The sequence below is a fragment of the Thermus brockianus genome, assembly GCF_021462505.1.
GTDB classification, from domain to species: Bacteria; Deinococcota; Deinococci; order Deinococcales; family Thermaceae; genus Thermus; species Thermus hydrothermalis.
This window is the reverse complement of record NZ_JAKEDV010000004.1, coordinates 1-51,445: the sequence shown is the minus strand read 5'-3', so window position 1 is coordinate 51,445 and position 51,445 is coordinate 1. Positions and strand designations below refer to the sequence as shown.

The window sequence follows — 51,445 nt, the reverse complement described above, 5'->3', positions numbered from 1 at the left end:
GTGCACGTCCTCCCCCAGGAGGAACGTCTGGCCTTCCGTGGGGAAGGCCAGGCCCGTCACCAGGCGGATCAAGGTGGTCTTGCCCGAGCCGTTGGGGCCCGCCAGGGCGTAGACCTCCCCCGGGGCCACCTTCAGGCTCACCCCTTGCAGCACGGGTTTGCGGCCGTAGCGCTTGCCCACGCCCTCTAGCCTCAGGGCTTCCATGGGTGCTATACTACCCAAGCCCCCGGTCCAGCGCGGCGGACCGGGCGTGAACCGGGTCAGGTCCGGAAGGAAGCAGCCCTAAGCGCCACGGTCCGGGTGCCGCTGGGTAGCCGGGGGCAATTTATCCACAGGGTTATCCACAGGGCTTCTGCGCCCTTGGCCAGAGGTTTTCGCGAAAAAGCGCCCTCCAGAAGGGCGCTTTCCCTTACACCCCGGGTTTTGGGGCCAACCGGGCGATGCCCTTTTCCACAAGGCGGCGCACCTCCTCTGGGGTGAAGCCCGCCTCCAGGAGGACGGCCTCCGTGTGCTCCCCAAGAAGGGGCGGGGGCGAAGGGGGGCTTGCGGGGGTGCGGGAGAGGAAGCGCAAGGGGTTGGCCAGGGTGGGGAGGGCTCCCAAAAGGGGGTGTTCCAGGGTCCAGACCGCTCCCCGCGCCTCCGCCTGGGGGTCCTGGAAGGCCTCCGAAAGGTCGTTCACCGGGGCGGCGGGGACGCCCGCTTCCTGGAGGCGCTTAAGCCAGTGGGCCCTGGGCTTGGTCTTGAGGACCTGGGTGATGGCCTCCACCACCTCTTCCCGGTGCGTTACCCGCTCGGGGTTGGTGGGGAAGCGCTCCTGGAGCTCGGGAAGCCCCAGGACCTGGCAGAGCCTCCCAAACTGCTCGTCGTTTCCCACGGCCAAGACGAGCCAACCGTCCTCCGCGGGGAAGGCCCCGTAGGGGACGATCTGGGCGTGGGCGTTGCCGAGCCTTTTGGGGGGTTTTCCCGTGAGGAGGTAGCTTTGGCCCAGGTTGGCCAGGGCGAAGAGCCCCACGTCAAAGAGGGAGAGGTCTATGTGCTGGCCCAGGCCGCTCCGTTCCCTTTCCCATAGGGCGGCGAGCACCGCTATGGCCCCCATCATTCCCGTCATCACGTCAATCCAGGCCACCCCCACCTTCATGGGGGGGCCTTGGGGCTCCCCGGTCACGGACATGATGCCGGTGTAGCCCTGGAGGGCGGCGTCGTAACCGGGTTCCTTGGCCCGGGGGCCGGTTTGACCGAAGCCGGTGAGGGAGAGGTAGACGAGGCGGGGGTTTAGGGCGCTTAGGCGGGCGTAATCCAGGCCGTAGCGAGCGAGGTCCCCCGTCTTGAAGTTTTCCACCAGCACGTCGGCTTCCCTGGCCAGGCGCCGCACCGCTTCCTGGCCTTCCGGGTGCTTGAGGTCCAGGGCCACGCTCCTTTTGCCCCGGTTCACCGAGAGGAAGTAGGCGCTTTCCCCCTGGCGGAAGGGAGGGCCCCAGCCTCGGGTTTCATCCCCCCAGGGGGGTTCCACCTTGATGACCTCCGCCCCCAGGTCCGCCAGGATCATGGTGCAAAGGGGCCCCGCAAGCACGCGGGAAAGGTCCAGGACCTTGATGCCGGAAAGGGGTCCCATGGGGGCATCCTAACCCTTTATAGTGGGGGCGTGGGCCGCTTCCTCAAGCACCTTTTCGTCTTCGCCGTCCTCCTTTTCATCGCTCTTCCTTTCCTCTGGATGGCTTACGCCGCCTTCATGCCCAAGGAGGCGGTGTACTCGGGAGAGCTTTTCTCCCGGATTGGTTTCAGCCTGGAAAACGTTGGGGGGCTTGCCAGGGAGGGCTTTTGGAACCGGCTTTTCTTTTCCTTGGGCCTTTCCTCGGGCGTGGTGGCCCTGCAGCTCTTTACCGCCCTTCTGGCCGCTTACGCCCTGAGGGCGGGGCTTGGGCTTCTGCCCTTTTACCTCTTCCTCATGGCGGTGCCGGCGGAGCTCCTTTTGGTGCCGCTTTACGGCATTCTAAAGGGGTTTGGCCTTCTGGACACCTTCTGGGCCCTGGTCTTGCCCTTCGCCGCTAGCCCTTTCGTCATCTACCTGGTCTACCAGGCCATGCGGGGGGTGCCGGAGGAGCTTCTGGAGGCGGCCAGGCTGGACGGGGCGGGGCACAGGGTGCTCCTTTTCCGCATCCTTTTCCCCTTGGTCCGGCCCACCTTGGTGGCGGCGGGGGTGCTCTCCTTCGCCGCCCACTGGAACCTGGTGCTCTACCCCAGGGTGGTGGTTTCGGACCCGAGGTTTTGGACGCTCCAGACCTGGCTTACCGACCTCCAGCGCAAGTACCCCACGGACTGGGGCCTGCTCTCGGCGGCGGCCCTTTTTAGCGTCTTGCCCATCGCCCTTCTGTACCTTCTCTTTGAACGGCGGGTGGTGGCCACCTTTGAGGAGGGGCTCAAGGGCTAGCGCCTATTGCCCTTTTCCGGAAAACCGCTCCCGAAGGGCCCTGAGCCGCTCCCGTACCCGTTCTTCCCAGCCTTCCCCCGTGGCCTCAAAGAGGCGGAGGCCCTCGAGGGCCTCCGGCAGGTAGCGCTGGGCGAAGCTTCCCTCCTTGTCCTCGTGGTAGTAGGCGTAGCCCCGGCCGTGGCCCTGGGTTCGGGCCAGGGCGGTGGGGGCGTTGCGCAGGTTTAGGGGCACGGGGGCCTCGGGATGGGCCTGGGCCGCCTCCTCTGCCCTTTGCCAGGCGGTGTAGAGGCTATTGGACTTGGGGGCCAGGGCCAGGTAGACCGTGGCCTCCACCAAGGCGAGCTCCCCTTCCGGGCTCCCCAAGGCCTCGTAGGCCTCCAGGGCCGCCACCGCCAGGCGGAGGGCGAGGGGGTCCGCCAGGCCCACGTCCTCCGCTGCCACCCGGATGAGGCGGCGGGCCACGTACCGGGGGTCGGCCCCGCCCTTGAGAAGCCTTGCCAGGTAGTAGAGGGCGGCGTCCACGTGGCAACCCCTAAGGCTCTTGTGCAGGGCGGAGATGAGGTCGTAAAACCGGTCCCCTTTGCGGTCCATGGCGAAGCGCTCCGCTCCCAGGGCTTCCCGCACGCTTTCCTGGCTCACCTCGCCGAAGGCGGCGGCGAGCTCTAGGGTGTTCAGGGCGAAACGGGCGTCCCCCCCTGCCGCCTGGGCGAGGAGCCTTAGGGCCTCTTCCTCGTAAGGGATGCCGGGGAGGCCCCGGGGGTCCTCGAGGGCCCGCTTTAGGAGGACGAGGAGGTCTTCTTCGGAGAGGGGGCGCACGGGAAGGAGGCGGAGGCGGGAGCGCAGGGCGGGGGTAAGGAGGAAGGCGGGGTTTTCCGCCGTGGCCCCGATGAGGGTGAGGAGGCCGGACTCCAGGTGGGGGAGGAGGGCGTCCTGCTGGGCCTTGTTGAAGCGGTGGATTTCGTCTAGGAAGAGCACGAGCCCCCCAGCCTCCCGCGCCTTTTCCAGGGCCTGCCGCACCTCCTTAAGCCCTGCCTCCACGGCGGAGAGCCAGAGGAAAGGCTTGCCCACACCCTCTGCCAAGAGGCGGGCCAGGGTGGTCTTGCCCGTGCCTGGGGGGCCGAAGAGGACCATGGAGCTCAGGTGCTTGGCCTCCAGCATCCGCCTAAGGAGGCCCCTTTCCCCCGTGAGGTGGGGCTGGCCCAGGATCTCGTCCAAGTTTCTCGGCCGCAAGCGCTCCGCCAAGGGTTCCACCCTCTCATGCTAAGGCGGGCGTAAGGGGGAGCGTGGTAGCCTTGGAGGGAGCATGCGCTGGCTCTTTTTGCTCCCTTGGCTTCTCTTCCTCCTGGGCCTTTTGCCCCTGGCGCAGGGGGAAGCCTTAGGCCAGGTGGAAAGGGGGCTTGCCCTTTTCGTGGTGGGCCTCCTCCTGGCAGCGGCAGCGAGCCTTTACTCCCGCTTCCCTGTGGGCTTTCGGGTGCAGTTCGCCCTGGTGCTGGGGCTTGGCCTTTTGGCCTCGGCCTTCGCCTTGGAGAGCGCCTGGGCCTTCACCGGGCGGGAGGGCTTCCTTTACACCGCCCTGGCCGGGTCTTTGGGGGTGGCCGCTTTGGGGGCGGCCTTCTTTCTAGGAACGGGGCGGGAGGCTCCCCTTCTTCCCGCCTTGGAAGGGGTGGGGACGCGGGAGGACCTTTTGCGCCTGGCCGGGGCCCTGGAGGGGCTAGCCCTAAGGCGGGAGCTGGTCTTGGTCTACTTTTCCGCCCCCTTGCCCCCGGAGCGCCTGGTAAGGGAGCTTCGCCGGGGGGACCTCGCCTTCCGTCTGGAAGGGGGGTATCTCCTGGTCCTCCAGGGAAGCCGCCCGGAGGACGCCGCCGGACTTCTAAAGCGCCTTAAGGAGCGCTTTCCCTTGGCCGCCTACGCCGTGGAGCGCTGGCGGGGAGGGAGCTTGGAGCGGGTTTTGGCCCGCCTCGAGGCGGAAAGCCTCCTGCAAACCTAGCGGTGTAGCCCTCTCCCGCTTACACCGCCTTCGGGTGTACGGGTTTTGCCTTTAGCGCAAGTCCTCTGGCCTGGCGGCGGGCTACCCTTGAGGCTAAGGAGGTAAGCCATGGAGCAGGCCAAGGAGATTAGCCAAGCGTGGCAGGAGGCGTTGGAAACCTACGGGGAGCGGGACGAGGAGTAAGCTCGGGGGGCTAAGGCCCCCCTTTTCACTTCCCCACCAGGCGCTTGCGCTTGGCGGGGTCTAAAACTTGTTTCCGCAGGCGGAGGCTTTTGGGCGTGACCTCCAGGAGCTCGTCCTCGGCCAAGAACTCCAGGGCCTCCTCCAAAGAGAGCTTCCTGGGCGGGATGAGGCGGATGTTCTCGTCGGACCCGGCCGCCCGGATGTTGGTGAGCTTCTTGGCGGTGGTGACGTTCACCGCGAGGTCGTTCTCCCGCACGTGCTCCCCCACGATCATGCCCACGTAGACCTCGGTGCCGGGCTCAATGAAAAACCGCACCCTTTCCTGCAGGCGGTGGAGGCTATACAGGGTGGCCACCCCGGCCTCCATGGCCACGGCGCTCCCCGTGGTGCGGGTGGGGATGGGGCCGGCTTCGGGCCCGTAGCCGTGGAAGGTGTGGCTCAGGACCCCTTCCCCCCCGGTGAGGGAAAGGAACAGGCTACGGAAGCCAAAGAGGGCCCGGGCGGGGAGGAGGAACTCCGCCCGCACCCTTTCTCCCCCCTCCATGTGCACCATCTCCGCCCGCCTGGTCCCCAGGGCCTCCATGACCGCTCCGAAGCGCTCCTTGGGGGCTTCCACCACCAGAAGCTCGTAGGGCTCGAGGCCGTCCTTGAGGAGGACCCGGGGCTGGCCCACGCTGAACTCGTAGCCTTCCCGGCGCATGGTTTCCAAGAGGATAGCCAGGTGGAGTTCCCCCCGGCCCCGTAGCTCAAACACCTCGGGGGCCACCTCCAAGACCTGCAGGGCCACGTTGGTGCGGAGCTCCCGCTCCAGGCGCTCCTTGAGCTTCTGCCCCGTGACGTACTTCCCCTCCCTTCCGGCGAAGGGGGAGGTGTTGGCGGTGAGGGTGAGGGCCACGGTGGGCTCGTCCACCGCCAAGCGGGGTAGGGGCTCGGGGGCCTCGAGGCTCGCCAGGGTGTCCCCGATCTCCGCCCCTTCCACCCCCGCCAGGGCCACGATGTCCCCGGGAAGGCTTTCCTCCACCTCCACCCGCTCCAGGCCCTGGTGGGTGTAGACCGCCGCCACCTTGGCCAGGACCTGGCCCCCTTCCTTCAGGATGGCCACCGTTTCCCCCTGGCGCACCCGGCCCCGGGCCACCTTGCCCACCGCCACCCGGCCCAGGTAAGGCGAGTGGTCCAGGTTGGCCACCAGGAGCTGGAAAGGGCCTTCCGTCCAGCGGGGCGGGGGGACGTGGTCCAAGATGGTCTGGAAAAGCTCCGCCAGGTCCTCCCGGGGCTCTTCCCGCCAGGCCCTTCCCTCGCGGCCGATGGCGTAGAGGTAGGGGAAGTCCAGTTGTTCCTCGGAGGCGCCCAGCTCCACCATGAGGTCAAAGGTGAGGTTCAAGACCTCGTCGGGGCGGGCCTCCTTCTTGTCCACCTTGTTGAGGACCACGATGGGCTTGAGGCCGGCCTCGAGGGCCTTCCTCAGGACGAAGCGCGTCTGGGGCATGGGGCCCTCGGCGGCGTCCACCAAGAGGAGTACCCCGTCCACCAGGGAAAGGGCCCGCTCCACCTCCCCGCCGAAGTCCGCATGCCCCGGGGTGTCCACGATGTTCACCTTCACCCCGCCCCAGGCCACGGCGGTGTTCTTGGCCAGGATGGTGATCCCCCGCTCCCTTTCCAGGTCAAAGGAGTCCAGGATCCTTTCCCCCTCCTCCTTCTTCAGGGCCTTGGCTTGGCGGAGCATGGCGTCCACCAAGGTGGTTTTGCCGTGGTCCACGTGGGCAATGATGGCAATGTTTCTAATCTCCATGGGCGCACCCAATCCCCCCACTCTACCACGGGAAGGCGCTTAGGATAAGGGCATGGTGGTGGCCACCTTCTCCCTGGTGGCCCGGGACCCGGAAACCGGGGACCTGGGCGTGGCCGTGGCCAGCAAGTTCCTGGCGGTGGGGGCCGTGGTGCCCTTCGCCAGGGCCCAGGTGGGGGCCATCGCCACCCAGTCCTACGCCAACCCCCGCTTCGGGCCCCAGGGCCTGGCCCTCTTGGCGGAGGGGGCGGGCCCGGAAGGGGTCTTGGAGGCCTTCCGCCGCACCGACCCCGACCTGGAAAGGCGGCAGTTCGGCCTGGTGAGCGCCAGGGGGGAGGCCTTAAGCTTCACCGGGGCCCTTTGCCACCCCTGGGCCGGGGGGGTGGTGGGGGAGGGCTTCGCCGCCCAGGGCAACCTCTTGGCGGGCCCCGAGGTGGTGGAGGCCATGGCGGAAACCTTCGCGCGGGAAAAGGCCCTTCCTTTCCCCGAAAGGCTCTTGCGGGCCCTAAAGGCGGGGGAGGCGGCCGGGGGGGATAGGCGGGGCCGGCAGTCCGCCGCCCTTCTGGTGGTGGGGGAGGGGAAGGGGTACGGAGGGCTTTGGGACCGCTACATAGACCTGCGGGTGGACGACCACCCCGAGCCCCTGGCGGAGCTTTCCCGCCTCCTTTCCCTCCACCGCTTGTTCTTTGAAAGGCCCAAGGCCAAGCGCCCCCTGAGGCCGGAGGAGGTGCGCTGGCTCCAAAGAGTGCTTCGGGGGCTTGGCCTTTACGCCGGGGAGGTTCACGGGGTCTTTGACCGGGCGACGGAGGAGGCCTTTTTGGCCCTCATCGGCATGGAGAACCTGGAGGAGCGCTACCAAGGGGGTCCCGAGGTGGACGAGGCCACCTTGGACCACCTCAAGGGGAGGTACGGGTGGAGCTAGGCGCCGGGGGTGTGGTCTTCAACGCTAAGCGGGAGGTGCTTCTCCTAAGGGACCGCATGGGCTTTTGGGTCTTCCCCAAGGGGCACATAGAGGAAGGAGAGAGCCTGGAAGGCGCTGCGGTGCGGGAAGTCCTGGAGGAAACCGGGGTCCAGGCGGTGGTCCTAGGCCCCCTCTACCCCACCCGTTACGTGAACGCCAAGGGGGTGGAACGGGAGGTGCACTGGTTCCTCATGCGGGGGGAGGGGGAGCCCCGGTTGGAAAGGGGCATGAGCGGGGTGGGTTGGTTCGCCCCCGAGGAGGCCCGGGCCCTCCTCTCCTTCCCCGAGGACCTGGGCCTTTTGGAGGTGGCCCTTGAGCGTTTACCGCTTTGAGGACAAGCTCCCCAAGGTCCACCCCACGGCTTTCCTGGCCCCCGGGGCCTATGTGGTGGGGGCGGTGGAGGTGGGGGAGGGGGCTTCCCTTTGGTTTGGCGCCGTGGCCCGGGGGGATTTGGAAAGGGTGGTGGTGGGTCCGGGGACCAACGTGCAGGACGGGGCCATCCTCCACGCCGACCCCGGCTTTCCCTGCCTTCTTGGGCCTTCCGTCACCGTGGGCCACCGGGCGGTGGTCCACGGGGCGGTGGTGGAGGAGGGGGCCTTGATCGGGATGGGGGCCATCGTCCTGAATGGGGCGAGGATTGGGAAAAACGCCGTGGTGGGCGCAGGGGCGGTGGTGCCGGCGGGGATGGAGGTGCCCGAGGGGATGCTGGCCCTGGGCGTCCCGGCCCGGGTGGTGCGCCCTGTGGACCCCCCCGGCAACGCTCCCCGGTACCAGGCCCTGGCCGAGCGCTACCGGAAGGGGCTTTTCCCCGTGGAGCCCCCCAGGCGCTACCGCCTCACCCTAAGGGGCCAGGACGCCCTCAACCCCTTTAGCGAGCTCCACCTGCGGCTTAAGCGGCAGAAGCGGGAAGCCTTGGAGGCTCTGCGCCAGGTGGCGCAGGGGTTTCCCCTAGCCCCGGAGGTGGCCTTGCCCCTCGTGGAGGAGGGCCTTATTGCGCCCGAGTGAGCCCGGGGCCACAAAAGGCGGGGGAAAAGGGGGGCACCATGGAGCGCAAGATGGTGGAGATTGAAGAAACCGGGCTTTCCTTTGAAACCGAACTAGACCTAGAGCGCCTCAAAGGCTTGGCGGCGGACTGGCTCCAGGCCATCGGCGAAGACCCCAACCGGGAAGGGCTTTTGAAGACCCCGGAGCGGGTGGCCAAGGCCTGGGCCTTCCTCACCCGGGGCTACCGCCAGGACCTAAAGGAGGTGGTCAACGGGGCCGTCTTTCAGGCGGAGGGAAGCGAGATGGTGGTGGTGAAGGGGATAGAGTTCTACTCCCTCTGCGAGCACCACCTCCTTCCCTTCTTCGGCCAGGTGCACATCGGCTACATCCCCAACGGCAAGATCCTGGGCCTTTCCAAGTTCGCCCGCATCGTGGACCTCTTCGCCCGCCGCCTCCAGGTGCAGGAGCGCCTGGCGGTCCAGATCGCCGAGGCCATCCAGGAGGTCCTCGAGCCCCAGGGGGTAGGGGTGGTGGTGGAGGGGGTCCACCTCTGCATGATGATGCGGGGGGTGGAGAAACAGCACTCCCGCACCGTCACGAGCGCCATGCTCGGCGTCTTTCGGGAAAGCCAGAAGACGCGGGAGGAGTTTTTGAGCCATCTGCGCTAGGGGTCTAGCGTCGCCAGAACTGGCCTAGGAGGTGGAGGAGGAGGGTGAGGAGAAGGGAAAGCAGGAGGGCCGAGGTGATGGGGATGTATACCCTTAGGCCCTCCCGCTCTATGCGGATATCCCCCGGCAGGTGGCCGAACCAGGCGAAGAGCTTGGGAAAGTAGAGGAGAAGAAGCCCTAAGAGGAGGAGGAAGAGCCCCAGGTAAACGAGCGCCTTACCCAGTTCCATCCCGCACCTCCAGGTAAGCGGTGAGGGCGGCCCCGAGGAGGCCGGCCTCACCCCCGAGCTTGGCCTTGCGCAAGGGGGGCACCTCCCAGCCCGCCAGGTAGTGGCGGTAGGCGGATTCCAGGGCCTCCCAGTAGCCTTCCGGAGCGTTCAGGGCAAGCCCTCCGCCCACCACCACCGCACCCGGGTCAAAGGCCTTGACCAGGCTGGCCAGGCCCAGGCCCACGTAACGGGCCGCCTGGAGGAGGATGCGCCGCGCTTTGGGGTCGCCTTCTTGGAAGAGGGCGAAGAGCTCCTGGTTGCTGAGGGGGCGGTGGTAGGCGTAGCCGGCTTCCCGCTCCAGGGCCCGCCCGGCGGCCAGGGCCTCCAGGCACCCTTCTAGCCCGCAGCCGCACACCGGCCCCCCCGGGAGCAGGGTGATGTGGCCGAGCTCCCCCCCTTGGCCCCTTTCCCCCCTTAGGACCTTTCCCCCGAGGACCACCCCGCCCCCGATGCCGGTGGAGACCGTGAGGTAGAGGGAGCTCCTTTCCCCCTTGGCCGCCCCCAGGTGGTGCTCGGCGAGGGCGGCGGCGTTGGCGTCGTTTTCCAGGTGGACGGGCTTGCCCGTGGCCTCTTTTAGGAGGTCGCGGATGGGGAAGTCCACGAGGCCGGGGATGTTGGGGGTAAAGCGGATCACCCCCTTGCGGAAGTCCAGAGGCCCCGGGGTGCCGAGGCCAATGGCCACCCCTTCCGCTCCCGCCTCCACTTCCGCTTGCCTGGCCGCCTCCGCCAGGGCCCGCACCACCGCCATCCCCCCTTCCTTGGGGGTGGGGAGGATGACCTTGGATAGGAGCTTTTCCCCGTCAAACACCCCGGCGGCGATCTTGGTGCCGCCCAGGTCCAGGCCCACCACCCTCATGGCGCCTCCTCCGCCAGGATGGCCTCGGCCTCGCCCAAAAGGGCCTCGGGCACCCAGAGGGCCACGTCCCCCATGTAGGTGCCCAAGGCGGCCTCGGGGAGGCCGGAGAAGGGGGTTTCCAGGAGGACGGGGATGCCCCGGGCCTCGAGGCGGGCCTTTAGCCCTTCCGCCACCGGGCGGGGGGCGGAAAGGAGCTTGGCGTAAGGGGTTCCGGCTACCGTGCGGCGTTCCATAGGGTCTCCACTAGGCGGGCGTAGGTCTGGCCGGCGGCCTCCACTTGGGAAAGGAGGATGTGCTCCTTGGGGGTGTGGGCCAGGCTGGGGTCCCCCGGGCCCAGGCCCAGGACCGGGGCCCTGGCGCCCAGGTAAGGGGCGTCGGTGGTGAAGGGCCAGAGGCCCGCCCGTTCCTGGCCCAGGGCCCTTAGGGCGGCCTGGAGGAGGGGGTGGTCCTCCGGCAGGCGGTAGGGGGGCCAGAGGGCGGGGATGGCCATCCGCACCTCCCCCGAGGCCCGCTCCTCCTCGGGGATGTAAAGGGAAGCGCTTCCCAAGGTCTTCAGGCGTTCCAAAAGCCCCTCTAGGTCCGCCTCGGGCTCGTAGCGCACGTCCAGGTAAAGCCGCACCACCCCGGGGGTCTGGTTGGTGGCCCCGGGGTAGGTGTCCACCCGGGTGGGGGTGAGCTTGAGGCTTTGGGGCAAGGGGAGCTCCTTGAGGGCGAGGAGGTACTCCCCAAGGTCGTAAAGGGGGTTTTCCCCGGAGGCCAGGGCGGCGTGGGCCTCCTCCCCCTCAAAATCCGCCCAGACCTCGGCCCGGCCCCGGTGCCCCCGCATGAGCCTCCCCCCGGAGGGCTCCCCCAGGATGAAGGCCAAGGGGCTAAGCCGCTGGGCGGCGTAGCGGCTTCCTAAGCCGCCCACCTCCTCCTGCACCACGGCGAGAAAGCGCACCCGCCCCTTCAAGGGCCCTTGGGAAAGGGCCTCCAAGGCCAGGAGCATGGCTACCAGGGCGCCTTTCATGTCCACGGCCCCCCGCCCGTAGAGCCTTTCCCCCACCACCGCCCCCTGGGGGTAGGGCCAGTGGGCCGGGTCGCCCACGGGCACCACGTCCATGTGCCCGGTGAGGACCACCTCGGGCCCCTCCTCCCCCAAAAGGGCCTCCACGTTCCCCGCCTCGTCCAGGGTGGCGGGAAGGCCTAGGGCCTTCAGGGCTTCCAGGAGAAGCCCCGCCACCTCCTCCTCCTTCCCTGGGAGGCTTTCCGCCTGGACGAGGCGGGAGAGGAGCTTCACCCAGTCCACGCCCCTATCCTACACCCCGGGAAAGCCCCGCCTGGTAAAGGGCGATGGCCAGGGCCACGGAGGCGTTTAAGGACTCCGCCTCGGGCCGGATGGGGATGCGGAAGAGCTCGTCGCAACTCTCCCGCACGAGCCGCCGCATCCCTTCCCCTTCGGAGCCCACCACCAAGGCCAGGGGCCTGCGGAAGTCCAGGTCCTTGGGCGTCTTCTCCCCCCGCACGTCCAGCCCGTAGACCCAAAGCCCCCGTTCCTTGAGCTCTTTCAGGGTGCGGGGAAGGTTTTTCACCTTGACCACGGGAAGCTTAAGGGCGGCCCCGGCGCTCGCCTTGAGGGCCAGGGGGGAAAGGGGGGCGGCCCGCCTTTCCTCGGAAACCACCCCGTGGGCCCCCAGGGCCAGGGCGCTCCGGATCATGGCCCCGTAGTTCCTGGGGTCGGTGATCCCATCCAGAACCGCCAAGAGGGGAGGCTCGCCGCGGGCCTCGGCCAGGCGGAAGGCGTCCTCCAGGGTGGCGTACTGGGGCGCCTCCACCTCCGCCGCCAGGCCCTGGTGGTGGGTGGTGCGGAGGAGGGTGTCCAGCTCAATCCGGGGGACGAGCTCCAAGGGGGCCCCGAGCCGCTCCAACTCCCGTATAAGCCAGGCCTCCACGCCCTTCGCCACCAAGACCCGGCGGGCGCGGCCTTCCCGGATGGCCTCGAGGACCGGGTTCCTCCCGTAGATCCACATGGTCCGAGTCTACGCCGTATGATGAGGGGGAAGGAGGCCTTATGTACAAGACCATCCTTATGCCCACGGACGGAAGCCCCTGTAGCTTCCAGGCCCTGGAGCATGGCCTTTCCTTGGCCAAGGCCTTGGGGGCCAAGGTCCACTTCCTCTACGTGCTGGAAAACCCCGCCCAGGCCATCTGGATCGCCCCCGAGAGCGTCCCCTATGGCCTTGAGCTTTTGGAGGACCTGAAGAAGGCGGGGGAGGAGGCCATCCGGAAGGCCTTGGACCTCGCCCGGGAAAAGGGGGTGGAGGCCACGGGGGAGGTGAAGGAGGGCACCCCTATCCCCACCATCGTGGAGGCGGCCAAGGGCTTTGACCTTCTCGTCATGGGCACCCACGGGCGCACGGGGCTGGACAAGCTCCTTCTGGGCTCGGTGACGGAGGGGGTGCTCCACCGGGTTTCCGTGCCGGTTCTGGTGGTGCGTTGCCGCTAGATGCGCCTCCTGTCCGTCTTCGTTTCCTCGAGGCTATCCCCCCAGGACCCCCTGTACCCTAGGCTCGTCCGCTATGGGGAGGTGTTGGCCGAGGAGGGGTTTGGCCTGGCCTGCGGGGGCTACGGAGGGGGCATGGAGGCCCTGGCCCGGGGGGTGAAGGCCAAGGGGGGAGTGGTGGTGGGGGTCACGGCCCCCGCCCTCTTTCCCGAGCGGCGGGGCCCCAACGCCCACGTGGACCTGGAGCTCCCCGCGGCTAGCCTTCCTGAGCGCATCGGCCGGCTTTTGGACCTGGGGGCGGGGTACCTGGCCCTGCCCGGCGGGGTGGGCACCCTGGCGGAGCTTGTCCTCGCCTGGAACCTCCTCTACCTCCGGCGGGGCCTGGGCCGGCCCTTGGCGGTGGACCCCTACTGGCTTGGCCTCCTCAAGGCCCACGGGGAGATCGCCCCGGAGGACCTCGCCCTCCTCCAGGTGGTGGCGGACGAGGAGAACCTGCGCCGCTTTCTAAGAAGCCTATGATGGAAACCCTGGTGGTCCACGTGCCCGACCTCGGCCAGGGGGTGAGCTTCTACCAGGCCCTGGGCCTGGCCCTGGAGGAGCTCGTGCCCCATGAGGCCCTTTTGGTCCCGAAGGAAGGCCCCCTCCTCCTCCTAAGGCCGGGGGCGGGCGGGGTGGAGCGGGGCCCAAGCCGGCCGAGACCCGAGGGGCAGGGCTTCGCCCGGCTCCGCCTGGAGGAGGGGCGGCTCACCTTCCTGGTGGAAAGCCTTGCCCACGAGCGGCTTCGCCTCGCCAAGTACGGCCTGGCCTACCGGGAGGCGGGGGACCACCTCCTCCTCTTTGACCCCGGGGAGAACCCGGTGGTGGTGCGGGAGGGCTGATGCGGCTTTGGCTTTTGGACCTGGACGACACCCTCCTGGTGGACCATGGGGTGAGCCGGGAGGTGCTGGAGGCCTTGGGGGAGGAGGTGGGGGTAAAGGGCCTTTACGGGGCGGTGAGGGCGCGGGCCGAGGCCCTTTTCCGGGAGGCCCCCTTTTACCCGTGGGCGGAACGGATCGGCCACTCGGCCCTCGAGGCCCTTTGGGCCCGCTACACCACCCCGGGCCTCGAGGACCTGGCCGCCTGGGCCTGGCCCTTTCGCGAGCGGGTCTTCCGGGAGGCCTTGGCCGCCTTGGAAGGGCCTTTGGAAAGGGCCCGGGAGCTCGCCGAGGCCTTTTACGAGAGGCGGCGCCAATACCCCCTTTTCCCGGAGGTGCCGGCGTTTTTGGAGGCCCTTAGGGCGAGGGGGGCCACCCTGGTCCTCCTCACCAACGGGGTGCCCGACCTGCAACGGGAAAAGCTCGTGGGTTCGGGGCTCAAGGGGGCCTTTGACCTCACCCTGGTTTCCGGGGAGGTGGGCTTGGGCAAGCCCGACCCTAGGCTTTTCCGCATGGCCCTCTGCGCCTTCGGGGCCCCTCCGGAGGAGGCGGTGATGGTGGGGGATAACCCGGAAAGGGACGTCCAAGGGGCCTTGGCGGCGGGGATCCGTGCCGTCTTCGTGGACCGGGGCCACCGCCCGCCCGACCCCCGCTACCCCGCCCACCTGGAGGTGAAGGACCTCAAGGAAGCCCTGGCCCTCCTTTCGTGAGGCGCTTCACAGGGGCTTTGGGGGCTTTCCGGTAGACTCCCCCCATGCACGAGGTGCTCCTTTTCCTCCATAGCTGGGTCCGCTGGTTCGTCCTCCTCTTTGGCCTTTGGGCGCTCTTCCGGCCCGAGCCTCGCCCGGCCGGCTTCTTCGCCCACGCCCTCACCCTGCAGGTGGTCCTGGGGGTGCTTCTGGCCTTCGCAAGCCCCCTTTTCCAAGGGGCCTTGGCCAACCTGGGGGCGGTGATGGCCACGGGGGGTGAGCCCCGCTACTTCGTGGCGGAGCACTGGGTGGGGGGGCTTGTGGCCTTGGGGCTAGCCCACGCCGGCCTCGCCCAGGCCCGTAAGGGAAGGCCGAGGGCTCGGCTCCTCTTCGCCTTGGCCCTTTTGGCGCTCCTCCTTTCCATCCCCTGGTTCCGGCCCCTCCTCCGGTTCTAGGTAGGCCAGGGCGGCGTAGCCCACCACCCGCTCCCGCCCGCCCCCCGCCTCGGCGCTGGTGGCGTAGGCGAGGAGCCTGGGCCTCCACCCCCACCCCCGGGCCAGGTGGGTGAGGGTGGCCCAGGGGAGCCGGCCGCAGGCCTCCGCCCGGGCCAGGCCTTCTGCGTCCAGGGCCAGGGCCTTTTCCAGGGTCCTTCCGTCCAGGGCCCGGGCCACGGGGTCGGGGTGGTAGTGGGAGAGGTCGCTGCTCGCCACCAGGAGGTCTTGGGGGCCCAGGTGGGGGCGGAGGGCCTCCGCCACTTCCTTGGGGTCCACCTCCCCGAAGAGGAGGGGGAGGATGGGGGTTTGGGGGAGGAGGCGCTGGAGGAAGGGGAGGAGGACCTCGAGGCTATGCTCCTCTAGAAAGGGCGCCTCGTACGCCAAGAAGGGCTTGCCCAGGGCGAGAAGCCCCTCTACCCCTTCCCGGTCCACCGCCACCTCCCCCAAAGGGGTGGCCCAGGCCCGGTGGGGGAAAAGGGCCACGCCCAGGAAGGGCACGAAGTGGCTCGGCCCGAGGAGGAACACCCGCCCCGCCCTTCCCCGCCAGGCGGCGAGGGCCCGGAAGCTTTCCGCCATCACCCGCCCCGCATACCGGTAGCCCGCATGGGGGGAGAGCACCCCCCGGGCCCGGGGCTCCGGCGGGGTGCGGGCCTGGGCCAGGAGGCCCTCCACCTCCCGCGCCAGGGCCTCCTTCTCCCCGGGGTAGAAGTACCCCGCCACCGCCGGCTTCCTCAGGCCCATACCCCGGGGATCCTCCTCCCGCACCCCGGGCAGACGCCAGGGGTTTCCCAAAGGGCCTCCACCCGGAAGCCCCGCCGCCGGAGGAGAAGCCGGCCGCAGTCCGGGCAGTGGGTGGAGCTCCTTTCCTCGTCCAGGACGTTGCCCACGTAGACGAACCTTAGCCCCTCCTCCTTGGCGATGGCGTGGGCCCGCACCAGGGTGGCGTGCCGGGTGGGCCTCAGGTGGGGCATGCGGTAGTCGGGGTGGGCGGCGGTGAGGTGCCAGGGGATATCGGGGGAAAGCCCCTTTAGGAAGCGGGCCATGGCCCGGAGTTCTTCCTCGCCATCGTTGTACCCTTCCAGAAGCAGGGTGGTGACCTCCACCCAGACGCCGAGGCCCACGAGGTACTCCAGGCTTTCCAGGACGGGCTTGAGCCGGGCCCCGCAGATCTCCCGGTAGAACTTCTCCGTGAAGCCCTTGAGGTCCACGTTGGCGGCGTCCAGGTAGGGCCGCATGTAGTCCCAGGCCTCCTTGGTTTCAAAGCCGCTCGTGACGAAGACGTTCTTCATGCCCCGGGCCTTGGCCAGGCGGGCGGTATCGTGGGCGTACTCCACGAAGACCGCGGGCTCGTTGTAGGTGTAGGCGAGAAGCCGCACCCCTAAGGCCTCCGCCTCGGCCACGAGCCTCTCTGGGGGCCAGTCCTCCCCCACGAAGCGGTCCAGGACGCCTTCCGGGCTCACCTGGAACTCCCGGAACTGGGAGATCTGCCAGTTCTGGCAGAAGGCGCAGAAGAAGTTGCACCCCACCGTGCCCACGGAGAGGATGGCCTCCCTGGGGTGGAAGTGGTAGAGGGGCTTCTTCTCCACCGGGTCCAGGTGGACCGCGGCGGCCTTGCCGTAGGTGACGAGGAAAAGCTTCCCCTTCAGGTTGCGCCGCACCCCGCACTTGCCCGCACCTCCTTCGGGGATGGCGCAGTAGTGGGCGCAGGCCCGGCACTGCACGTACCCCTTGGGCAAGGGACGCTGTAGGTCCGCTTCCCGTAGCGTGGCCACCGTCATTTCATAGGCTTCTCATCCCAGAATAGCACGCCCTAGACTGGAAGGGTGCGGCCCTTCCCCCCAGAAGCCGAGGAGGACTTCGCCCCCTTCTTCCCGGAGGAGGTCCTGGCCCGGGGCCTGGCCTATGCCCGGGAGGGGCGGGTAAGGCGGGTTTTCCGGGTGGGGGAGAGGCTTTTGGGCGAGGTGCAGGGCTCGGCCCCCGCGCCCTACCGGGTGGAGGTGGGGCCGGGCCTTTCCGGCCGGTGCGGCTGCCCCTATCCGGGCTTTCCCTGCAAGCACGCCGCCGCCCTCCTTTACGCCTACCTGGAGAGGCGGCCCCAGGACCTCGAGGCCCGCCTGGAGGCCCTTTCCCCCGAGGAGGCGAAGCGGCTTCTCCTCCGCCTTTCCCGGGTGCCGGAGGTGGCCTTTCTCCTAAAGGAGATCCTTGCCCCCGAGGAGGCCTTCCGGGAGGGCATCCGGCGGTTGCGCCAGGCCTTCCGCCTGGGGGGAGGGGAGGAGGAGGCGAAGGCCCTCCTCCTGCGGCTGGAGGGGGCGGGGAGGGAGGAGGTGGAGGCCTTGCTAAAAGTTCTCCTCGAGGCCCCCTTTGACCCCGAGCCCTACCTGAAAGAGGCCCTCAAGCGCTACGGGGCCCTCTCGCCCAGGCCTTCCTTCCTCCTTGGGCTTTACCTCCGCCACCCCTCGGAGGCCCTGGGGGAAGCCTTCTTGCAGGCGGCGGAGGGCATTCCCGAGGAGGCGCTTTCCCTCCTAAAGGGGCAGGACCCTACTGGACGCAAGCGGGCCCTAAAGGCCGAGCTCCTCTTCCGCTTGGGCCGGGAGGAAGAGGCGCTTCAGGTCCTCAAGGAGGGGCTAGAAGGGGTGGAGGACTACCTCCTCCTGGTGGGGCGCCTTCTCCGCCTAGGCCGCCTGGAGGAAGCCCTCTTCTACGCCGAGGAGGCCCGGGACTGGTTCGGTAAGGACCCCAGGCTCCTTCCCCTTTTGGACCTCCTGGTGGCCCACCTTGGCCGGGCTGAGGACCACAGGGCGCGCTTTGCCCTAAGGCCGAACCTGGAGGACTACCTGGCCCTAAAGGCCAAGTTGGGAAAGGCCTTCGCCGAGGAGAGGCCCGCCCTCCTCCGCCAGGTGCGCGACCCGGCCCTTCTCGCCCAGATCTACCTCCTGGAGGAGGACTGGAAGGCCCTGGACCGCCTTCTCAAGCGGGCCTCCCCGGAGGACTACCCCGCCCTGGCCGAAGCCCTTTCCCCTCGCCTCCCCGAGGAGGCCCTGCGGCTTTACCGGGAGGCGGCCTTCCGCCTGGCGGAGGCGGGGGGACGGGCCCGCTACCTCGAGGCGGCGGCGCTATTGCAAAGGGCTTCCCGCCTAGACCCCAAACAGGCCCAGGAGATGGCCCGGGCCCTGGTCCAGGCTTACCCCCGGCGCCGCGCCCTGCGGGAGGCGCTTAGGCCCCTTCTCGGGGAAGCCTCATAAGCCTGGGGAAAAATGGGGGGGTGGAGCGCTTTCCCTGGGTGGAGGTCTTCCGGGGGCTCGCCATCTTGGAGGTGGTGCTCCACCACCTCACGGGCCGTTTTCTCCGGGAGCTTATCCCGGGAAGCCCGGAGTGGCTCTTCCTGGCGGCGGTAAACCGCACCCTGCACTTCGCCGTGCCCGCCTTCCTCCTCATGACCGCCCTGGTCCTGGGGGCGGGGATGCTGCGGGAGTTCCGCCTGGGCCGCTACCTTTCCAACCGCGCCCTGCGCCTTCTCTGGCCTTACCTCCTCTGGAGCGGGATTTACCTCCTCTTCCGTTACTGGGACCATGGGGTTTTCCAACCGGAGCGGCTTCCCCACCAGCTCCTTTGGGGCAAGGCCTACTTCCACCTTTACTTTCTGGCCGTAGCCCTCCAGCTCACCCTCCTCCTCCCCCTCTTTCTTCCCCTTCTCAGGCGGCGCCCGCCAGGGGCGTTCTTTCTCCTGTTGGCCGTGGGCCTGACCCTCCTCGTCTATTTCCTGAACCGGTACTACCGCTTTCTGCCTTACCCCGGGAGCTTCGTCCTCTGGTATACGCCGGCCATCGCCCTGGGGCTTTACCTGGCGGCACACCTAGACCGCCTTCCCCGCGCCTTGCGCCTCTGGCCCCTTTACCTCCTCCTGGCGGGGGTGGGGCTTGGGGGCTACCTGCCCTTGGCCTTGGAGGCCTTGCAGGGCTTGCCCGTAAACACCTTTCGCTACCAAGCCTTCCACTGGGCCTACACCACGGGGATGGCCTTTCTCCTCCTCGCCCTAGCCCACCGCCTGGCCCAGGGGTCCCTCCGGGCCCCCCTGGCCTTCTTGGGCCGGTACTCCCTGCAGATCTACCTACTCCATCCCATGGTGGTGCGCCTTTTGGAGAAGTACCCGGATTTCCCTGAGCCCTTAGGCCTAAAGCCCGCTTTTCTCATCTATTTCCTCTTGGCCCTGGCCCTACCCCTCTTCTTGGCCCGTTTTCTCGCCCGCTTGCGGGTTTCCCCCTTGGTGTTTGGGCGATGAGGGTTCTCTGGTTTTTCCTTGCCCTGGCCCTTCTCGGGCTTTGGGGGGCTTTAGGGCCCCCTGGGGTTTCCTTTCGCCTCGAGGACCAAGGCCTCCGTTACGCCCGGGAAGGGGTTTCCCTTTATGCCCACCTCTGCCGTCCTTCGGGGAAGGCCGAGGCGGCGGTCCTCCTGGTGCCCGGGGGCTTTGGCCCCCCCACGGAGGCCATGGGGGAGCGGTGCCGGCGCTATGCGGAAAAGGGTTTCTTGGCCGTGGTACCCCACCTGAGGGGCCGGGGGAAAAGCGGGGGCGGGATTACGGGCTGCCTGGAGGAGGCGGAGGACCTTGCCCACCTGGCCCGCCTCCTGCCCCGGCTCGGGGTGAGGCGGCACGCCTACGCCGGCTACTCCCTGGGGGCCTGCGTGGCTCTAAAGGCTGCCGCCTGGGAAGGCGCTTCCAGGGGGGTGGCTTTTGTCATCGGCCCCGTGGACTTCGCCGAGCAGGTGGCCCTCCTGCGCCGAAGCCGCCCAGAAGCCCTTAAGCGGTGGCGGGAGGTCTTTGGGGGCCTGCCCGAGGACTGCCCTGCCTGCTACGCCCGGCAAAGCCCCTTGCCGGAGGCGGCCCGCCTCCAAGCCCCCCTCCTCGTCCTCCATGCGGGCAACGACCCCCTTATCCCCCCCACCCAGGCCTGCTCGCTCCGGGACGTGCGGGAGGCCTCGGGCCGCCGGGTCTTCCAGGTGGCCCTGACCCGGGAGGGGACGCCTTGGACGGGCCCCCTCACCAAGGGGCGGGCCTGTCTTAGGCCCACGGGGTTTGGGCCCTTAGGGGAGGATCACCTGGTCCTTTTCCCCGACCTCCACCACGCCGTGGTGCCGGCCATGGAGGCTTTGGTGGAGCGCTTTTTATCGGGTTGGCTAAAGCCTTGACACGCCCCGGGCTTTGCCGCATAGTAAGGCTTGCGGCCATACCTTGGAGGGTTGGCCGAGCGGTTGAAGGCGGCGGTCTTGAAAACCGCTGTGGGCCTTGCGCCCACCGGGGGTTCGAATCCCTCACCCTCCGCCAAGGGCATGGAGAGGTGGCCGAGTGGTCTAAGGCGGCACCCTGCTAAGGTGTTGCACCGGGAAAACCGGTGCCGCGGGTTCGAATCCCGCCCTCTCCGCCAAGCTGGCCCGGCCTCGAGGCCGGGCCTTGGTGTATGGTGCTTCCCCTTCCTCCCCTTAAGCCCTGCCGCTTCCTAAGGCGGAAAAACCGCTTCCTGGTGGAGGCGGACGTGGGGCCTTTGCACCTCGCCAACTCCGGGCGCATGGCGGAGCTTCTCCTTCCCCTGACGCCCTGCTACTACCACCCGAGGCCCACCCCCAAGACCCTGGGCCGGATGGTCCTGGTGGAGTCCCAAGGGGTTCTGGTGGGGGTGGATGCAAGCCTGGCGGGCCGCCTCCTGGAGGCCCTTTTGCGAGAAGGCCACCTGGGCCCCGTGGAGGCGCTTCGGCGGGAGGTCCCTTTGGCCGGGGAGAGGCTGGATTTCTTCGCCCTCTTTGGGGGACGGGAAGCCTATTTGGAGGCGAAAAACTGCAACCGGGTGGAGAAGGGCCTGGCCCTCTTTCCCGACGCCCCCACCGCCCGGGGAGCGCGGCACCTAAGGCTTCTCGCCGCCTTGGCCCGGGAGGGGAAGGGGGCTTATGCCTTCTGGTTCGTGCAACACCCCCTGGCGGAGGCCTTCGCCTTGGACCCGAACGATGGGGCCCTCCACCAGGCGGCCCGGGAGGCCCTGAAGGCGGGGGTCGTCCTCCGGGCCTACCGGGTGCGGCCCACCTTGGCGGCCTTGGAGGTGGAGGAGGAACTCCCTTGGGTTTGGCTAGCCCCCTAGGAGGATCTGGAAGGCCACCATGAGGGCCGCCGCCACCGTGAGGACCGTGGCCACCCCCTCGGCCTCCGCCTCCTTGAGGGCGTCGGGAAGGATTTCCGCCACCGCCATCCAGATCATGGCCCCGGCGGCGAAACCAAGGCCCACGGGGAGGACCGGCCGGAAGGCCTCCACCAGGAGGAAGGCGGGCACGGCCATGAGGGGCTGGGGCAGGCTGGAGAAGACGCTCCAGAAGGCGGCCCCCAGGACGCTCACGCCCCGGGGAATGAGCACCAGGCTGATGGCGAGCCCCTCGGGGATGTTGTGGATGGCGATGGCCAAGGTAATGAAGACCCCCAGGGCCTCCCCGCCCCCGAAGGCCACCCCCACCCCCACCCCCTCGGCGAAGGAGTGGAGGGTCATGATGCCCACGATCATGAGGGCCTTGCGGGCGTCCAGGCCCTTGAGGTCCCCGAAGCTCACCTCCCGGCCTTGCAGGTAGCGGTGGGATAGCTGGATGAAAAGAAGCCCCAAGGCTATGCCCAAAAGGGTGCGGCCCAGGCTGTAGCCCACCCCCTCGTAGATGAGGCCGAAGCTCGCCGCCAGCATGAGCCCGGCGGCGGCGGCGTTGGCCAGGCCCAGGTGGCGCCGGAGGATGTGTTTCGTAAACAGGAAGGGCAAGGCACCCAGGCCTGTGGCGACGGCGGTGAGGAAGGCGTAGAGGAAAACGCTCCAGGGGGAAATGGGTAAAGCCTCCATACCGCCTCTACTTTACTGCAAGCGATTACTAATAGCAATAAGCCAGTCCCGCACTGCCTCCGCCACCTCCTGCTGGTTCCGGTCCAGGAGGAGGTCGTGCCCGCTTTCCGGGAAGACCTGGTAGGCCTTCTCCCGGCTTCCCAAAAGCGCATGGTAGCGGCGCACCCCCCGCACCACCCGGTCCCGCCCCGCCTCCACCACCAAGGCGGGGGCCTTGACCCGGGGGAGGACCTCTGGGGTTTGGCGCATGAGGTGGAGGAGTTCCCCCACTGCCCGGGTGGGGAAGTAGGGGTAGTTGGGGTTTTGCTTCCTGAGCGCTGGGTCTTCAATGGAGTTGGGCCCAGGAAAGCGGGGGATGAGCCAGGCGAGGTAAGGGGCCAGGGGCGCCAGGGGGTTTTTCAGGGAGAAGGCGGGGGCCAGGGCCACCAGGGCCCCCGTGGGGTGGGCCGCCGCCAGGTGGGCGGCGAGGAGGCCTCCCATGGAAAGCCCCACCACTCCCCGGGGCTCGGGGAGGGCCAGGTAGGCTTCCTCTGCGGCGGCCAGCCAGTCCTGCCAGCGGACCCTTAAGAGGTCCTCGGGGCGGGTGCCGTGGCCGGGCAGGGCGGGCTGGGCCACGGCGAAGCCCGCCTCCCGCAACACCCCGGGTAAGGGCCCCAGGGTGAGCACGGGATGGGAGGTGAAGCCGTGCAGGAGAAGGAGGTGCATACTCCAGAATACCCCGCCTGGACGCCCCCAAGGCGGCATGGTAAAACGGGGGAGAATGCTTGAGGGTAACCTTGCGGAGTTCCCCTTTCCTTCCCTGGTGGGCGCCCTGATGAGCGCTGGGCGCACGGGGAGGCTTCTCGTACGCTCCCCGCACCTCGAGGGGGAGGTCTACCTGCAGGGCGGCCAGGTGGTCCACGCCCGGGTCCAGGCGGGGGAGCGGGCCTTGGAAGGGGAGGAGGCCTTGGACCTCCTGGTGGGGCTTAGGCGGGCCCCTTTCCGCTTTGAGCCGGAAACCCTTCCCCCCCACACCACCCTCCTTGGGGGGCTTGCCGTGCCCGCCCGGCTGGCGGAGGCCCAGGCGGTGTGGCAGTCCCTAAACCTCCCTTCGGACTGGGGGTATGTCCTGCGCCTGCCGAGCCAGGGAGGAACGGCGGAACTTACCCCGGAGGCCTTAAGGGTCCTGGCCCAGGTGGAGGGGAAGCGCATCGCCGAGGTCCTGGCGGCCCCTGGGGTCTTGCGCCTCGCCCGCATCCTCCATACCCTCCTCGGGATGGGGGCCTTGGAGGCGGTGCCCGTGGTGGAGGTGGCCCCAGAGCACCTCTTGGTCCTGCCCATCTACGGCCCGGGGCACGGGATCGCCTACGTGGACGAGGCCCTTTATGCGGCGTGGGCCCGCGCCATCCGCCATGCTTTCCGCTTGCGGGTCACCCCGCCTGGGACCACCATGGAGGTGCGGCCTAGGCCCAACATCCCTGGGCGGCTTGGGCTTTTGGAGGAGGACCTGAGGCGCCTGCGCCTCAGGCGTGGGGATAAGGTGGAAGCGGTGCCGGAGGTGTAGCCTATGGATATCCTGACCCTAAACGAGTATCTCAACCGCATCGTATACGGCTTCCCCATGAAGCTGGTCTTCCTGCTCGTGGGGGCTTATCTGGTTATTTTCCAGATCCGTTGGTTTAGCGCCCCCTTCCGGATGATGCGGGTCTCCTTCAGCGAGACCTTCGGGGCCATCCGGGAAAGGGCCTACGGCTTCGGCGGCCAGATCACCCCCTTCCAGGCCACCATGGTGGCCCTTTCCGCCACGCTGGGGACCGGGCACCTTCTGGGGATGCTGGCGGCGGTTTTGGTGGGGGGTCCGGGGGCGGTCTTCTGGATGTGGGTGGGCTACTTCTTCGGCACGGGGACCAAGTTCGCCGAGGCTACCTTGGCGGTCCACTACCGCCGCCGCTTCGCCGACGGCTCCGTGTCCGGCGGTCCCATGTACTACCTTTCCCGGGGCTTGCCCCGCCTCCGTTTTTTAGGCTTTCTCTTCGCCCTTTTCGCCGCCGTGGCCGCCTTTGGCATCGGCAACCTGGCCCAGGCGGGGGCGGTGGGAGGGGCCTTGGTTTCCTTGGGGGTGCCCCCGGCCTTGGTGGGGCTTGGCCTCGCCCTTCTGGTGGGGGTGGTGCTAGGGGGAGGGGTGGCGCGGGTGGCCCGCTTCGCCCAGGTGGTGGTGCCCCTGAAGCTCCTCCTCTTTTTGGTGGCGGTTCTGCCCCTTCTCGTCCTGTACGGCAGGGGTATCCCCGAGGCCTTGGCCCTGGTGTTCCAGGCGGCTTTTACCCCGGAGGCCGCTTTTGGAGGGGCGGCGGGGTATAGCCTCTACGCCGCCATCAACGCTGGCTTGGGCCGGGGCATCTTCGCCAACGAGGCGGGGCTGGGCTCGGCGGCTATCGCCCACGCCCAGGCCCAGGTGGACCACCCCGTGCGCCAGGGCTTCTGGGGGGTGACGGAGATGTTCGTGAGCTTTCTGGTCACGAGCCTCACCGCCCTCACCTTCATCGCCTCGGGGCTTTGGCGCCAAGGGGGAAGCGCCGCCGAGGCCGCCCAGGCCCTCTTCCAGGCCCATCCCCTGGGAGGGGTGATCCTGGCCGCCACCGTGGCCCTTTTCGCCCTTGGGACCATGGTCTCCTGCGGGTTTTACGGGGAAGAGGCGGCGGCCTACCTCTTCGGGGAGGGGGTGCGCTGGCCCTACCGCTTGACCTTCGCCGTCTTGGCCTTCGTGGGGCCCTTGGGGGGCCTCGAGGCCTTCTTGGCCATCTCCGACACCCTCAACGGCCTCATGGCCATCCCCAACCTCCTGGGGCTCGTCCTCCTGGGTCCCGTGGTGGGCCGCCTGGTCTACGGCTTCTTCCGCGGGGAGCCTTGGGTGCCGCCCCGCTAGCGGAAAAGTTCCCGGATGGCCTTTTCCAACTCCTCCCCTGCCTTGCGGTCCAGGGTGAGCTTCACCTTGAGGGCCACGCGCAAGGCCTCCTCCTCCAGGGCCTCCCGGCTTTCGCAGGCCTGAAGCCGGGCGGTAAGGGGCTCGGCCCGGGGGCCTAGGCGGGCTTTGAGGAGGCCCACAAGTTTGGCGCAAAGCTCCTTGGGGCCCTCCACGGGCAGGATGAGCCCCCGCTTGAGGAGGCTTGCCAGGATGGCGTAGGCCTTTTCCCCTAAGCCGCTATCCCGCACCACCTCCTCCTCCGTGCGCCGGCCGTCGCAGAGGGTGTAGACCCGCCACTCCTCGGGGGTGGGCTTCCACTCGGCCTCGGGAGGGCTGGGGTTGCGGCGGAAGACCATGGCTACAAGGAGGCCACGATGGCGTCCACCAGGCGCAGGACCAGGTAGACGAAGACCGCCCCCAAGAGGAGGACCAAGGAGAGGAGAAGGAGGAGGAGGCTGGAGGGCTCCCTAGGTGAGGAGGAGGATGGCGAGGTAGGCCAGGGCAAAGAAGGCGATGAGGAAGAGCATCTGCCCACTCCGTTCCCCCATCACCCCGCCGGGGATGGCCCGCTTGAGCCGGAGGCCGTAAAGGACGTTGTAAACCATGAGGAGAAGCCCGAGGAGGAGCAGGATTTTTTCCATATTCCCATTCTACCCCTTCCACTCCCGGATGGGCACGAGTTCGCCCCCCTCCACCTGCTTCCGCACGGGGCGGTAGCGGCGGTCAAACCAGATCTCCAAGACCGCCCGGTCCAGGCTTTGGGGAGCCACGATCTCCTTGCGCACGTAGTAGCCCCCTTCCGTGGGGCTAATCTCCATGCTCTTGGAGAGCCTAAGCTCCACCACCTCCCCGCTTTTCGTGCGCACCCGCACCCGGAAGGCCAAGGGGCCCTCCGGCTTCACGTGGGGGTCTTGGCGGAAGGGCCACATCACGCCTCCTTGAGGTCGGCCACCCTCGCCCCCGTGAGGGCGAGGAGCTCCTTGGGCGTGGCCCGGAAGAGGGCCCTGGGCGTGCCTGCCGCCGCCCAGACTTCTTCGTGGACCAGGAGATCCTGGTCCAAAAAGGCGGGCAGGGGGGTGGCGTGGCCCAAGGGAGGCACGCCCCCGATGGCGAAGCCGGTGAGGGCGCGCACCTCCTCGGGGGTGGCCCGGCGCAAGGAGTCCTCCACCAGGGCTTCGGCCTTCTTCAGGTCCAGGCGGTTTTTCCCGCTCATCAGGAAGAGGTAAGCCCCCTTTTCCCCCACGAAGACCAGGCTCTTCACGATCTGCCCCACCCCGGCCCCCACCGCCTCCGCCGCCTCCTGGGCGGTGCGGGTGGAGACTTCCAGCTCCACCACCTTCAGGTGGCCAAAACCCTTGGCCTCTAGGGCTTCCTGCACCCGGAGGGCGGAAGGGCTCATAGGGCGTAGAGGAGCTCGGCCAAAAGGGCGGCGCGCCTGGGGATTTCCGAGACCACCACGTACTCCGTCCGTTGGTGGGCGTCCCCGCCGAAAAGCCCCAGGCCGTCCAGGGTGGGGACCCCCAGGGCGGCGGTGAAGTTGCCGTCGGACCCCCCGCCCACCCGGCCCGGCTCCAGGCGGAGCCCCAGGGCCTCCCCGATGGCCTTGGCCTTGGCGAAGAGGGCGAGGCTGGCCTCGGTGGGCTCCATGGGGGGGCGGTTCAGGCCCCCCGAGACCTCTAGCCGGGCCCCGGGGAGGGCGGGGGTGAGGTTTTTAAGGGCCTCTTCCACCCGCCTTACCTCCTCGAGGGTCCAGGCCCTGAGATCCAACTCCACCCAGGCCTCCTCCGCCACCACGTTGCTCACCGTTCCTCCCCGCACCACGTTGGGGCCTAGGGTGGTGCCCTTCTCCCGGTCCTCCAGGGCCGCCACCCGGAGGATCTGGTGGGCGAGTTCCAGGATGGCGTTCACCCCCTTTTCCGGCTCCACCCCTTGGTGGGCGGCCTTGCCCCGGGCCTTTAGGCGGTAAAGCCCCACCCCTTTGCGGGCCACCTTCAGGTCCCCCGTGGCCGTAGGGGGCTCGAGGACCAAGGCGGCCCTGGCCTTCTTGGCCGCCGCCTCAATGAGGGGGCGGCTTTCCTTGGAGCCCGTTTCCTCGTCGGGGGTGAAGAGGATTTCCAGGGCGGGGAGCCGCCTTCCCGTGGCCTCGGCGTGGCGGAGGGCGTAGAGGAGGGCGATGATCCCCCCCTTCATGTCGTAGACCCCAGGGCCCACCGCCTTGTCCTTTTCCAGGCGGAAGGGTTCGGGGAAGCTCCCCTTGGGGTGGACGGTATCGTAGTGGCAAAGCACCAGGACAGGCGCCCCTTCCCCCTCCCGCCGCAGGAGGAGGACGGGCCCTGCCGGGGTGTCCTTGCGGGAAAGCCGCCCCTCCAGGGGCCCGAAGGCCTCTTCCAGGAAGGCGGCGGCCGCCTCCAGGCCCGCCCGGTCCCCCGAGGGGGACTCCCGGCGCACGAAGGCCTCGAGGTCCTTGAGAAACTCGGGGAGCTTGGCTTGCATCCAGGCCAGGGTTTCCATACCCCCATTATGCCCTGGTGATGGAAGGGAGGATGTCCCCACTAGAAGGGCAGGGTGAGGGTGAAGCCGGCGGCGAAGCCTTCCCCCTCGGGCCTTAGGGCGAGGAGGAGGTCGGCGCGGAAGATGCCGTCCTGGCGGTTGCCCACCCGGGGCATCCCCCTGGGGGCGTAGGGGGGCTGGGCGTAGACCTGGCGCTGCACCTCCTCGGGGAAGAAGAGCTGGGTGGCGAAGGCCCTGCCCCCCGCCTCCACCCTTAGGTGCAGGTGGGGGGTGCGGCTTGGGTACCAACCGGGAAAGAGGGTGAGGAAGGCCACCTCCCCCTTTTCGTCCGTGGCCTGCCACCCGCGGCAGAAGGTGCCGGGGGCGTCCACCCCGGAGTAGCGGCCCAGGGCGTCCGTGTGCCAGAGGTCCACCCGGGCCCCCGGCAGGGGGCGGCAGGCGGCGCTTTGCACCCTTAGGGTGAGGCGCAGGGGAAGCCCGGGAAGCCCCTCCCGCAGGTCCTGCCTCCGGGGCACCTCCCGGAGGTAATAGGGGCCTTCCGTGAGGGCGGGGGTGGGGCGGCAAGCCCCCTGGGCCCGGGCCAAGGGGAGGAGGAAAAGGCCCAAAACCGCACGCCTTTGCATCACCGCCTCCTTAGGAGGAGGTCCACCTCTAGCCGGATCCGGTTCTCCACGCTAAGGACGATGGGCACCCGGGGCTGGGTGAGGCGGAACTTTTCAAAGGGGAACTCCGTTTTCAAAAAGACCCGCACCTCCTGGCCCCGAAACTCCGCCTCCCCCTCCCAGACCACCTCCGCCGTCACGTCCCGGAGGGTCAGGTCCCCCACCACCTGGATGGGGACCTTGCCGCTTTGGGGCAGGGGGTTGGGAAGGCCCTTCACCTCCTTGGGGCGGAAGGTGGCGGTGGGGAAGCGGCTCGTCTCCAGGGTGTTTTGCCTTAGGTAGTTGTCCCGGCGGGACTGGTCGCTTTTAAGCTCCCTCAGGTCCACCACGAACTCCCCGCTAATCCGCCCTCCCTGGAGGACCACCCGCCCCTCCACCGCCTTGGTGGTGCCCACGGCGTCGGCAATGCCCACCTGCAAAAGCTCCTCCCTCACCCGGTAGCGGGCCTCCCCCGAGGCCACCTCAAAGGTCTGGGCCAGGGCCGGTAGGAGAAGGGCCAAGCTCCACGCAAGCCACCGCATCCCGTTCACCCCCTTGCTATAAAAAGCGTAGCTAGGGAGGGTTAGACCCAGGTTAGAGGGAAGGGGCGTAAACTTGAGCCATGACCCGGGCCGTGCTCTTTGACGTGGGCAACACCTTGATCCTGGCAAGCCCCCGGTTTTGGCTCCTGCCCTTTTTGGAGGAGCGGGGCCTAAAGCCGAGGAAAGACCCCAAGGAGGCGGCCCTGGCCGCTTTCCGCTTTTACGAGGAAAACCACCTAAAGGCCAAGGACCTCCCCACGGCCCTGGCCCTGTGGCGGGAGTTCCATAAGCGGCTCTTTGTGGGCATGGGCCTCGAGGCCGAGGCGGAGGCCCTTTCCCAGGAACTGGTGGAAAACTGGAAGAACCCCCGTTTCTGGCCCATCACCCCCGGGGCCCAAGAGGTCCTCAGGGCCCTAAGGGAGCGGGGGTATTCCCTGGCGGTGGTGTCCAACTGGGACGCCACCTTGCCCGAGATCCTGGAGGTGGTGGGGCTTAGGCCCTACTTCCACCACCTGGCGGTGAGCGCCCTCTCCGGGGTGGCCAAGCCCGACCCCAGGCTTTTCCAGGAGGCCTTGGAGGCCCTGGGCGTGGCCCCGGAGGAGGCGGTGCATGTGGGGGACTCGGAGGCGGACCTCCTGGGGGCGGAGGCCGCCCGGGTGAGGCCCCTCCTCTTTGACCCCCTGGGCCAAAACCCGAAGGCCCTCCACCCCTTGGAGAGGGTGCTAGACTTCCTGCCATGAGCGTGCGGGCGGCCATCTGGGGGGAGAAGCAAGAGGCCATAGAGGAGAGCCTCAAGGCGGTGGACGAGGACCTTTTCCGCTACATCCGCGACTTCGCCTACGAGGAGGTCCTGGCCCGCCCGGGGCTGGACCTGAAGACGCGGGAGCTCCTCGCCATCACCGCCCTCATCGCCCTGGGAAGCCCCAAGGAGCTCGCCACCCACCTGGAAGGGGCCCTTAGGGTGGGGGCCACGGAACGGGAGGTGCGGGAGGCCATCCTCCAGTCGGCCCTTTTCCTGGGCTTTCCCCGGGCTCTGGCGGCCATGCGGCTTTTCCAAAAGGTGTTGAAGGGCCGTGGTGCTCCTCACGAGGGGGAAGGATAGGGCGCTTTTGGAGAGGCTTGCCGCCTTGGGGGTAAGGGCGGCGGAGGTGGCCCTTTTGGAACAGGTGGACCTCCCGGGCCTCGCCCGCCTTCCCGAGGCCCTCGGGGAGGGGTTTGACTGGGTGGCCGTGACCTCCAAGGAGGGGGCGAGGCGCCTCCTTGGGGCCTGGGAGCGGGCGGGAAGGCCCCCCCTTAGGGTGGCGGCGGTGGGGGAGGGGACGGGGGAGGTCCTGCGGCAAGGGGGGCTTCCCCCCACCTTCCTCCCGGAAAGGGCCACGGCCAAGGACCTAGCCCGGGCTTTTCCGGAGGCCAAGCGGGTCCTCTTCGTGGCCGGGGACCTGGCGGGGGAGGGGTTGGAGCGGGGGCTTAGGGCGCGGGGGGTGGAGGTGGTGCGCCTCGAGGTCTACGCCACCCGGGAGAGGGAGCTTTCCCAAAGGGAGCGCCGCCTCTTGGAGGAGGCGGAGGTGGCGGCCTTCTTTAGCCCAAGCGGGGTGCGGGCCTACGCCCGCTGGACCTCGAGGCGGCCCAAGGCGGCCTGCATCGGCCCTTCCACGGCGGAGGCGGCGAGGGGGCTTGGCTTTCCCGTGTACGAAGCCCCCCGCCCGGGGCTGGAGGGGCTATGGGAGGCTATCCTAGAGGCCCTTTGAGGGACAGGTGTCCCTACCCGGCTTGGGTATACTGGCGGAAGGCTATGGCCCTACCCCTCTACCTGGTGGGCCTTTCCCACAAGACCGCCCCTGTGGAGGTGCGGGAAAGGGCGGCTTTGGACCCGGCCGTGGCCCTTCCCGCCGCCCTCCGGCGCCTGGGCAAGGCGGTGGTCCTTTCCACCTGCAACCGCACGGAGATCTACGGGGTGGGCACCCCCGAGGAGGCCAGGGCCCTCCTTCGGGAACGGGGCGTGGAACCCCGGTACCTGTACCTTCGGGAGGGGACGGAGGCCCTGCGCCACCTCTTCCGCGTGGCGGCGGGGCTAGACTCCTTGGTGGTGGGGGAGGCGCAGATCCTCGGCCAGGTGCGGGAAGCCCTTTTCCTGGCCAGGGCGCACAAGGCCACGGAAAGCCTTTTGGAAAAGGCTTTCCAGTCCGCCATCGCCCTGGGCAAGCGGGCCCGGAGCGAAACCGCCATCGGGGCTGGGGCGGTAAGCGTGGCCTACGCCGCCTTGGACCTGGCCCAGGCCGTCTATGGCGACCTCACGGGGCTTGCCGTGGCGGTTTTGGGGGCGGGGGAGATGGCGGAGCTTTTCCTCACCCACCTCCGCGCCCACGGGGTGGGGCGGGTTTTGGTGGTGAACCGCACGGCGGAGAGGGCCAGGGCCTTGGCGGAGCGCTTGGGCGGGGAGGCCTTTGCCCTGGAAGCCCTGCCCCAGGTCCTGGCGGAGGCGGACCTGGTGGTGGCCTCGGCGGCCGCCCCCCACTACCTGGTGCGCCCCGAGGACCTGCCCCGGCGGGCTAAGCCCCTTTTTCTCATTGACATCGCCCTTCCCCGGAACATTGACCCCCGGGTGGGACGGCTTCCCCACGCCTACCTCTACAATCTGGATGACCTGGAACGGGTGGTGGAGAAAAACCTTAAGGCCCGCCTGGGCGAGGTGCCCAAGGTGGAGGCCCTGATAGAGAAGGCCCTGGGGGACTACCTGGAGTGGTACGCCGGCCACCGGGTGCGGGAGGCCATCCGGGCCCTGGAGGAGAGGCTTCTTAGGGAGGTGGCCCGGGAACTCCCCCACGCCGACCCCCTCACCTGGCACAAGGAGGCGGGCCGCCGGGCCCACCCTTTGATCCTGGCCCTCAAGGCCCAGGCCCGGCCATGACCTCGGCGAGCGCCCTGGCCTTTCTGGGGGTGGCCTTCTTGGCCCTGGGGTGGTTTTGGCCTCGAGGGCTTGGCCTTGGAGCCTGGCTCTACCTAGGGGCCGCCTTGGCGGATGCGTTGTCCAAGGGGGTTTTCTCCGGGCCGGCCCAGCCCGCCCTGGTCCTTGGGGGCCTGCTGGCCCTGCGGGGCGAGGCCCTCGCCCTCCGCCCTAGGCTTTCCCCCTTGCGCCGCTACCTCCTCGCCCTCTCCTTGGTCCTGGGCCTTTTCGCCCTCAAGGCCCTGCCCCATCCCAGAGGGGAGCTTCCCCTTTTCCTCACCCTCCTCCACGCCGGGGCTTTTTTGGTGGCCTACTTGGCCTTGGCCGTGGGGGTGGGGGCGGGGGTTATGTGTGCGCTTCAGGACCTGCGCCTGCGGGCCCACCCGGAGAAGGCCTTGGGGGCTCCACCCCTTTGGAGCCTAAGGCGGCTTGAGCGGGGGTATTTGCGGGTGGGTTACTGGGCGGCCACCTTGGGCCTGGGAAGCGGCATGGCCTGGGCCTTTAGCTACTTCGGAAGCCCTTTGAGCTTGGACCCCAAGGAGCTTTCCGCATTTTGGGGGTGGTTCCTATTTACCATTTACTTTCTTCTGGAAGACCGGCTTCGGGGCCGGATTCGGGCCGCGCTTCTCCTCCTCGCCTACGCCCTCTTCCTCTTCGCCTTCCTGGGGGCGCCCTTCCTGGGGTCCCGGCACCCCTCGAGGCTTCCCCTTTAAATATAGAAACCAACACTTGACAATCTATAAATCAATGGTTTACTCTTTTAAACAGGAGGTGGCCATGGGGCTTGGGCACTGGGACCGGGAGGCCCTCCTGGAGCGGTACCGGGAGCGCCTTTGGGAGGCGGAGCGGGAGAGGCGTCTCCTTCCCCTGCGCCGCCCCTGGCGGGTACGGCTTGCCCAGGCCCTGTGGCGCCTGGCCCAGGCCTTGGCGCCCGAGGAGCGGTGGGAGGTGGCCCGTGGAGGCTAAGGGACCCCTTCTGGAGACGCTACGGGCAGGCGCCGCTACCCCGGAGGAGGCCTTGGGGGGATGGGGCGTGGAGCTCCCGGTGGGCAACCTGGAGGCAAGCCTTCCCGTGCGGGGGGGTGCACGCCGGCTTTGGGTGGGGCTAGGCCACGCTAAGCTCCCTTTCCTCCCTGGCTCCAGGAAGGCGGTGGTGGCCCAAGCCCAAGGGGGCCACGTGGCCTGGGGAGGGAATGGGCTTGGGGACGGCTGGGCCCGCCTGGAGGCCTGGGTGCGGCTTGGCAATCGGGAGCTTTGCCCGAAGGAGGCGTGATGGAAGAGAAGCGGAAGGTCCTGGAGATGGTGAAGGCGGGGGAGATCGGAGTGGAGGAGGCCCTGGCCCTTCTAGAAGCCCTGGGGGGTGGGCCCAAGGCCTCCTCCCCGGCCCGGCTTTTGCGGGTGCGGGTGGACGGCCACGACGAGGGGAAGCCGGTGAAGGTGCACGTTAACCTCCCCCTAGCCTTGGCGGAGCTCTTGGAGAAGCTCCTCCCCGAGGAGGCCCAGCTCACCCTGGGGCGCCAGGGGGTAAACCTGAAGGAACTCCTGGCGGCCTTGGGCCAAGGGGTGCCGGAGGGGAAGCTGGTGGAGATAGAGGCGGAGGAGGAAGGCAAGCCCGTGCGCATCCTGGTGGAGGTGGTTTGAAGGCGTCCTTTGCCCTTCGTCCTCGCTTTCTCTACCTGTGGGTGTGGGTGGGAAAGGTTCCATTGGGGCTCCTCCTTCCCCTTTGCCTCCTGGAAGGGCTCTTCTTGGGGCTCCTTTGGGTGGAGAAGAGGCGGGCCCTCCGGGGCCAGCCCCCTCGGGTTTCCCTTCCCCCTAGGGCGGTCTTTGCCTTGCGGGCGCTTCCGCCCGTGGTCTTCTTGGAGGTGGAGGCGGAGGGGGTGAAGGTAAAGGTGGGACTATGGTGATGCGACCGCTTCCCGTGCGTTGCCCGGTTTGCGAAAGCCCGTTGGCGGCGAAGGTCCTTTTCTGCCCCGCCTGCGCCACGGAGGTCTCCGGGCGCTTCGCCCTAAACGAGTTCGCCCTCCTTTCCAAGGAACACCTGGACTTCCTGCGGCTTTTCGTGAAGGCCCGGGGGAACCTCAAGGAAGTGGAGCGCCTCCTCGGGGTTTCCTACCCCACGGTGCGGGCCCGGTTGGACGCTTTGCTTCGGGCTTTGGGCTACGAGGACGAGGCGGAGCCGGAGGGGGCGGAGGCGGCGCGCCTGGAGGTCCTGGAGGCCTTGCGCAAGGGGGAGATCAGCGTGGAGGAGGCGGTGGCGCGCTTGCGGGGAGGGAAAAGCTGAAGGCCGTTCCTTTGCCCACCTCGCTTTCCACCCAGATCTCTCCCCCGTGGGCCTCGAGGATGGCCTTCACGATGGAAAGCCCAAGTCCCGAGCCCCCCCGTTCCCGGTCCCGGGCCTTGTCCACCCGGTAGAAGCGCTCAAAGAGGTGGGGGAGGTGCTCCTCGGGGATGCCTTCCCCGTCGTCCTCCACCCGCACCACCACCTTGTCCTCGAGGTCAAAGGCCCTTAGCCACACGTGCCGGGCCCCGGCCTTGAGGCTATTGGACACCAGGTTGGCCAGGACCTGGTGGAGCCTATCCGGGTCCCCCCGCACGTACACCTCCGGGGGGGCCTCCACCAGGATCTCCCCCTCAAAGCTCCGCTTGAACTCCTCCCGCACCTCCTCCAGGAGGTCTAGGACGCGCACGGGGACGGGCTCTATGCGCCAGCTTCCGCTTTGGGAAAGCTCCAGGAGGTCGGAAACCAGCTTTCCCATGCGCTCGGCCTCCCGCTTCACGGTCTCCAGGCTTTCCCGCTGGACCTCGTTGAGGGGGGTGCGGCGGAGGAGGTAGCCCACGTGGCCCAGGATGGCGGTGATGGGGGTCCTAAGCTCGTGGGAGGCGTCTTGGAGGAAGCGGGTCTGGGCCAAAAAGGCCTTCTGCATGCGGGAAAGCATCCCGTTTAGGGCCTTGACCAAGGCCGCCACCTCGTCCTCCCCTTCGGGCTCGGGCAGGGGCTCGGGGCGCTCGGGCATGGCCTCCGCCTTTTTGGCCACCCACTCCAGGGGGGAAAGGGCCCGGGCCACCAGGCTTCGCGCCAGCAGGACGCTAAGGAGGAGCACCAAAAGGGCGGTGCCGGCGTAGATGCGGGTGAACTGGGTGAGGGTGGCCTCTATCTCCTCCGTGGGCCGCCCCACCAGGAGGAGGCCCTTCCACACCGTGCCGGCCACGTTCACCTCCACCCGGCGGGCGTAGACGAGAAGGGGAAGGGGCCTCCCTTCCCGGGGTAGCTCCACCCGGGCCCAGACCTCGCCCCGGGCCAGGAGGAGGCGGTAGTCCTCCTCCTTCAGGAGGAGGCGCCCGCTTCCCAAGGCGGGGCTTTTCTGGAGGCTAATCCCCCCTTCCCGGGCCAGGAGGGCGGGGTCTTCCTCGGGTAGGAGCTGGAGTTCAGCGTAAAGGCCAGCGGGAAGGCCCGCCTCCAGGAGGGGCTGCCCCCCCAGGTTGAGGAGGCGCACCACCTGGTTGCTGGCCTCCAAAAGCTCCGCCCGGAGGCTACGGTAGAGGAAGCTCCGCAAGACCCCTTCCAGGGCTAGCCCCAGGACCAGAAGGGTGACGAAGAGGAGGCCCGCCGTGAGGAGGGTGATGCGGGTGCGCAGGGTCATGGAGGAGGGCTAGTCCTCCCTCAGGACGTACCCCACGCCCCGCACCGTGTGGATGAGGCGGCGCTCCCCCCCGGCCTCCAGCTTCTTGCGCAGGTAGCCGATGTACACGTCCACCACGTTGCTTCCCCCTTGGTAGCCTGGCCAGACCTTTTCCTCAATCTCGTAGCGGCTAAAGACCTTGCCCGGGTTCTTGGCGAGGAGCTCTAAAAGCTCAAACTCCTTGTTGGAAAGCTCTATGCGCCGTCCTGCCCGGAAGACCTCCCGCCCCTCCACGTTGATGATGAGGTCCGCCACCCGGATCTCCCCGGTGATGGCCGGGCTTACCCGGCGCAGGTGGGCCCGCACCCGGGCGAGGAGCTCCTCAATGGAGAAAGGCTTCACCAGGTAGTCGTCCGCCCCGGCGTCCAGGCCCTCCACCTTGTCCTCCACCCGGTCCTTGGCGGTGAGGATGAGGATGGGCACGTTGGAGGTCTTGCGGATGCGCTTGGCCACCTCAATCCCGTCCATCACGGGAAGCATCAGGTCCAGGATCACCAGGTTGGGGTTCACCTCGCGGAAGCGGGAAAGGCCGGTGATGCCGTCGTGGGCCACCTCTGTGCGGTAGCCCTCCGCCTGGAGCTCTAGCTCTATGAAGCGGGCGATGTCCTTCTCGTCCTCCACGATGAGGATCAAAGGGGGTTCCATACCCCCCAGGATACTCACTTTCTCATGAGAAAGCTAGGTGTAGAGGCTGAGGACCGCCAGGTACATGAAGAGGCTTCCCAAAAGCACGAGGAGGTGCCAAAGCCCGTGGAAGCCCATCGCGTGTGGCCAGGGGTTGGGGCGCTTAAGCCCGTAGACCAAGGCCCCCAGGGTGTAGAAAGCCCCCGCCAGGGCCATGAGGGCGAAGGTGGAAAGGGGTAGGGCCAAACGGGGAAGGAAAAAGACGGAAAGCCACCCCAGGCCCAGGTAGGCCAGGGTATAAAGCCAACGGGGGGCCCTGAGGAAGAAGAGGCGGAAGGCCACGCCCAAAAGGGCAAGCCCCCAGACCAGGCCCAGGGCCCATCCGGCGCCCTCCCGCAGGCCTTCCAGGAGGAAAGGGGTGTAGCTCCCGGCGATGAAGAGGAAGATGGCGGCGTGGTCCAGCCGCCTTAGCCAGGCGAGGGCCCTTTCCCCCGTCTTTAGGGCATGGTAGAGGGCGCTGGCCCCGAACATCAGGGCCATGGTGAGGCCGAAGAGGAGGACGCCGCCCCAGGCTTCTTTGGGGGCCAAAAGGAGGAGAAAAAGGCTACCCAGAAGGGCTAAGGGCACTCCTACGGCGTGGCTTAGGGCGTTGAAGGGCTCGCGGACCATGCCCAAGCTTACCCCAAGCCCAGGCTCCTTTCCACCTCGGCTACCTTCCGCACCGTGCGCAAAAGGGCGTCGGGGTTGAGGCTAAGGGCGTCAATCCCCCGTTCCACCAGGAAGGCGGCGAACTCGGGGTAGTCGGAAGGGGCCTGGCCGCAGATGCTTACCGTCTTGCCCCGGGCGTGGGCTTTTTCTATGAGGAGGGCGCAGAGGGCCTTCACCGTTTCCCGCCGCTCGTCAAAGAGGTGGGCCACCCGCTCGGAGTCCCGGTCCAGGCCCAGGGCCAGTTGCGTGAGGTCGTTGCTGCCGATGGAGAAGCCATCAAAGAGCTCGGCGAAGGCCTCGGCCTCGAGGACGTTGGAGGGGATCTCCGCCATGACGTAGACCCTAAGCCCCTCCTCCCCCCGCCTTAAGCCCCCTTCCGCCATGGCCTCCAACACCTTGGCCCCCTCTTCCGGGGTGCGGCAGAAGGGCACCATGACGTGGAGGTTTTTCAGGCCCATCTCCTCCCGTACCCGCTTCACGGCGGCCACCTCTAAAAGGAAGCCCTCCTTGTAATCCGGGTGGTAGTAGCGGCTCGCCCCGCGCCAGCCCAGCATGGGGTTCTCCTCCTTGGGCTCAAAGAGGTGCCCCCCCACCAGGCGGGCGTACTCGTTGGTCTTGAAGTCGGAAAAGCGCAGGACCACGGGCCTCGGGTGGAAGGCGGCGGCGATGAGGCCGATGCCCTGGGCTAGGCGGTCCACGAAGTAGGCCCGCTTGTCGCCATAGGCCTCGGTGAGGGCTTCCACCTCCCGCTGGATGTTGGGGGGCAGGGTGTGGAAGCGGGTGAGGGCCAGGGGGTGGATGCGCACGTGGCTGGCGAAGATGAACTCCATCCGGGCAAGCCCCACGCCGTCCGTGGGAAGGAGGCTCGCTTTCAGGGCCTCCTCCGGCGTGCCCACGTTGACCAGGATCTGGGTGCGGGTGCGGGGCAGGCTTTCTGGGTGGGTCTCCTCCACCGCAAAGGGCAAGGCCCCCCGGTAGACCCGGCCCACCTCCCCCTCGGCGCAGGAGACGGTGACCTCCTCCCCCTCGGGGATGGCCCGCGTGGCCCCCACCGCCCCCACCACCGCCGGCACCCCCAGTTCCCGGGCCACGATGGCGGCGTGGGAGGTGCGCCCGCCCCGTTCCGTGACGATGGCCGCCGCCTTCTTCATGATGGGCTCCCAGTCGGGGTTGGTGGTTTCCGTGACCAGAACCTCGCCCTCCTGGAAGCGGTCCATCTCCTTAGGGTCTTTGAGGATGCGGGCCCGCCCTGCGGCGATGGCCTCCCCCACCGCCAGGCCCTCCACCAGCACCTCTCCCCGGGCCAAAAGCCTATAGACCTTAAGCACGGGGCTTTTTTGCGAGTGCACGGTTTCGGGCCGGGCCTGGAGGATGAAAAGCTCCCCCGTGGGCCCGTCCTTGGCCCACTCAATGTCCATGGGGGTGGGGGCGCCCCGCTTCCTGGAGTAGTGGTCCTCAATCTTCAAGGACCAGTCGGCAAGCACCAGGGCCTCCTCGTCCCTTAGGGCGAACTGCTGGCGCAGGTAAGGGGGGGTGGGGCGGTTTTTCAGCCGGCCTTCCTTGGGGTCAAAGACCAGGGTGAGCTCCTTGGCCCCCAGGCGCTTGTACACGAGGGCCTTGTACCCCGCCTTTAGGGCCTCCTTGTGCACGTAGTACCCGTCCGGCACCACCCGCCCCTGGACGAGGTTCTCCCCAAGGCCATAGATGGCGGTGAGGTAGACGAAGCCCCGGTGGCCCGTGTCCGGGTCCAGGGTGAAGATGACCCCGCTGGCGGCGCTATCCGCCCGCACCATGCGCTGCACCCCCACGGAAAGGGCCACCTTCAGGTGGTCAAAGCCCATGTGGGCCCGGTAGCTGATGGCCCGGGCGGTGAAGAGGCTGGCCATGGCCCGCTTCACGTGGAGGAGGAGCTCCTCTTCCCCTTGGACGTAAAGGTAGCTTTCCTGCTGTCCGGCGAAGCTCGCCGTGGGCAGGTCCTCGGCCGTGGCGCTGGAGCGCACGGCCACAGGGATCTCCTCCTCCCCCGCCTCCTCAGAAAGCCGGCGGTAGGCGGAGAGGATCTCCTCCTTCAGGTCCTTGGGGTACTCCCCTTTAAGGATCAGGTTCCGCAGGCGGCGGCTTGCCCCTTGGAGGGCCCTGGGGTCTTCCACATCCAGGCCCATTAGCTCCTGGGCGATGGCCTCCTTTAGGCCGTTATGCTCCAGAAAGTACCAGTAGGCCTCGCTGGTGGTGGCGAAGCCCCCGGGCACCCTGACGCCCAAGGGGGCAAGTTCCCGGATCATCTCCCCCAAGGAGGCGTTCTTGCCGCCCACCAAGGGGACGTCCTCCAGGCCCACCTCGTGGAAAAACCGCACCCACCTCATGGCACCCCTCCTTTCCTCAACACCTCTTTCAGCACCCCTTCGGCGCTTTCCCCCTCGTAAAGGGCCTCCTCCGTGAGGAAAAGGCGATGGGGAAGGGCGAGGAAGGCGGCGTCTTTGAGCTCTTTCCAGTCCACCAGGGGCTTGCCCCTCAGGTAGGCCAGGGCCTTGGCCAGGGCGAGCCAGGCCTTGGCCCCCCGGGGGGAAAGCCCCATGCGGAGCCGCCTGTCCTCCTGGGTGAGGAAGGCCACGTGGGTGATGGTGGAAAGGGCCTCCTTGGCCACCCGCACCTCCTGGGCCTCCCGTTGCGCCTGGAGGAAGTCCACGCCCTGGGGCTCGGGGAGCTTGGGCTCTTCCGTGAGGATCCTAAGCCACACCTCCCGCCTTGGGGGGCGGAAGGGGATTTTGGCGGTGAAGCGGTCCAGCTGGGCCTCGGGGAGGGGGTAGGTGCCCTCCAGCTCCAGGGGGTTTTGCGTGGCGATGACGAAGAAGGGCTCGGGCAAGGGGTAGCGCACCCCGCCTGCGGTGATGTGGCGCTCCTGCATGGCCTCGAGGAGGGCCGACTGCACCTTGGGCGGGGCCCGGTTGATCTCGTCCGCCAGCACCACCTGGGCGAAGATAGGGCCCTTGACGAAGGCAAACTTCCCCTCCCGGAAAACCTCGCTCCCCGTGAGGTCCTGGGGGAGGAGGTCGGGGGTGAACTGGATGCGCTTGTAGGACAGGCCGCTTCCCCGAGCAAAGCTTTCCGCCAAAAGGGTCTTGCCCAGGCCCGGGACCCCTTCCAGAAGGGCGTGCCCGCGGGCGAGGAGGGTGGCCAGGAGGGCCTCAACGGCCTCTTCCTGGCCGAAGAGGGTCTCGTTCAGGGCTTCCTGGAGGCGCTTTAGGGCCTCCACCTACCCCTCCTGGGCCCGGCGCTCCTGGACGATCTTCTGCGCCAGGTGCGGGGGCACCTCGGCGTAGTGGCTGAACTCCAGGGTGTAGGCCCCAGCCCCCCCGGTGAGGCTCGGGAGGGTCTTGTAGTACTCCAGCACCTCGGCCAAAGGCACCTCGGCCCGCACGACGCTCAAGGCGCCTTCCTGCTCCATGCCCAGGATGCGGCCCCGGCGGGCCTGGAGGTCGGAAAGGATGTCCCCCACCCGTTCCTGTGGGGCTAGGACCTTGATCTGGTAGATGGGCTCCAGGAGGACTGGGTTTGCCTCGGCCATGACCTTCTTGAAGGCCATGCTGGCGGCGATCTGGAAGGCCAGGTCGGAGGAGTCCACCTCGTGGTAGGAGCCGTTGTAGACGATGGCCTTGAAGCCCATCACCGGGTAGCCCGCCAGGACCCCCTTCTTGGCGGCCTCGAGGATGCCCTCCTCAATGGCCTCCTGGTACTTGCTGGGGATGACCCCTCCCGTGATGCGCCACTCAAAGCTGTACTCGGGGGCAGGCTCGAGCCTGAGCCACACATCCCCGTACTGGCCGTGCCCCCCGGTCTGCTTCTTGTACTTACCCTGCCCCTCCGCCACCTTGCGGATGGTTTCCCGGTAGGGCACCTTGGGCACGGAGAACTCCACCTCCACCCCGTAGTCGGCGAGGCGCTCCTTGGCGGTGGTGAGGTGAAGCTCCCCATGCCCCCAAAGGAGGAACTCCCCGGTTTCCTCCTGCCTTTCCACCTTGAGGCTAGGGTCCTCCTCCAAGAGCTTCCTCAAAGCCTCCCCCAACTTGGCCTCGTCCGTACGCCCCTTGGGGTAGAGGGCCACGGGCACGTTGGGCTCGGGAAGGCGGGCGAAGGGCACGGCCTCGCTTTCCGGCCTCTCCCCTTGCCAGAGGATCATCCCCCGGTGGAGGGTTTCCGCCTTGGGCAGGCCCAGGATGTAGCCCGCCACCGCCTCCTCCACCTCCAAAAGGTCCTTGCCCATGGGGACGTAGAGGTGGGGAAGGCGCACCGTCCCCGCCTCGCTTTGCAGGGTGTCCCCGGGCTTGAGCCGCCCCCGATACAGGCGCACGTAGGCCACCTGGCCCATGAAGGGGTCCACCTGCACCTTGAAGACCTTGGCCAAGGGGGAGCCTTCCCCGAAGCGCTCCTCGGGGGAGGGGAGGGCTTCCAGGATCAGGTCCAGAAGGGGCAGGACGCCGATGCCCGTCTCCCCCGAGGCCAGGGCCACGGGGTAGAGGAGCCCCCGGCGCACCGCCTCGTGGAAGGCCTTTTCCAAGGCTTCCCCCGTGACCTCTTCTCCCTCCAGGTATTTCTCCAAGAGGCCCTCGTCCGTTTCCACGATGGCCTCCAGCACCTCCTGGCGGTAGCGCTCCGCCCGCTCCCTTTCCCCTTCGGGCAGGGGCACCTCCACCTCCTTGCCCCCTTCTAGGCGGTAGGCCTTGCCGTGGAAGACGTCAATGAGCCCCACCCAGCGCCCCCCTTCATAAAGGGGGAGGTCAATGGGGAGGATGGGTCCCAAGGTGGCCCGGAGGTCGTCCAAGAGGGCGTAGTAGTCCCCGCCCTTGTCCAGCTTGGTCACCACCACCATCCGGGGGAGGCCCAGCCTTTCCGCCACGGTCCAGGCCCTCTCCGTGCCCACCTGGACCCCGCTTTCCGCGGACACCGCCACCAAGGCGGCGTCCGCCGCCTCCAAGGCTCCCCGGATCTCCCCCACGAAGTCCCCGTAGCCGGGGGCGTCCAGGAGGAAGATGCGGTGCTCCTTGTAGCGCAAGGGAGCCACCCCGGTGCGCACCGTGGTGCGGTGGAGCTTGGCCTCGGGGGTGTAGTCCGTGGTGGTGGTGCCCTCCTCCACCCGGCCCATCCGCTCCTTGGCGCCCGTGTGGTAGAGGAGCGCTTCCGTTAGGGTGGTCTTGCCGCTACCTGCGTGGCCCACCAGGGCTAGGGTACGGATCATGGTTCCTCCTTCTTGGTGCCCATAGTATAGGGCCAAGGAGGGGGCGATTGTCCCAAATCCTTTACGTGCCGAAAAAGCTCCTGGAGGAAACCCGGGCCCACCTCCAAAGGGAGGCCCCTCGGGAAGGGGTGGGGTTGTGGGCGGGGCGGAGGGAGGTGGAAAGGGTTATCCCCCTCCCCAACGCCCACCCCAACCCCCTCACGGGCTACCTGGCGGAGCCCTTGGCCCTCCTAAAGGCGCTCAAGGCCTTGGAGCAGGAGGGGCTTTCCCTCCTCGCCATCTACCACTCCCACCCCGCTGGCCCCGCCTTGCCTAGCCCCACGGACATCCGGGAGGCCCGCTGGCGCGTGCCCTACGTCATCTTCGGTATGGATGGGGTACGGGCCTTCCTCCTCCCCGAGGGGGAGGAGGTGGCTTTGGCGGTCCTATAATCAGAGGCATGCGCACGGCGGAGATCCGCGAAAAGTACCTTTCCTTCTTTGAGAGCAAGGGCCACTTGCGCCTGCCCTCCTTCAGCCTCATCCCCGAGAACGACCCCTCCCTCCTCTTTACCTCGGCGGGCATGGCCCCCCTCAAGCCCTACTTCCTGGGGGCCAAGCCCATCTTCGGGGGCAAGGAGTGGCGAAGGATCACCACCTGCCAGGAATGCCTCCGGGTGGGGGACATTGAGAACGTGGGCCGCACCTCCCGGCACAACACCTACTTTGAGATGCTGGGCAACTTCTCCTTCGGGGACTACTTCAAGAAGGAGGCCATCCTCTGGGCCTGGGAGTTCCTCACGGAGCACCTTAAGCTAGACCCGAGCCGGCTTTGGGTCACGGTCTACCAGGACGACGACGAGGCCTACGCCATCTGGCGCGACCTCGTGGGGGTGCCGGAGGAGAGGATCGGCCGCTTCGGGGAGGACGAGAACTACTGGCCGGGCGGGGCCATCACCCACGGGCCCAACGGGCCCAGTGGCCCCTGCTCGGAGATCTTCTACGACCGGGGGCCGGCCTTTGGCACCCCGGACGAGACCGGGCCCAACACGGGGAGCGGGGACCGGTTCGTGGAGATCTGGAACCTGGTCTTCACCCAGTACGACCGCCAAGGCCCCATCCCCGGCCCCGGCATCCTCAAGCCCCTGCCCCAGAAGAACATAGACACGGGGATGGGCCTTTACCGGGTGGCGGCCATCCTGCAGGACGTGGAGGACTTCTACCGCACGGACACCTTCTTCCCCCTCATTGAGCGGGTAGCCCTTTGGAGCGGTAAGCCCTACGAGGGCAAGGGGAGCGTGAGCCACCGGGTCATCGCCGACCACGTGCGGGCGGTGGTGGCGGCCCTGGCGGACGGGGTGACCTTTTCCAACACGGGCCGGGGCTACGTGATCCGCCGCCTCCTCCGCCGGGCCCTGAGGCACGGCTACCTCCTGGGCCTCAAAACGCCCTTCCTGCACCGCCTCGCCCCCGTGGTGGCGGAGCTTTTGGGCGACTTCTACCCGGAGATGCGGGAGAACCTCCCCATGGTGGAGAAGCAGATCCGCCTCGAGGAGGAGCGCTTCCTGGAAACCCTGGAAGGGGGCTTGAAGCGCCTAGACGCCCTCCTCTCCGGGCTCAGGCCGGGGGAGGCGCTTCCTGGGGAGGAGGCCTTCCGCCTCTACGACACCTACGGCTTCCCCCTGGACCTCACGGTGGAGATCGCCGCCGAAAAGGGCTTTGGCGTGGACACCGAGGGCTTCAGGCAGGCCCTTGAGGAACAGCAGGAACGCTCCCGGGCGGCCATGGCCTTTGAGCGGGAGATCTTCAAGAAGGGCGCCCAGGTGCTGGAGGAGCTCTACGCCGAGCGGGGGGCCACGGAGTTCTTGGGCTATGGGACCCTCGAGGCCGAGGGGGAAGTGTTGGCTCTCCTGGCTGGGGACCAGGGCCTAGGGGAGGCGGGCCCCGGCACCGAGGTCCAGGTGGTCCTGGACAAGACCCCCTTCTACGCTGAAGGGGGCGGGCAGATCGGGGACTTCGGCCACCTGGAGTGGCCCGGGGGTAGGGCCTGGGTGGAGACCACCCAGAAGACGGAAAGGGGCATCTTCCTCCACAAGGCAAAGGTGGAGGAGGGCGTCCTGCGGGTGGGGGAGAAGGTGCGGGCGGTGGTGGACCCGAGGCGGCGGGACACCGAGCGCCACCACACCGCCACCCACCTCCTCCACGCCGCCCTTCGCGCCGTCCTCGGCCCCCACGTGCGCCAGGCGGGGAGCCTGGTGGCCCCGGACCGCCTCCGCTTTGACTTCACCCACCCCGAGCCCCTGACCCCGGAGGAGCTAGAGCGCATAGAGCTCCTTGTCAACCGCTGGATCATGGCGGACTTCCCCGTCACCTGGCGCTACATGCCCCTGGAGGAGGCCAAGAAGGAGGGGGCCATGGCCCTCTTCGGGGAAAAGTACGGGGAGGTGGTCCGGGTGGTGCGGGTGGAGGGAAGCCCCCTGCCGGGCCTGGAGTCCAAGGAGCTCTGCGGCGGCACCCACGTGCGCCGCACCGGGGAGATCGGGGCCTTCCTCGTCCAGAGGGAGGAGGCGGTTTCCGCCGGGGTGCGCCGGGTGGAGGCGGTGGCGGGGGAGGCGGCCATCCGCTTCGCCCGGGGCACCCTGAACCGCCTCAGGGCCCTCGCCGAAAGGCTTTCCGTGGGGGAAAGCGTCCTGGAGGAGCGCCTGGAGAAGCTCCTTTCCGAGCTCAAGGCCAAGGAGCGGGAGGTGGAAAGCCTTAAGGCGCGCCTGGTCCAGGCGGAGCTCAGGAAGGAGGTGGCCCTTTCCGAGAAGGGCGGCCTCCGCTACGCCGTGGTGGAGATGCCGGGGCTGGACGGGGAGGCCTTGCGCCGGGCGGCGGACGACCTGGTGGCGCGGGGGGCGGATGTGGCCCTGGTGCTCTCCGAAGGGAAGGCGGTGCTCAAGCTTTCCCCCCGCGCCCAGGAAAGGGGCCTCGAGGCGGGAAGCCTCTTCCGCGCCCTTGCGGAGCGGGCGGGGGGCCGGGGGGGCGGCAAAGGGGCCTTGGCCCAGGGGGCGGGGCTGGATTTGGCGAGGGCCAAGGAGGCCCTGCCCGGGCTTTTGCCCGTAGAATAGCCCCATGGGAACCCTATGGGGCCTTCTAGCGGCCGCCCTCTCCTGGGGCCTTTTCGCCCTCACCTTCGCCCGCTACCGGAGGCGGCCTGCATTGCACAACGCCCTCTATTCCCTGGGGCTTTTCCTCTTCGCCCTGGCGGTGACGGCGGAGCTTTGGGCGCGGCTTGCGGGGGCCTGGGACCCCGTCCTCTACCGCCTTTGGTACCTGGCCGGGGCCATGCACGGGGTGACCTTCCTGGGCCTAGGGAGCCTGGCCCTCCTTAACCCCAGGGCGGCCCGGGGGCTTCTCCTCCTCCTAAGCCCCTTCATCCTTTACGGGCTTTACCTGGTGGCCTCGGCCCCCCTGGACCTCACCGCCCTTCCCACCCCCTACGCCCCCTCGGGGAAAGCCTTTCCCGAGCCGAGCCTCACCTCCCCCAGGCTTTGGACCATCCCCTTTAACCTCCTGGGTACCCTCCTCATGGCCGGGGTGGCCCTCTATACCACCCTTCTCTTCTGGCGGCAGAACCCCTTGCGGGCTCAGGGCACGGCCCTCATCTTCGGGGCCGCCTTGGTGCTCGCCTCCACCAGCACCTTGAACCGGCTCGGGGTGGTGGGCCTCGAGGAGCTGGGGCGGGCCGTGGGGGTAGCCCTCCTCTACCTGGGGGTGGTCCTGGCGGACCGGAGCGTCTATGCGGGTGGGCGCGCTTGACGTGGGGGAGGCCCGCATCGGCCTGGCGGTGGGGGAGGAGGGAAGCCCCTTCGCCTTCGGCCGGGGGTACTTGGTGCGGAAAGGCCTCGAGGCGGACGTGGAGGCCCTTTTGGACTTCGTGCGGCGGGAAGGGTTGGCCAAACTGGTGGTGGGCCTCCCCTTGCGCACCGACCTGAAGGAAAGCGCCCAGGCCCAAAGGGTCCTTCCCCTGGTGGAGGCCCTAAGGGCCCGCGGGGTGGCGGTGGAGCTCGTGGACGAGCGCTTCACCACCAAGCTCGCCCAAAGGCGGCTCGCCCACGCCCCCAAGCGGGTGCGGCGGGAGAAGGGGAAGCTGGACGAGCTGGCGGCGGTGGTGTTGCTGGAGGACTACCTTGCCCGAAGGCTCTAGGAAGTGGCTTTGGCGGGGGGTTTTGGCCCTCTTCCTCACCTTCGCCCTCCTCCTCGCCTACGCCCTTTGGCTTTTGGGGCCCACGGGGAAGGAGGCCTTGGTGCGCATCCCCCGGGGGGCCAAGGGGGCGGAGGTGGCGAGGATCTTGGAGGAGGCGGGGCTTTTGCGCTCGGGGTATCTTTTCTCTGCTTACCTGCGCTTTTCCGGCCGGGAAAGGCGGCTCGTGCCGGGGGTTTACCGCCTCGAGGGGGAAGGGGCCTTCCGCCTCGCCCGCGCCCTCACCGGGGGGGAAAGGCCCTTGACCCTCACCCTCACCTTCCCCGAGGGGGAAAGGGCCAAGGACTATGCGGCCCGGCTCTCCCAGGCGGGCCTGGACGGGGAAGGCTTCCTGGGCCTCGTGGAAAACCCCGGAAGCCTAAAGCCCCCGTACGTGGAGGGAAGGACCTTGGAGGGCTTCCTCTTTCCCGCCACCTACACCTTTGACCTCCTGGCCACCCCGGAGGAGGTGGTGCGGGCCATGCTCCGCCGCTTTGAAGCGGAGCTCACCCCGCCCGTGCGGGCCCTCTTGGCCGAGCGGGGGCTTTCCATCCACGCCTGGGTGACCCTGGCCTCCATCGTGCAGGCGGAGGCGGGAAGCGAGGCGGAGATGCCCTACATCGCCGGCGTCTTCCTGAACCGCCTGGAAAGGGGGATGCCCCTCCAGGCGGACCCCACCGTGGCCTACGCCCTGGGCAAGCGCCTGCCCGAGCTTTCCCGGAGGGCGGGGGACTTCGCCGTGGACTCCTCTTACAACACCTACCGCTACGCTGGCCTTCCCCCTGGCCCCATCGGCAACCCCGGACGGGCGGCCCTCCTCGCCGTCCTAAACCCCATCCGCCAGGACCCCAAGGGCCGGCCCTACTTCTACTTCTTCCACGCCCAAGGGAAGCTGTACCTGAACGCCGACTTTGCCGCCCACCTCCAAGACCTCGCCCGCTACCGCTACTCCTCCCCGTAGCGGAGGAGCTTTAGCTGGGCGTAGGCGAAAAGCAGGGTGAGGAGGAGGATGACCACGGTGACGGCGGCGGCGTAGCCTAAGCGGAAGTTCTCAAAGCCCGCCTCGTAGAGGTAGTACCCCAGGACCCGGGTGGCCCCGTAGGGCCCGCCCCGGGTGAGGAGGAAGACGGCGGCGTAGGATTGGAGGGAGAGGATGGTGCCCACCACGACCAAAAAGGCCACCGCCGGCCGCATGAGGGGGAGGATTACATAGCGGAAGGCCTCCCAAGGCCCCGCCCCGTCCACGTAGGCGGCCTCCAGGAGGGTTTTGGGGATGGCCTTGAGCCTTGCCGAGGCCACCAGGACCCCGTAGCCCAGGTGCCGCCAGAGGGTGAAGAGGACCACCATGGCCAAGGCCCAGAACCCCTCCCGGTCCCACGGGGGGATGGGGAGGAACTGGGCCAAGGCCCCGTACTCCGGGGTGAAGAGGGTGTACCAGGAGAGGGTGGCCCCGCCCAGGGTGACGAGCCCGGGGAGGAAGAGGAGGCTTTTGGCGAAGCGCTCGTAAGGCGCCCCTTCCAGGGCCACGGCAAGCCCTAGGGAAAGCCCCACGAAAAGGGGAAGGGCCAGGAGCATGAACTTGAGCGTCACCCAGAGGCTTCCCCAGAAGGCGGGGTCTAGGAGGAGGTCCCTATAGTTTTTGAGCCCCACGGGCTTGGGCTCGGAAAGGCCCGACCACTCCCAGGTGGAAAAACGGATTACATCCAAAAATGGGTAGAGGACGAAGACCCCCAGGGTGAGGAGGGCGGGAAGGGAAAAGAGGACTAAGGGCAGGCGGCGCACGCTAGAAGAGGTAGAGGAGGCTTAGGCGGAAGGGAAAGCGGTCCGAGGTGGCGGCCTCGAGGGCGATGGGCTCCAGGTAGAGCCTGAGCCCTAGCCCCCAGGCCAGGTGGAGCCCGCTACCCGTCTGGTACCCAAGGCCCAAGGTGCCGGAAAGGGCTCCTCCCGGAAGCTCCAGGCTCGCCACCGGCCCCACGTGGGCCCCCAAGGGGTAGCGCAGGTCAAGCCCGAGACCCAAGGAGGTGTAGAAGTCTCCCAGCACAAGCCCGGGGAAAAGGTTGGCCTTAAGGAGGGCGTAGACCTCGGGGCTTGGCGAAAGGAGGGCCTCGGCGTCTAGCCCGGTGTCAATCCCCAAGGGGTTAAAGGGGAGGAGAAGGCTTCCTTGCAGGTAGGCTCCCTTGTCCGGGGCGTAGCCCACGCCCAGGGTGTTTTCCGGGTAGGCCGGGGCCTGGGCCAGGGCCAGGCCCAGGAGGAAGAGGAAAGCCAGGGCGCGCTTCATATCCCCCCCATCCTACCAGGTAGCATGGGCCCATGCAGGCGGCCTTTTCCCTGGACCCCTTAGAGGGACTCCTTCCCGCTAAAGAGGTGCCCCTTCTGGTTCTGGTGGGCCTCACGGGGGTGGGGAAGAGCACCCTGGTGGAGGCCCTGGGCCTCCCCCGGCTTCCCGACCGCCGGGAGCTCGTGGACCGGTATGTCCTCCCCCGCTACGGGGCGAAGCCCCCTGTTCCCCGAGAGGAGCGCTTCCGCTACACCCGGCTTTTCCGGGAGGAGTTTCCGGGCGGGGTAGCGGAGGTCTTGGCCCGGGGGTACGTGGAGGCCAGGGGCCTTCTCCTCTTTGACGGCCTCAGGGGGGAGAAGGAGGTGGCCTTCGCCCTCATGCACCTGCCCCGGGCCCACTTCGTGGTCCTCCACGCTCGGGAGGCCACCCGCCTCAAGCGCCTCCTTTCCCGCCAGGACGCCTTTGACCGGGTGGACCTGAAGCCGGAGGAATGGGCGGACCTCCAGGCCCTGGCCGAGGGGGTGCTCGCCCGGGAGGAGCTGGAGGAGGCCTTGGCCCTTGCCCCCTTGGAGGAGGTCCTCGCCAAGCTCAAGATCGTGGCGGAGGAGAAGAAAAACTATGACCCCGAAGGCCCCTTGCGCCTCTTAAAGGGGCAACCCCGGGCCCTCATCCTGGATACGGAAAGGCTCACCCCGGAGGAGGAGGTGGCGAGGGTCTTGGGCTTCCTACGGGAGAAGGGGCTTCTAGAATAGCGGGTATGGCGACCCTAAAGGACTTCCGCCTCATCCCTTTCCGTATCCCCCTAAAGTCCCCCTTGCGCTGGGGGAAGGCCTCGGAGCTAGCCGTCTTGGAGCACGCCCTTTTGGAGGTGGAGCTCTCCGATGGCTCCGTGGGCCGGGCGGAGGTGGCCATCCGGCCCACCATCTACGGGGAGACCTTAGGAAGCGTGGAGGCGGGGCTTCGCTACCTCTGGCCCCGGCTTAAGGGCCTCGAGGCGGACGACCAGGAGGCCATCCGCAGGGTTCTGGAGGCTTTCCCCTTCAACTTCGGCCTCAAGGGGGCCCTGGACACCGCCATCTGGGAGGCCTGGGCCCGGAGCGAGGGGGAGGAGCTTTACCAGGTCCTCAAGCCCGCCAAGCACCGGGTGCGGGTGGCCTACATCCTGGGCCTGGGTGGGGAGGAGGAGGTCTTGGCGGACGCCCGCTTGGCCTACGGGGCGGGGGTTAGGGTCTTCAAGGTAAAGGTGGGGCGGGACCTGGAGGGGGACACGAGGCGTATCGCCTGCCTCCAGGAGGCCTTCCCGGACGTGGACCTCTACGCCGACGCCAACGAGGCCCTTTCCCCCAAGGACGCCGAGCGCTACCTGGAGGCCTGGAAGGCCCTGGGCCTCCGCTACGTGGAGGAGCCCTTGCCCATAGAGGAGGTGGAGGCGCGGAGGCGCCTTAGGGAAAAGAAAATCCTCCCCCTCATCGCCGACGACTCGGCCATGACCCCTCAGGACTTAAAGCGGGAACTCATCCTGGACACCTTTGACGTCCTGAACCTAAAGCCCGCCCGCACCGGCATCACCTGGACCCTGGAGATGCTCGCCCTGGCCCGGGAAAAGGGCAAGAAGGCCATGGTGGGGAGCCAAGCCCAAAGCTCCTTTGGCGCCTACCAGTCCGCCCTCCTCGCCTTCCAGCAGGGGGTGACGGAGCCTTCGGAGCTCGCCTTCCACCTCAAGGCGGAAGGGGGCTTCTTCCCCTTCCCCGCCCTCCGGGAGGGGTGGCTTTACTGGGAGGACCTGGTGGAGGGCCGCTTTGACGAGGCGGCTTTTGCCCAGTACGCCTTCTAGAAGGAGAGGGGGCTAGGTTCTCCCGCGAACCTAGCCCCTTTAGGGTCTAAAGGAGGGTTCTAGTTAACCTGTAAGGAGAGGGTGTGGGTGTAGGTGTTCCCGCCAGCGTCCTCCACGATGAGGTCTATGTAGTAGCGTCCAGGAGCTTGGGGGGTCCAGGTGGCAGAAAGGTTCCATTGGGTAGCGGATACTTTTTGGACTTGCAGTGGGACGGGTTGCAAATTGATGAGGAGCTTAACTCCTTGCAGAGAGGTTTCGTCCTCTGCGTGTCCACTCAAGGTTAAGAGGGTGTTTGCCTGGAAGGGACCGGGGCCATCTGGCCCGATGTAACCATAGGGAGGTGCGAGGTCTAAGGAAATTCCCACATTCGCGCTTCCCCCTCCGGAGCCCCCACTGCCCGGCTCAGGGTAAAGGAACCACTGCAGGTCTTGGGGAAGGCTCCCGCTGAAGGGCTGGCCATCGTAGAGAAGGTCTGTATTGTTGGAGGTTATTTTCATTATATTCCACCCTTTGACCCAAGCAATGTTGAAGTTGTAGGTAGAGTTGCTAGTTGTGCAAACGCCCTGGGCGGAGAAATCCCGATCAGCGTAGAGGAAGAAGGCTCGCGTGTTGCCCGGCTGGTAGAAGTTAAGGTTGTTGGCTAAAACCAGGTCACTTCCGCTCGCCAGTTTAAAGTCCACTAGGAGCACATTCACAGTTTCCGGAGCATTACTCCAGGAGCAGCTCATCCCTTCAAACTGGATGGGTCCAAAAGCTTCTTGGTTAAGGTATGCTCCTGGGGGAAGTTGAACCTGAAAAGAGCTGTCAGGGTTAAGCTGCCCCCAGATTCCTAGGTCGGTGGACCTTTGAGGTCCACCCAGGGCCCTTATCGGAACAGGCTGGCTTAGGTAGCCCGGTTGCAGATTGGCTACGTTGCCTTGAATTTGCCGTCCATCGTTGTTGGGCAGGGATGTCGGCAGAACGGCTATCTGGATTTCCTCGGTGAAAGTTTGGAGCTGACGGTTGGGGCCAAGGGCTTGAAGGGTTACCCGCGCGCCGACTTCGGTCCCACCACTTCCTGGTTTTGCCCGTAACAGCACAGCGGTTTTGAGATCAGGATCAGTTAGGACCTCAGCGTTCCCAATAGCTTGGTAGGTGACGTTTTCTAGATCTCCCTGAGGGAATGCGCTCGCTATTCCTGCCGGTGTCTCTACCCCAAGGTTGATGCGGATGGATTCATTCTCTTTAAGGGAAACTGGTCCTAGGGAAGTATCGGGGTAGAGGTAGACCTTCCTGACGATGGCTCTTGGCCGAAGAGACAGGGTTGTGTCTCCTTGAATTGGGCGGGTATCCCTAACCCAGGCCACCTCTGTGTCATTGGCCTTTACGCTCAGCTCAAAGCTATAGGTCTGGGATGTTTGAAGTTGGAGGGTGGTTGAAGGGCTAGAAGGGGTTAGGGTGCGGCGATCTACTACCTGGTTTCCTTGGTAAACGATGAGCTCGGCGGAAAGGTCCCAGAATCCCCCGGGGACACCTTGGGTAGAAACCTTGCTAGGCCCTAGGGGTAAACCAGGAGAAGGAGGTGTTCCGGGCGCTAGGTCTTGGGGAAAGGCTACGCTTACCGTTACGTTGGATGTAGGTCCAGAGGAGCGTGGAGGAGAGCTGCTTGGGGTTTGCGTACCGCCACACCCAGCTATAAGAGGCTGTCGTAAAAGGGTGGTATTCTTGAGGGATGAGCTCTAGACGATCTTACCCCAGCGACCTCAG

The 51,445-nt window shown here is 67.7% G+C and carries 63 protein-coding genes, 2 tRNA genes, 1 other RNA gene and 1 pseudogene (1 of these 67 cut by a window edge); 37 read left to right on the top strand and 30 right to left on the bottom strand.

Translation table 11 applies throughout. From position 1 onward, the window contains the following. A protein-coding gene (locus LXN00_RS06195) for an ABC transporter ATP-binding protein (RefSeq protein WP_234506348.1) crosses the window boundary here: on the bottom strand, positions 1–204 show its 5' portion. 675 nt of this gene lie to the left of the window's left edge; only the first 204 of its 879 coding nucleotides appear in the window; it begins with the start codon at positions 202–204; its stop codon lies beyond the left edge, outside the window. A gap of 19 nt (positions 205–223) precedes the next feature. Here LXN00_RS06195 and ffs point away from each other — a divergent pair. Continuing rightward, positions 224–324, top strand: an RNA gene (ffs, locus tag LXN00_RS06190) — signal recognition particle sRNA small type. A gap of 85 nt (positions 325–409) precedes the next feature. Here the strand turns inward: ffs and LXN00_RS06185 are convergent. Next, positions 410–1,612 (bottom strand): CaiB/BaiF CoA transferase family protein, encoded by a 1,203-nt coding sequence (locus LXN00_RS06185; protein WP_234506342.1) that lies wholly within the window; start codon positions 1,610–1,612, stop codon positions 410–412. A 30-nt stretch (positions 1,613–1,642) separates the two neighbouring features. Here LXN00_RS06185 and LXN00_RS06180 point away from each other — a divergent pair, with 30 nt between their 5' ends. Continuing rightward, positions 1,643–2,428 carry a carbohydrate ABC transporter permease gene (locus tag LXN00_RS06180; RefSeq protein ID WP_234506341.1) on the top strand — a complete coding sequence of 262 codons (786 nt, stop codon included), beginning with the start codon at positions 1,643–1,645 and terminating at the stop codon, positions 2,426–2,428. A gap of 3 nt (positions 2,429–2,431) precedes the next feature. On the opposite strand, the gene LXN00_RS06175 is transcribed toward LXN00_RS06180, so the two are convergent. Then, a complete protein-coding gene (locus LXN00_RS06175) occupies positions 2,432–3,679 on the bottom strand; it encodes a replication-associated recombination protein A (protein WP_234506338.1) in 1,248 nt (415 codons plus the stop codon). Positions 3,680–3,731: 52 nt separating this feature from the next. Between LXN00_RS06175 and LXN00_RS06170 the strand changes: the two genes are divergently transcribed. Further along, on the top strand, positions 3,732–4,415 hold the full coding sequence (locus LXN00_RS06170) for a hypothetical protein (protein ID WP_234506336.1): 684 nt from the start codon (positions 3,732–3,734) through the stop codon (positions 4,413–4,415). A gap of 208 nt (positions 4,416–4,623) precedes the next feature. Here the strand turns inward: LXN00_RS06170 and typA are convergent, their stop codons facing one another. Then, positions 4,624–6,387 carry a translational GTPase TypA gene (gene typA, locus LXN00_RS06165; protein ID WP_234506332.1) on the bottom strand — a complete coding sequence of 588 codons (1,764 nt, stop codon included), beginning with the start codon at positions 6,385–6,387 and terminating at the stop codon, positions 4,624–4,626. Between the two features lie 52 nt (positions 6,388–6,439). Here typA and LXN00_RS06160 point away from each other — a divergent pair, with 52 nt between their 5' ends. From LXN00_RS06160 to folE, 4 genes are read left to right on the top strand one after another with little or no spacing between them, the layout of a single operon-like run. Continuing rightward, a complete protein-coding gene (locus tag LXN00_RS06160; protein ID WP_234506327.1) occupies positions 6,440–7,306 on the top strand; it encodes a DUF1028 domain-containing protein in 867 nt (288 codons plus the stop codon). Beyond that, complete coding sequence (locus LXN00_RS06155; protein WP_234506325.1) at positions 7,297–7,677, top strand: NUDIX hydrolase; 381 nt, start codon at positions 7,297–7,299, stop codon at positions 7,675–7,677. Before LXN00_RS06160 ends, LXN00_RS06155 begins: the two co-directional genes overlap by 10 nt. Further along, a complete protein-coding gene (locus tag LXN00_RS06150; RefSeq protein ID WP_234506322.1) occupies positions 7,658–8,350 on the top strand; it encodes a gamma carbonic anhydrase family protein in 693 nt (230 codons plus the stop codon). Before LXN00_RS06155 ends, LXN00_RS06150 begins: the two co-directional genes overlap by 20 nt. A 38-nt stretch (positions 8,351–8,388) precedes the next feature. Further along, positions 8,389–8,997, top strand: coding sequence for a GTP cyclohydrolase I FolE (folE, locus tag LXN00_RS06145; protein ID WP_234506319.1), 609 nt, complete (start codon positions 8,389–8,391; stop codon positions 8,995–8,997). Between the two features lie 4 nt (positions 8,998–9,001). Here folE and LXN00_RS06140 read toward each other — a convergent pair whose 3' ends face one another. The 5 genes from LXN00_RS06140 to rlmB are packed head-to-tail and all read right to left on the bottom strand — an operon-like array spanning position 9,002 to position 12,130. After that, positions 9,002–9,226, bottom strand: a complete 225-nt coding sequence (locus LXN00_RS06140; RefSeq protein WP_234506316.1) for a DUF2905 domain-containing protein — start codon at positions 9,224–9,226, stop codon at positions 9,002–9,004. Then, positions 9,213–10,121 (bottom strand): glucokinase, encoded by a 909-nt coding sequence (locus LXN00_RS06135; RefSeq protein WP_234506313.1) that lies wholly within the window; start codon positions 10,119–10,121, stop codon positions 9,213–9,215. Before LXN00_RS06135 ends, LXN00_RS06140 begins: the two co-directional genes overlap by 14 nt. Then, complete coding sequence (locus LXN00_RS06130) at positions 10,118–10,354, bottom strand: hypothetical protein (protein WP_234506310.1); 237 nt, start codon at positions 10,352–10,354, stop codon at positions 10,118–10,120. Before LXN00_RS06130 ends, LXN00_RS06135 begins: the two co-directional genes overlap by 4 nt. After that, positions 10,336–11,409, bottom strand: coding sequence for a M20 family metallopeptidase (locus LXN00_RS06125; protein ID WP_234506307.1), 1,074 nt, complete (start codon positions 11,407–11,409; stop codon positions 10,336–10,338). The genes LXN00_RS06130 and LXN00_RS06125 overlap by 19 nt, the downstream gene beginning before the upstream one ends. Before the next feature lie 4 nt (positions 11,410–11,413). Next, on the bottom strand, positions 11,414–12,130 hold the full coding sequence (gene rlmB / locus LXN00_RS06120) for a 23S rRNA (guanosine(2251)-2'-O)-methyltransferase RlmB (RefSeq protein WP_234506304.1): 717 nt from the start codon (positions 12,128–12,130) through the stop codon (positions 11,414–11,416). A 41-nt stretch (positions 12,131–12,171) separates the two neighbouring features. On the opposite strand from rlmB, the gene LXN00_RS06115 reads away from it, so the two are divergent. From LXN00_RS06115 to LXN00_RS12725, 5 genes and pseudogenes are all read left to right on the top strand, one after another. After that, positions 12,172–12,606 (top strand): universal stress protein, encoded by a 435-nt coding sequence (locus tag LXN00_RS06115; RefSeq protein WP_234506302.1) that lies wholly within the window; start codon positions 12,172–12,174, stop codon positions 12,604–12,606. Further along, positions 12,607–13,122: an LOG family protein gene (locus LXN00_RS06110; RefSeq protein ID WP_234506298.1), complete on the top strand. Its 516-nt coding sequence runs from the start codon at positions 12,607–12,609 to the stop codon at positions 13,120–13,122. Then, a complete protein-coding gene (locus LXN00_RS06105; protein WP_234506295.1) occupies positions 13,119–13,481 on the top strand; it encodes a hypothetical protein in 363 nt (120 codons plus the stop codon). The genes LXN00_RS06110 and LXN00_RS06105 overlap by 4 nt, the downstream gene beginning before the upstream one ends. Then, positions 13,481–14,227, top strand: coding sequence for an HAD family hydrolase (locus tag LXN00_RS06100; protein WP_234506289.1), 747 nt, complete (start codon positions 13,481–13,483; stop codon positions 14,225–14,227). Before LXN00_RS06105 ends, LXN00_RS06100 begins: the two co-directional genes overlap by 1 nt. A gap of 44 nt (positions 14,228–14,271) precedes the next feature. Next, positions 14,272–14,655, top strand: a pseudogene (locus tag LXN00_RS12725) (hypothetical protein); the annotation flags it as partial. On the opposite strand, the gene amrB reads toward LXN00_RS12725, so the two are convergent. Continuing rightward, positions 14,539–15,441 (bottom strand): AmmeMemoRadiSam system protein B, encoded by a 903-nt coding sequence (gene amrB / locus LXN00_RS06095; protein ID WP_234506286.1) that lies wholly within the window; start codon positions 15,439–15,441, stop codon positions 14,539–14,541. The pseudogene LXN00_RS12725 and the gene amrB sit on opposite strands and share 117 nt — an antisense overlap. Further along, a complete protein-coding gene (gene amrS, locus LXN00_RS06090) occupies positions 15,432–16,478 on the bottom strand; it encodes an AmmeMemoRadiSam system radical SAM enzyme (RefSeq protein WP_234506282.1) in 1,047 nt (348 codons plus the stop codon). Before amrS ends, amrB begins: the two co-directional genes overlap by 10 nt. 45 nt (positions 16,479–16,523) lie before the next feature. Between amrS and LXN00_RS06085 the strand changes: the two genes are divergently transcribed. The 6 genes from LXN00_RS06085 (at position 16,524) to LXN00_RS06060 (ending at position 20,825) form a co-directional block, all read left to right on the top strand. Continuing rightward, positions 16,524–17,942, top strand: coding sequence for an SWIM zinc finger family protein (locus LXN00_RS06085; RefSeq protein ID WP_234506281.1), 1,419 nt, complete (start codon positions 16,524–16,526; stop codon positions 17,940–17,942). A 20-nt stretch (positions 17,943–17,962) separates the two neighbouring features. After that, a complete protein-coding gene (locus LXN00_RS06080; protein WP_234506278.1) occupies positions 17,963–18,979 on the top strand; it encodes an acyltransferase family protein in 1,017 nt (338 codons plus the stop codon). Further along, the gene (locus LXN00_RS06075) at positions 18,976–19,884 is read left to right on the top strand and encodes an alpha/beta hydrolase family protein (protein WP_234506276.1); all 909 of its coding nucleotides are present in this window, start codon (positions 18,976–18,978) and stop codon (positions 19,882–19,884) included. Before LXN00_RS06080 ends, LXN00_RS06075 begins: the two co-directional genes overlap by 4 nt. Before the next feature lie 45 nt (positions 19,885–19,929). Further along, positions 19,930–20,020 (top strand) — tRNA-Ser (locus tag LXN00_RS06070). Between the two features lie 7 nt (positions 20,021–20,027). Then, a tRNA-Ser gene (locus tag LXN00_RS06065) sits at positions 20,028–20,120 on the top strand. A 33-nt stretch (positions 20,121–20,153) separates the two neighbouring features. Next, positions 20,154–20,825 carry a DNA/RNA nuclease SfsA gene (locus LXN00_RS06060; RefSeq protein ID WP_267962682.1) on the top strand — a complete coding sequence of 224 codons (672 nt, stop codon included), beginning with the start codon at positions 20,154–20,156 and terminating at the stop codon, positions 20,823–20,825. On the opposite strand, the gene LXN00_RS06055 is transcribed toward LXN00_RS06060, so the two are convergent. Further along, positions 20,814–21,560 (bottom strand): ZIP family metal transporter, encoded by a 747-nt coding sequence (locus tag LXN00_RS06055; RefSeq protein ID WP_234506273.1) that lies wholly within the window; start codon positions 21,558–21,560, stop codon positions 20,814–20,816. The two genes, LXN00_RS06060 and LXN00_RS06055, sit on opposite strands and share 12 nt — an antisense overlap. Positions 21,561–21,572: 12 nt before the next feature. Further along, the gene (locus LXN00_RS06050; protein WP_234506270.1) at positions 21,573–22,265 is read right to left on the bottom strand and encodes an alpha/beta hydrolase; all 693 of its coding nucleotides are present in this window, start codon (positions 22,263–22,265) and stop codon (positions 21,573–21,575) included. Positions 22,266–22,320: 55 nt separating this feature from the next. Here LXN00_RS06050 and LXN00_RS06045 point away from each other — a divergent pair, with 55 nt between their 5' ends. Then, the gene (locus LXN00_RS06045; RefSeq protein WP_243092599.1) at positions 22,321–23,103 is read left to right on the top strand and encodes a DUF4388 domain-containing protein; all 783 of its coding nucleotides are present in this window, start codon (positions 22,321–22,323) and stop codon (positions 23,101–23,103) included. 3 nt (positions 23,104–23,106) lie between these two features. Beyond that, positions 23,107–24,462, top strand: a complete 1,356-nt coding sequence (locus tag LXN00_RS06040) for an alanine/glycine:cation symporter family protein (protein WP_234506264.1) — start codon at positions 23,107–23,109, stop codon at positions 24,460–24,462. Here LXN00_RS06040 and LXN00_RS06035 read toward each other — a convergent pair. The 8 genes from LXN00_RS06035 to LXN00_RS06000 are packed head-to-tail and all read right to left on the bottom strand — an operon-like array spanning position 24,459 to position 28,195. Next, complete coding sequence (locus LXN00_RS06035) at positions 24,459–24,857, bottom strand: hypothetical protein (protein ID WP_234506260.1); 399 nt, start codon at positions 24,855–24,857, stop codon at positions 24,459–24,461. The two genes, LXN00_RS06040 and LXN00_RS06035, sit on opposite strands and share 4 nt — an antisense overlap. Positions 24,858–24,859: 2 nt before the next feature. After that, entirely contained in the window at positions 24,860–25,006 is a 147-nt protein-coding gene (locus LXN00_RS06030; protein ID WP_234506258.1) for a hypothetical protein, read from the bottom strand. Next, entirely contained in the window at positions 24,969–25,142 is a 174-nt protein-coding gene (locus tag LXN00_RS06025) for a hypothetical protein (RefSeq protein ID WP_234506254.1), read from the bottom strand. The genes LXN00_RS06030 and LXN00_RS06025 overlap by 38 nt, the downstream gene beginning before the upstream one ends. 9 nt (positions 25,143–25,151) lie before the next feature. Then, entirely contained in the window at positions 25,152–25,430 is a 279-nt protein-coding gene (locus LXN00_RS06020) for a hypothetical protein (RefSeq protein ID WP_234506251.1), read from the bottom strand. After that, positions 25,430–25,900: a YbaK/EbsC family protein gene (locus LXN00_RS06015; protein ID WP_234506248.1), complete on the bottom strand. Its 471-nt coding sequence runs from the start codon at positions 25,898–25,900 to the stop codon at positions 25,430–25,432. The genes LXN00_RS06020 and LXN00_RS06015 overlap by 1 nt, the downstream gene beginning before the upstream one ends. Then, positions 25,897–27,012 (bottom strand): M20 family metallopeptidase, encoded by a 1,116-nt coding sequence (locus tag LXN00_RS06010; RefSeq protein ID WP_234506244.1) that lies wholly within the window; start codon positions 27,010–27,012, stop codon positions 25,897–25,899. Before LXN00_RS06010 ends, LXN00_RS06015 begins: the two co-directional genes overlap by 4 nt. Before the next feature lie 41 nt (positions 27,013–27,053). Then, the gene (locus LXN00_RS06005; protein WP_234506241.1) at positions 27,054–27,635 is read right to left on the bottom strand and encodes an intradiol ring-cleavage dioxygenase; all 582 of its coding nucleotides are present in this window, start codon (positions 27,633–27,635) and stop codon (positions 27,054–27,056) included. Next, entirely contained in the window at positions 27,635–28,195 is a 561-nt protein-coding gene (locus tag LXN00_RS06000; RefSeq protein ID WP_234506238.1) for a YceI family protein, read from the bottom strand. Before LXN00_RS06000 ends, LXN00_RS06005 begins: the two co-directional genes overlap by 1 nt. Positions 28,196–28,275: 80 nt before the next feature. On the opposite strand from LXN00_RS06000, the gene LXN00_RS05995 reads away from it, so the two are divergent. The 10 genes from LXN00_RS05995 (at position 28,276) to LXN00_RS05950 (ending at position 33,420) form a co-directional block, all read left to right on the top strand. Beyond that, the gene (locus tag LXN00_RS05995; RefSeq protein WP_234506235.1) at positions 28,276–28,935 is read left to right on the top strand and encodes an HAD family hydrolase; all 660 of its coding nucleotides are present in this window, start codon (positions 28,276–28,278) and stop codon (positions 28,933–28,935) included. Next, entirely contained in the window at positions 28,932–29,297 is a 366-nt protein-coding gene (locus LXN00_RS05990; protein WP_234506233.1) for a carboxymuconolactone decarboxylase family protein, read from the top strand. Before LXN00_RS05995 ends, LXN00_RS05990 begins: the two co-directional genes overlap by 4 nt. Next, on the top strand, positions 29,269–29,943 hold the full coding sequence (locus LXN00_RS05985; RefSeq protein ID WP_234506230.1) for a uroporphyrinogen-III synthase: 675 nt from the start codon (positions 29,269–29,271) through the stop codon (positions 29,941–29,943). The genes LXN00_RS05990 and LXN00_RS05985 overlap by 29 nt, the downstream gene beginning before the upstream one ends. Positions 29,944–29,987: 44 nt before the next feature. Further along, positions 29,988–31,103 (top strand): glutamyl-tRNA reductase, encoded by a 1,116-nt coding sequence (gene hemA, locus LXN00_RS05980; RefSeq protein WP_234506226.1) that lies wholly within the window; start codon positions 29,988–29,990, stop codon positions 31,101–31,103. Beyond that, positions 31,100–31,852, top strand: a complete 753-nt coding sequence (gene ccsA, locus LXN00_RS05975) for a cytochrome c biogenesis protein CcsA (RefSeq protein ID WP_234506222.1) — start codon at positions 31,100–31,102, stop codon at positions 31,850–31,852. Before hemA ends, ccsA begins: the two co-directional genes overlap by 4 nt. A gap of 64 nt (positions 31,853–31,916) precedes the next feature. Next, positions 31,917–32,105: a hypothetical protein gene (locus LXN00_RS05970; protein WP_234506220.1), complete on the top strand. Its 189-nt coding sequence runs from the start codon at positions 31,917–31,919 to the stop codon at positions 32,103–32,105. After that, a complete protein-coding gene (locus LXN00_RS05965; protein WP_234506215.1) occupies positions 32,095–32,412 on the top strand; it encodes a hypothetical protein in 318 nt (105 codons plus the stop codon). The genes LXN00_RS05970 and LXN00_RS05965 overlap by 11 nt, the downstream gene beginning before the upstream one ends. Next, the gene (locus tag LXN00_RS05960; RefSeq protein ID WP_234506213.1) at positions 32,412–32,780 is read left to right on the top strand and encodes an SHOCT-like domain-containing protein; all 369 of its coding nucleotides are present in this window, start codon (positions 32,412–32,414) and stop codon (positions 32,778–32,780) included. Before LXN00_RS05965 ends, LXN00_RS05960 begins: the two co-directional genes overlap by 1 nt. A 47-nt stretch (positions 32,781–32,827) precedes the next feature. After that, positions 32,828–33,043: a hypothetical protein gene (locus LXN00_RS05955; RefSeq protein WP_234506210.1), complete on the top strand. Its 216-nt coding sequence runs from the start codon at positions 32,828–32,830 to the stop codon at positions 33,041–33,043. Continuing rightward, positions 33,037–33,420, top strand: a complete 384-nt coding sequence (locus LXN00_RS05950; RefSeq protein WP_234506207.1) for a DUF2089 domain-containing protein — start codon at positions 33,037–33,039, stop codon at positions 33,418–33,420. The genes LXN00_RS05955 and LXN00_RS05950 overlap by 7 nt, the downstream gene beginning before the upstream one ends. Here the strand turns inward: LXN00_RS05950 and LXN00_RS05945 are convergent. From LXN00_RS05945 to LXN00_RS05920, 6 genes are read right to left on the bottom strand one after another with little or no spacing between them, the layout of a single operon-like run. Further along, entirely contained in the window at positions 33,374–34,780 is a 1,407-nt protein-coding gene (locus LXN00_RS05945) for a sensor histidine kinase (RefSeq protein WP_234506204.1), read from the bottom strand. The genes LXN00_RS05950 and LXN00_RS05945 overlap by 47 nt on opposite strands. Before the next feature lie 9 nt (positions 34,781–34,789). Then, entirely contained in the window at positions 34,790–35,464 is a 675-nt protein-coding gene (locus tag LXN00_RS05940) for a response regulator transcription factor (RefSeq protein WP_039455403.1), read from the bottom strand. 33 nt (positions 35,465–35,497) lie between these two features. Beyond that, complete coding sequence (gene trhA, locus LXN00_RS05935; RefSeq protein ID WP_234506201.1) at positions 35,498–36,112, bottom strand: PAQR family membrane homeostasis protein TrhA; 615 nt, start codon at positions 36,110–36,112, stop codon at positions 35,498–35,500. An 8-nt stretch (positions 36,113–36,120) separates the two neighbouring features. After that, positions 36,121–38,514 (bottom strand): phosphoenolpyruvate synthase, encoded by a 2,394-nt coding sequence (gene ppsA / locus LXN00_RS05930; protein ID WP_234506198.1) that lies wholly within the window; start codon positions 38,512–38,514, stop codon positions 36,121–36,123. Beyond that, entirely contained in the window at positions 38,511–39,404 is an 894-nt protein-coding gene (locus LXN00_RS05925; protein WP_234506196.1) for an AAA family ATPase, read from the bottom strand. Before LXN00_RS05925 ends, ppsA begins: the two co-directional genes overlap by 4 nt. Next, positions 39,405–41,384 carry an elongation factor G gene (locus tag LXN00_RS05920; protein ID WP_234506194.1) on the bottom strand — a complete coding sequence of 660 codons (1,980 nt, stop codon included), beginning with the start codon at positions 41,382–41,384 and terminating at the stop codon, positions 39,405–39,407. 56 nt (positions 41,385–41,440) lie between these two features. Between LXN00_RS05920 and LXN00_RS05915 the strand changes: the two genes are divergently transcribed. Genes LXN00_RS05915 through mltG form a run of 5 tightly spaced genes read left to right on the top strand, consistent with a single transcriptional unit; the run spans position 41,441 to position 46,548 of the window. Then, the gene (locus LXN00_RS05915; RefSeq protein ID WP_234506809.1) at positions 41,441–41,815 is read left to right on the top strand and encodes a Mov34/MPN/PAD-1 family protein; all 375 of its coding nucleotides are present in this window, start codon (positions 41,441–41,443) and stop codon (positions 41,813–41,815) included. An 8-nt stretch (positions 41,816–41,823) separates the two neighbouring features. Beyond that, a complete protein-coding gene (gene alaS / locus LXN00_RS05910) occupies positions 41,824–44,472 on the top strand; it encodes an alanine--tRNA ligase (protein ID WP_234506191.1) in 2,649 nt (882 codons plus the stop codon). 4 nt (positions 44,473–44,476) lie between these two features. Then, positions 44,477–45,163: a hypothetical protein gene (locus tag LXN00_RS05905; protein WP_234506187.1), complete on the top strand. Its 687-nt coding sequence runs from the start codon at positions 44,477–44,479 to the stop codon at positions 45,161–45,163. After that, positions 45,144–45,551 carry a Holliday junction resolvase RuvX gene (gene ruvX, locus LXN00_RS05900; protein WP_234506184.1) on the top strand — a complete coding sequence of 136 codons (408 nt, stop codon included), beginning with the start codon at positions 45,144–45,146 and terminating at the stop codon, positions 45,549–45,551. Before LXN00_RS05905 ends, ruvX begins: the two co-directional genes overlap by 20 nt. Next, positions 45,535–46,548, top strand: coding sequence for an endolytic transglycosylase MltG (gene mltG / locus LXN00_RS05895; protein ID WP_234506181.1), 1,014 nt, complete (start codon positions 45,535–45,537; stop codon positions 46,546–46,548). The genes ruvX and mltG overlap by 17 nt, the downstream gene beginning before the upstream one ends. On the opposite strand, the gene LXN00_RS05890 is transcribed toward mltG, so the two are convergent. Together LXN00_RS05890 and LXN00_RS05885 are read right to left on the bottom strand one after the other, a co-directional pair. Continuing rightward, entirely contained in the window at positions 46,533–47,369 is an 837-nt protein-coding gene (locus tag LXN00_RS05890) for a carbohydrate ABC transporter permease (RefSeq protein ID WP_234506178.1), read from the bottom strand. The two genes, mltG and LXN00_RS05890, sit on opposite strands and share 16 nt — an antisense overlap. 1 nt (position 47,370) lies before the next feature. Then, a complete protein-coding gene (locus LXN00_RS05885) occupies positions 47,371–47,865 on the bottom strand; it encodes a bioflim formation protein (protein ID WP_234506175.1) in 495 nt (164 codons plus the stop codon). 32 nt (positions 47,866–47,897) lie between these two features. Between LXN00_RS05885 and LXN00_RS05880 the strand changes: the two genes are divergently transcribed. Beyond that, complete coding sequence (locus LXN00_RS05880; protein WP_234506172.1) at positions 47,898–48,617, top strand: AAA family ATPase; 720 nt, start codon at positions 47,898–47,900, stop codon at positions 48,615–48,617. 5 nt (positions 48,618–48,622) lie between these two features. After that, positions 48,623–49,699, top strand: a complete 1,077-nt coding sequence (locus LXN00_RS05875; protein WP_234506167.1) for an enolase C-terminal domain-like protein — start codon at positions 48,623–48,625, stop codon at positions 49,697–49,699. A 59-nt stretch (positions 49,700–49,758) separates the two neighbouring features. Here LXN00_RS05875 and LXN00_RS05870 read toward each other — a convergent pair whose 3' ends face one another. Then, positions 49,759–51,045 carry a hypothetical protein gene (locus LXN00_RS05870; protein WP_234506164.1) on the bottom strand — a complete coding sequence of 429 codons (1,287 nt, stop codon included), beginning with the start codon at positions 51,043–51,045 and terminating at the stop codon, positions 49,759–49,761. Between the last annotated feature and the right edge of the window lie 400 nt (positions 51,046–51,445).

Coding starts and splice junctions, on each gene's coding strand:
- LXN00_RS06185 (WP_234506342.1), bottom strand. CDS start 1,612: ATGGGACCCCTTTCCGGCATCAAGGTCCTGGACCTTTCCCGCGTGCTT.
- LXN00_RS06170 (WP_234506336.1), top strand. CDS start 3,732: ATGCGCTGGCTCTTTTTGCTCCCTTGGCTTCTCTTCCTCCTGGGCCTT.
- typA (WP_234506332.1), bottom strand. CDS start 6,387: ATGGAGATTAGAAACATTGCCATCATTGCCCACGTGGACCACGGCAAA.
- LXN00_RS06160 (WP_234506327.1), top strand. CDS start 6,440: ATGGTGGTGGCCACCTTCTCCCTGGTGGCCCGGGACCCGGAAACCGGG.
- folE (WP_234506319.1), top strand. CDS start 8,389: ATGGAGCGCAAGATGGTGGAGATTGAAGAAACCGGGCTTTCCTTTGAA.
- LXN00_RS06140 (WP_234506316.1), bottom strand. CDS start 9,226: ATGGAACTGGGTAAGGCGCTCGTTTACCTGGGGCTCTTCCTCCTCCTC.
- LXN00_RS06135 (WP_234506313.1), bottom strand. CDS start 10,121: ATGAGGGTGGTGGGCCTGGACCTGGGCGGCACCAAGATCGCCGCCGGG.
- LXN00_RS06130 (WP_234506310.1), bottom strand. CDS start 10,354: ATGGAACGCCGCACGGTAGCCGGAACCCCTTACGCCAAGCTCCTTTCC.
- rlmB (WP_234506304.1), bottom strand. CDS start 12,130: ATGTGGATCTACGGGAGGAACCCGGTCCTCGAGGCCATCCGGGAAGGC.
- LXN00_RS06115 (WP_234506302.1), top strand. CDS start 12,172: ATGTACAAGACCATCCTTATGCCCACGGACGGAAGCCCCTGTAGCTTC.
- LXN00_RS06110 (WP_234506298.1), top strand. CDS start 12,607: ATGCGCCTCCTGTCCGTCTTCGTTTCCTCGAGGCTATCCCCCCAGGAC.
- LXN00_RS06105 (WP_234506295.1), top strand. CDS start 13,119: ATGATGGAAACCCTGGTGGTCCACGTGCCCGACCTCGGCCAGGGGGTG.
- LXN00_RS06100 (WP_234506289.1), top strand. CDS start 13,481: ATGCGGCTTTGGCTTTTGGACCTGGACGACACCCTCCTGGTGGACCAT.
- amrB (WP_234506286.1), bottom strand. CDS start 15,441: ATGGGCCTGAGGAAGCCGGCGGTGGCGGGGTACTTCTACCCCGGGGAG.
- amrS (WP_234506282.1), bottom strand. CDS start 16,478: ATGACGGTGGCCACGCTACGGGAAGCGGACCTACAGCGTCCCTTGCCC.
- LXN00_RS06075 (WP_234506276.1), top strand. CDS start 18,976: ATGAGGGTTCTCTGGTTTTTCCTTGCCCTGGCCCTTCTCGGGCTTTGG.
- LXN00_RS06060 (WP_267962682.1), top strand. CDS start 20,154: ATGGTGCTTCCCCTTCCTCCCCTTAAGCCCTGCCGCTTCCTAAGGCGG.
- LXN00_RS06055 (WP_234506273.1), bottom strand. CDS start 21,560: ATGGAGGCTTTACCCATTTCCCCCTGGAGCGTTTTCCTCTACGCCTTC.
- LXN00_RS06050 (WP_234506270.1), bottom strand. CDS start 22,265: ATGCACCTCCTTCTCCTGCACGGCTTCACCTCCCATCCCGTGCTCACC.
- LXN00_RS06045 (WP_243092599.1), top strand. CDS start 22,321: ATGCTTGAGGGTAACCTTGCGGAGTTCCCCTTTCCTTCCCTGGTGGGC.
- LXN00_RS06040 (WP_234506264.1), top strand. CDS start 23,107: ATGGATATCCTGACCCTAAACGAGTATCTCAACCGCATCGTATACGGC.
- LXN00_RS06035 (WP_234506260.1), bottom strand. CDS start 24,857: ATGGTCTTCCGCCGCAACCCCAGCCCTCCCGAGGCCGAGTGGAAGCCC.
- LXN00_RS06025 (WP_234506254.1), bottom strand. CDS start 25,142: ATGGAAAAAATCCTGCTCCTCCTCGGGCTTCTCCTCATGGTTTACAAC.
- LXN00_RS06020 (WP_234506251.1), bottom strand. CDS start 25,430: ATGTGGCCCTTCCGCCAAGACCCCCACGTGAAGCCGGAGGGCCCCTTG.
- LXN00_RS06015 (WP_234506248.1), bottom strand. CDS start 25,900: ATGAGCCCTTCCGCCCTCCGGGTGCAGGAAGCCCTAGAGGCCAAGGGT.
- LXN00_RS06010 (WP_234506244.1), bottom strand. CDS start 27,012: ATGGAAACCCTGGCCTGGATGCAAGCCAAGCTCCCCGAGTTTCTCAAG.
- LXN00_RS06005 (WP_234506241.1), bottom strand. CDS start 27,635: ATGCAAAGGCGTGCGGTTTTGGGCCTTTTCCTCCTCCCCTTGGCCCGG.
- LXN00_RS06000 (WP_234506238.1), bottom strand. CDS start 28,195: ATGCGGTGGCTTGCGTGGAGCTTGGCCCTTCTCCTACCGGCCCTGGCC.
- LXN00_RS05995 (WP_234506235.1), top strand. CDS start 28,276: ATGACCCGGGCCGTGCTCTTTGACGTGGGCAACACCTTGATCCTGGCA.
- LXN00_RS05990 (WP_234506233.1), top strand. CDS start 28,932: ATGAGCGTGCGGGCGGCCATCTGGGGGGAGAAGCAAGAGGCCATAGAG.
- hemA (WP_234506226.1), top strand. CDS start 29,988: ATGGCCCTACCCCTCTACCTGGTGGGCCTTTCCCACAAGACCGCCCCT.
- ccsA (WP_234506222.1), top strand. CDS start 31,100: ATGACCTCGGCGAGCGCCCTGGCCTTTCTGGGGGTGGCCTTCTTGGCC.
- LXN00_RS05970 (WP_234506220.1), top strand. CDS start 31,917: ATGGGGCTTGGGCACTGGGACCGGGAGGCCCTCCTGGAGCGGTACCGG.
- LXN00_RS05960 (WP_234506213.1), top strand. CDS start 32,412: ATGGAAGAGAAGCGGAAGGTCCTGGAGATGGTGAAGGCGGGGGAGATC.
- LXN00_RS05950 (WP_234506207.1), top strand. CDS start 33,037: ATGGTGATGCGACCGCTTCCCGTGCGTTGCCCGGTTTGCGAAAGCCCG.
- LXN00_RS05945 (WP_234506204.1), bottom strand. CDS start 34,780: ATGACCCTGCGCACCCGCATCACCCTCCTCACGGCGGGCCTCCTCTTC.
- LXN00_RS05940 (WP_039455403.1), bottom strand. CDS start 35,464: ATGGAACCCCCTTTGATCCTCATCGTGGAGGACGAGAAGGACATCGCC.
- trhA (WP_234506201.1), bottom strand. CDS start 36,112: ATGGTCCGCGAGCCCTTCAACGCCCTAAGCCACGCCGTAGGAGTGCCC.
- ppsA (WP_234506198.1), bottom strand. CDS start 38,514: ATGAGGTGGGTGCGGTTTTTCCACGAGGTGGGCCTGGAGGACGTCCCC.
- LXN00_RS05920 (WP_234506194.1), bottom strand. CDS start 41,384: ATGATCCGTACCCTAGCCCTGGTGGGCCACGCAGGTAGCGGCAAGACC.
- alaS (WP_234506191.1), top strand. CDS start 41,824: ATGCGCACGGCGGAGATCCGCGAAAAGTACCTTTCCTTCTTTGAGAGC.
- LXN00_RS05905 (WP_234506187.1), top strand. CDS start 44,477: ATGGGAACCCTATGGGGCCTTCTAGCGGCCGCCCTCTCCTGGGGCCTT.
- ruvX (WP_234506184.1), top strand. CDS start 45,144: ATGCGGGTGGGCGCGCTTGACGTGGGGGAGGCCCGCATCGGCCTGGCG.
- LXN00_RS05885 (WP_234506175.1), bottom strand. CDS start 47,865: ATGAAGCGCGCCCTGGCTTTCCTCTTCCTCCTGGGCCTGGCCCTGGCC.
- LXN00_RS05880 (WP_234506172.1), top strand. CDS start 47,898: ATGCAGGCGGCCTTTTCCCTGGACCCCTTAGAGGGACTCCTTCCCGCT.
- LXN00_RS05875 (WP_234506167.1), top strand. CDS start 48,623: ATGGCGACCCTAAAGGACTTCCGCCTCATCCCTTTCCGTATCCCCCTA.